The sequence below is a fragment of the Xanthomonas sp. NCPPB 1067 genome (assembly GCF_020783795.1).
GTDB classification, from domain to species: domain Bacteria; phylum Pseudomonadota; class Gammaproteobacteria; order Xanthomonadales; family Xanthomonadaceae; genus Xanthomonas; species Xanthomonas melonis.
This window is the reverse complement of sequence record NZ_JAJGQG010000033.1, coordinates 1-45576: the sequence shown is the minus strand read 5'-3', so window position 1 is coordinate 45576 and position 45576 is coordinate 1. Positions and strand designations below refer to the sequence as shown.

The following is a 45576-nucleotide window of genomic DNA, read 5'->3' as shown; positions in this document are numbered from 1 at the left end:
ACCTTGGCCGACACCGACACGATCGCCGACCACTGCGACGCGTACCCGCCCTGGTGCTCCAGCACCATCTTCACCGACCGCTCCCGGACCTCGGGGGAAAACTTGCTTGCTCTGCTCATGGCTCCATCTTCTCAAGTAATGGAGCCTCCGGGGTTCCCGGGGCGGTTCAGTTTGATTGCCTTTGTGCCCGTTAAGCTAAGCAAGTCGCCTCGGACCATGGATATCCCGCTGATTAGGACGTCGAAATATTCGACAAAAAAATACAGAGTGCGATCCAGGTTGCGATACAAAGGCGTAATTCTGTTCTTAGCCATCGGCGTGCGCGCAATCGCGCGATAAAGAGAATGATCGTAAGCGCCGGCGGTAATGCAAGCGCGGTAAGGATAGTTACTAGTTCTAACGAATCGAAGAGGTGTTCAGCATAGTCGTAGACATTGCAGACTAGTGACCCGCAATTGCCATATGAGAAGGGGATAAGCGACCTCAATATGGTCACCAGCCAGAATACTAGGCAGCCTAGCCAAGCGGTTCGGTACAAAATCCGTGTGGCGAGTTTCGTGCGCTCCCAGATTGTGCGGTGGCCGGCACGGGTATTTAGGCTCATTTTATTTCTACCTTATCTCAGCTAATTTTATTATAATGTCTGGGTGAAGCTGCTCATCGAAGTTCCGATCGATCTTGGTCGTTTTACTGCATCGTTGTAAAGGTGAGATGAGTAGGGGCGCGTATCGGCATAGAATGCTGGCCTGATACTGTACAAAAAGGATATTTCCTGCTTGGCGGCTATCTGCTTGTTGGGGCGTTATCTTGCCGATTAGCCTCAGCCAACAATTGCTCGTACGACTGCACGCGTATACGTAGGCGAATGAGATGCCATGACATCGCAAAGGAAAACAGTAGCGTGAAGGCCAGCACGCCCTGGATTAGGGTGATCTTGCTCAATACCGTCCAGTCGCCCAGACGCCAGTCTTTCAACTGCAAATAGAGGGCAAGCAGGACAGGCATGAAGCCCAGCTTCTCGATGCCTCCGGTGAACAATCCCAGGCGATCATGCATGTTGGTGCGACGGTCACGCATGAATGCCTCGCGTCGACGTCGTTGTTCCAACGGAAAACTTCGAAGCGACGCAACGATCGATTGATACTGGTGGAACTCCCGCTCCATCAGGTCTGCGTGATCCGCATAGGGGCGGCGGAACCCGGGCCATTCGCGCTTGACGGTTAGCGCTGCCGAGACCACAAAGCCTGTCAACTCAGTGACAAGGCCGAAAACGGACAAATAAACGCCAGTTTTGCCATCTAGCAACGTACCGGCCAAGATCCCGACGCCGGCACCGATCAAGCCAATCGCCAAGCTCCAGCGCTCGACTGGACCGGCGCGGCTCTGCTCGGTCACCTGGGTGTAGTGAGCCATTGCTGCAGAGAGCGAGGGAAAGCTGGTGTCCGTGAGCGTGACTGTCTCTCCATCAACGGCGGCGCTGCGTTCCGTTGCTACTTCATCCACTGAAATCATCTAGCTTTCCTCGGCGATCACGCGTCGAACCAACGTCTTAGACGATCAGTATTCCTCAGCCTTAGGTGGTTTGCCAGCACGCTGCCAAAAAGACGTCAAGCGTTCGCCTCTGCTGCTATTGACACACGCACGTCGCGCTCGCAATCTAAGCCCAAGGAGCGTCGAAACTCCTCACACAGCGGTACCCACCTCCGTCAAACCGGTGGGTTTTTTGTGCCTGCATCCTGCAGGTACAAGCCGACGCAATGCCTGCGTCGGGAGGGCGGCTAATACAACACCCGCAAGGGGAATACGCCCGCCGGCTGTGTGCGGTTTCGAACCTCCCGACATCCCGTCGCCGTTGGCGGCGGTTCTTGGGTTGTTCCAGGAGGGCTTTGCCATGTCTACCGCACCATCCACGCCGGCATCGGTGCCGGGTTATCTGTTGCCAGCCTCCGCGCACGGCCTGCTGTGGGATGTAGGCGAGGTGCTGCGCCGACTGGCCGCACGCGCGGCTGTTGAGCAGGCGAGCGCCCATTCCGCGCATCCGCTGAGTTGTCAGCCCGCTGTGTTGCCGCACACCTTGCGCAGCCGGTTCGCACGCAGTGCTGTGGCGCTGCAGCAGTGCGCGGCCGCATCCATCACCCGCCACCAGCCGGAGGCGTCATGACACGCCGCCGCCCACCCACGGCATCTGCCAGCGCACGGCCCACCCGCACGCGTGCGCGCCCCGCGCCGCCCAAGCGGGTGCAGTGGGTCGTTGTGGAACCCGACCGCACCAAGCTGCCACTGATGCTGCCGCCCGACCCGGACGCCTCGCCGCAAGGCCCCGGCACGCTACGCGCACCCCGCCGCGCCCGCCGCCCGCGCCAATGCACAGTCAGCTACACCCATTACCCCGGCGCCCACGACCATGCCGGCGACCAGCACGTGCCCCACGTCCGCCTCAGCGGCCTATGGCTGGAACAACTGGGCTTTGCCATCGGCACCAAGCTGCGCATCACCGCCAGCGCGGGACAGCTGTTGATGGAGGTGTTGCCGCCGGTGGAGGTGCCGGCCAAGGCGCGCAGTGTGCGGCGATGATGGTGCGGCTGCCAGACCCCTTGCGATTGACCTCGGTGCCGGATGCCACTAGCGTCGCAGCCACACCAGCGCACAACGGACGCTTCATGATTGCGCGCCCCTTCTACGTCTTGCTCGCCACCCTCGCTCTGGGCGCATGCGCCCACACGGCAGCCACCCCAGCCCCGGCAATCGTCACGGAGACATCTGCCATGAGGGACGCCGTGCAGGCACCAGGGAGCCTGTCGTTGGATCGCCCGCAGGCAATCAACCAGACTCAGGCCCAGGCACGCGAACAGCAGCAGGCGCTGGGCAGTCGTTGATGGAGGTGTTGCCGCCGGTGGAGACGCCGGTAGCGCCAAGCAGGGCGCGGCGCTGGGCTTGGGGCCGACGGCCTGAGGCGGCACCAGGCTTGGGCAGAGGCGCGGGAAAACCCTTCACTTACGTGAGTTTGGTTCCCCAGCGTATTCCGTTGCTAGTCCATGAAGCGAAGAGATCCGCGGCCACTGTACTGGCCGGAACGTGCCCGAACTGGTTGCGTGATGTAACTTGTCCAGCCTCGACACATTGAAGGTGCACGGCCATGAAAGGCATTGGGAATAGTTGTTATGCACTAATCTTTGCGGGAGTTTTTTTGCCGCCTGGGTGCGGTAAAGCACAGCCGGAACCGGATAGCCAGCAAGCAGCGGCCACCGCTGTGACGCCTGCTTCTACTCCAATCACAGATGTCGATGCACCGCGACCTCCCCAGATTGTGATCGGTACCTATGTCACCGAAGGTGGATGGGGGCGCCTGATCATTGATGCACCCAAGGGCCAAGAACTTCCGAAGTTCTCCTTGGATACAGAGAATGTCGACAGCGGATGTACGCTTTCTGGTCAGTTGGATAAAAGCGGCCGCGCGGTTGTTTATGAAGGTGCAGAGCCAAGTCAATGCTCGCTTGCTCTAAAGATGGAGGCGAATGGTGTAGCCATCAGCACTTCGACCAAAGAGCAGTGCCAGGCCTATTGCGGAAGCAACGGCAGCTTCGAGGGAATCTATAAGCGTGTGTCTTCAAGCTGTGCCACCGATGCGATCGAGAAGGCGCGTCACGACTTCAAATCCTTCTACGATAAAAAGAAATATGTCGAAGCCAAGGGTGCGCTTGCGCCCATTTATCAACGCTGCGTTCCGACAATGAGTTTGGCCGATGAGGGCGCACTACGGAACGATTACGCGCTCACGCTCTACAAGTTGAAAGACAAGCCAGGTTGCCTGTCAGTTCTATCCAAATACAAGCAAGATGCTGCTCGTACGGATGAACAGATTTCCGAAGGGATGGCGCCAGCGGTCGTTGATGAGTATTTGACCGTCATCCACGCTGCCCGCACGAACATAGCGCTTTGCAGTCGTTAGTTGATTGATTTTTCAGCCAAGGAGAAGGATATGTCACAAGAAGCAGGACAACCAGCGCCGCCGCAGCTGAGTGACAACGAACTCAAAACGCTTGCCTATTTCGCGATCGGCGTCGCCTCAGAGGGAAGCATGGCAGGCAAAAACGTTGCCTACCGGCTTTCATTTGCGGGGTCCATCAATGACGGCGTGATGACGCCCATTGGCAATAGTGGGTTTTCAATCGGGACGCTGCAAACCGATCTCGGACAACATCCAGATGTCGCAGCTCGTCTAGTTGACGCCTACCAGGAATGGGCTAGGCAACAAACACCGACTGTAGCTCTTTCAGAGCAACAGCGCACGCAAACCATCCACGACTTACAGCGGGATGGTCATGCCATCAAGGCGGAGAATGGAAGAGCACTTGATGGAGCGGTCAAATCAAACATTGATCGCTTCCTTGCTTCTGACGCGGGAGTCGCTTTTGTACATGAGCACGACCGAACTCAGGTCGAGCAGCTGATGCGACCAGGCGATGGCGCAAAAGATTTAGGCAGCGCAGTGCAGCAGCTACGCAAGACAGATCTATATGCAGGGTCAGATCTGAATGATCAAGCAAGGTTGGCAACGATGATCATGAAGCTTGAAAATCAGGCTGGACGTGGTCGCTACCCTGGCGTGCTACAGGAAATCAATGACGGAACGTTAAAGAGTGTCGACGACGTGAAGACACGAATCGATGGAATGCTTCCCAACAAAATCGTCAAAGGTCACGAGCAGGCGGATTACATCGAGAGTGGTGTGGAACATGCACTTAAGGGCACCGCGGTCTTCAATGCGTTGCGTGAGGCAAACCAGGCAAGCCCACTCTCTTCTGCGTACGCGAGCGTGGCGGCCGATCCACTCATCAATCCAACTGATGCACGCAATGGCCGCGGTGCTGCTGATGTGTCTCATCACTACGGTGTGGTTAAAACGCTCTTTTTGCAGAATGGCGAAGCCCCAGCCTTTATCCAGTCAGTGGATCGAGGCGCAAGTCACGCATGGGGGCGCCCACAAGCTGAGGGAAAGAGTGGTCCAACTGCAGGTCTCTACTCTTCCGGCAACGATGTTGTCGTATGGAATCGTGACGGTCAGGGCCATGCAGTTGTTGGTGGTGTGTGGTCGGATGCTTTACGGGGTAGTCTGAACCGTGACCGGCACCAGGATGGAACGACTGATATCAACCGCACGAATTCGGATGGCTCGCACGAACGCCTGCTCCATGTCGATCCGCATGCAATTCCATTGCGTGTACCAGGTGAGGTCGGGCATGAAGCCCAGCCTGTAGGGCCGACGCATGGCTCGCTCAGTCCATCGCAAGATCCCTTACATCGCCAGGCCGAAGATGCCGTGCGCCGCCTGGAGCAAGGCCTCGGCAGGGAGTACGACAACAACAGTGCCCGGCTGGCAGCAAGCAGCGCGTATCTAGCCAAGGAAAACGGGCTGTCGCGAATCGATCATGTCGTGCTGAGCGAGAACACCAAGTCCGTGCGACAGGGTGAGAACGTCTTCGTTGTGGAAGGCGCGTTGAACGATCCCGCTCACAAGATGGCGCATATGAAGACGAGCGAGGCGATAGCGCAGCCCGTCGAGCAATCCTTGGCGCAATTGCAGGCCTTGGGCGAAACGCAGCGCCAACAGCAGTTCCAGCAGCAGGTGCAGCAGCAAGAGCAGTCGATTGCGCCTCAACACCGTATGGTGTGAGGCCTAGTGCGATTTTGCTGGGACTGTTGAACCCTCCGTCAATCGCACGCTGTAGAGAGGTAGGCGAGGTGCGGTGCCGGCTGGTCGCTTCTGGTTAAACATCGCTCTACCGCAGGAAGGGGCCGCGCCGTATGTCATTCGCTATCTTCCGTTCTTACGTTTCGGCATCGGCCGCAGTGGTCGTTGCCACCTTTGCAGGATGCGCCATGAATGAGCCACCGATTTCAAAGGAACAGTTCTCCGAGCATGTTGTGAAGCTGCTGGCCGGCAAGGACTCGGTTGTGGTCGAAGCCGGCAAGCTGACCGATTTCCCTTGGAAGACGCTGTGCTTCGAGCGCGATGACAGCCTGTTGCTGAAGTTCGATCGCGACGGAGAGACATCCGTGCTGCCGTTGCCCTATGAAGAGTTCTTCGTGGATGAGGCACATGTGAGCAATTCCCTGGAGGACAGCTGTGTCACGCCATCCGATCGCATCCTGATCAAGAAGAAGTATCCGGGCTATCAAGGGCCTATCGAGTTTCAGAAGGCAGCGCAGGGAGGCTAGGCCATGGTCGATATCACCGATCCGAAGGGTGCCAAGCGTGAGATTGAGCAGGAAGCCTATCGGCACTACGAACAGCTGAGCGGCATCACCTTGGCAAAGCGTCCCGATGGCAGTTTCCAATCGCAGGGGCACAACGATGAGCTCGATGCCTTTCGACATGCGTATACCAGCGGCCGCGTCACCCAGCTTGCGTTAGGTCAGCAGTGGATCGCACGCAGGTTCGGAGATGATGCCGAGATTGGGCCAGCCCATCCAAATGATCCCTACGAACATCGCATGGATCTATGGAACAACGAAGCCGGTCGCCGGCTCGGCGATCAGACCTCCGGGCAGGATGAGCTGGCGCGACAGGCCTACACTGCCCTGCGCCAGGGCGATCTGGCGACCGGTTTGAACGATCCGCGGCTGAGGCAGCTGTTTCCCGACGATCCACGCCTGGCGCGGCCCCAGGGAGATCCTCAGCGTGATCTTGTGACCAGCGGCGATGTTGACCGGATCAACAAGGATGTATCGCGCCTGCAGGACCAAGCGCATGACAGGTTCCCAGACACGCATCCGGACCGTGCGTATTTCAATACGTTGCGTGGGCAGCTGCCTGCATCGGTGTCCGATACCAAGGTGGCCGAGGTCATGATTGCCGCAAAGCAGGCGGGTGTGGAACGGGTTGACCAGCTCGCCGGCGCCGTTCTGCGTGACGACCAGATCTTCGTTTCTGGCAAGACGCCAGGATTTCGGGCACAGGTAGACGCGACCACGCCGGCACCTGATATGCGGCAGAGTGTTTACACCGCCGATCAGCACAACGCCGTCCAGGCCTACGACCAAGCGCAATCGCAGGCGACACAACAAGCACCTGCGCCTGGACGCTAGGCGGCCCAGTGGGAGGTTGGTGGTAGGTACTGCCGACGTGCTGCCTTCGACGGCTGAGTCATCAAGGGAAGGCCGGCGCGCGCATGCTGATGCGTGATGTCTGGCTCCGGTAATGGTCAGCGCATGACGCTCACCGCAATGCCGCCCGCACCGTCTGCAATGATGGCGCGAACAGGTCGACGGGGAGCTTGCCGTCGTTGTCCCGGATGGTCTTGTCGGCGCCCCTGGCCAGGACGAGCGCATAGTTGGGTGCGCTCTCATCATCGCTTTCCTGCTCGGCGGCGTAGTGCAACAGGGTGCGGCCCCTGGCGTCGCGCGCGTTGATGTCGATGCCCAGGCTCAGCAGGAAATCGAGAAATGCCACTTCCTTCGGGAATGTGTGGCGTGGTAACCAGTGACGGGAGGTGAGGTTGTGCAACAGCGTTTGCTGGCCTGGTTGCAAGGCCAGTGGGTCGAGTCCTTTGGCCATGATCAGGCGCACCAGATCCGGCTGGAAACAATACGCCAGCGATGAGCGTCCGTCGGCTGACTTGCGGGTGGCGTCTGCGCCAAGTTCCAGTAAGGCGTTGATCGGGCTGTCGCCATCGAGCGTGTGGGAGAGCAGCGCCGACTGCAGCGGTGTGTAGTGCTGCGAGTCGTCGGGGTCCTGTGCGATGGCCCATGCGTTGATGTCGGCGCCGCCGGCGACCAGTAGGCGTACCTTTTCGCCGGTGGTGGCAGTGTGTAGCGGGGTCGTGCCGTGGATATCGCGTGCGTTGGGATCGGCACCGTGTGCCAGCAGGACGCGTGCGGTGGCGGCACCGCACCAGCCGAGCATGGTGATGCCGTTGTCCCAGGGTGCGTCGGGGTCGGCGCCGGCATCCAGCAACGCTTCCAGCATGTCCAGATAGTCCTGCCGGCTGATGTGGTTGCGTAGTTTGCTGTCGACCTCTTTCAGCGCCTCCTGGCTGGCCTGCTGCAACGCGCGCTTGGCGGCGAGATAGCGCTGGCGCGTCTGCGCGTCCTTGGCCTGCGCGATCATTGCATCCAGCGAGTCCAGGCTGCCGATGCTGATGCTGTCGATCAGCTGCTGGCGGTACTGTTCGCGTGTCATCGCGGCGATCGGCCCGCGGGTGACCACCAGATCATGCAGCGGCCAGTAACGCTGATGTTCCCAGCCATTGACGCGCGCGCCGTGGGCGATCAGCCAGCGTACCGTGGCCAATGTGCTGTATTTGACCGCCGTGTTCAGTGGCAGCAGCCGCGTGTTGAGCGTGGCGCCTGCCTTGAGCAGGTGCGCGATCATGGCGGTGTTGTCATGCCGGGTGGCGTAGTGGATGGCGGTGGAGAATTCCTGATCGGCGGCGGTGTGTTCCATCAGCCACTCGCTGTCGGGGGTGCAGTCGGGCACGGCGCCGGCCAGCAACGCGGCAGCGACATCGTCGAGCGCGTTGGCACGCGCTGCGTCCAGTAATGCGCGGTCGGCGTTGCTGCGCTCCACGATGGGCAGCGGCGGCGTGTTTGGCTCGTTCTGCGCCGGGTCGCGTTGCAGCCAGGCAAGCCATGCCTTGGCACCATCGCTGGTTGCGTCGAGATAGTAGGTGTCCTCATCCCTGAGTTTGCCGAAGCGCATCCACGATGCCCATTCGGTGCCGGCCAGGCCGAGCTCCGACATCTGGGTGATGAAGGTGAAGAAGTCCGGTGCCAGTGCCAGGCCGTGCAGCATCTGCAGTTCGTGCGAGAAATAGCGCACCGGCTGTCGGGCCGGGTCGGGATGGCTGGTATCTATGGTCAGCCAGTCGCCGTTGATGAGGTTGTAGAAGGCGAATTGGTTTTCCCACATTTCAGGTCGATTCGCCGCCTCTGACAGATCGCGCGAGGCCAGATCCTGTTTCCACTCCATGAAAATGGGCAGCGCCATCGTGTCGATGTGCGTCAGGCTCCACACCGCATCACGGTTGACGCTCATCGATGGCATGTCTTGCTGTTCCATTGCACGCAGATGCGAGGGGACGTGCCAGCCAAAGGTCACCTCCGCCGACAACTCGCGCAGCACGCGGCGCAGTTGGGTGGGGACCGGTAGGCGGTGGCGGCCCTCGAGCGCGCGCAGTTGGCGTTCGGTCGCCGGCGGCGCGATCAGCAACGGCGTCACCTGCCAGCGGCGCTTGCGCGCGATGGCTTCCATCCAGCGCCATTTCGCCTGCCAGTGCGTCCAGCGTGTCTGCATCGTGGTGTCCTGTGTGGTGCAGGCGCCGAGCGCGCCCGCTGTGGCCAGTGCCACGAGGCCGGCTTCAAGAAACTGACGGCGGGTGACCTTGTTCAGAAGCAGTTCCTTGCAGGAAGCACAGTCGGGAGGCTGCTTGCACTAAGCAGGATAGCGGGCCAGGCGTGGGTGCCTGCGGAAGGCCGATGGCAGGTGCCTGTACTGCTGATTCTGCATGCTGTTTCCTGTAGGCGATAAGGTTCGCGGGCCGAGGTGGAGATGGATTCGCTCCCGCCAGCATGGGAACGCGACGACACGTGCGGTGTTCTTCTTCAGATTCTCCAGTACGCTTTTCCCTGGTCCTCACGCGGCCAGCACGGCAGCCGAACAACAATCTGCGCCGCCCACAATGAGGAGACGGACGTGTCGTCGTTCGCAATTTATCTGATCGGTATGGTGGTGGTCATCAGCGGCTTGGCCTATGGCGCACACCTGGCCGGGCTGAGCGCGCAATGGATCGCGGTGGGTGCGGTCGTCCTCTTGGGCATTGGCATCGTGACCGCCGTTTCCAGAACGCGTAGCAAGGACCCGCCTGCCAAGTCGGATGCCTGATGCAGGTAAAGGAATGGGTGCAGGCTCAGTGTGGCCGCATCGGCACCTCCAAGCATGCGAACGGGCTCACTCACGCGGCAGTCGGCATCGGTCCAGTGATTCAAAACCACAGATCCCGCACACAGCGGCCATCGGCGGGAAGATCGTCGAAGCTGTCCAGGCCGTCGAAGTGGTCGATGGGCAGGTGGGCGACCGCGTGTGGATCTGCAAGCCGGAGATTGACCGCCATGCGGCGGCGGCCGTCCGCTTCCAGGTGCAGGCCGCGCCAGCAGAGGACGCTTGCGCAGGTTGGGCAGAAGTGGATTTCCAGGACGGGAGCGCGGTTGTCGGCACGCACATAGGTCTGAGTGGGGCCGTGCAGGGCAATGCGCCCGTGCTCGAAGTCGTAGGCCCATAGCGCTCCATAGCGGCGACACAGGGTGCAGTTGCAGGCGGTGATCGAGCCCGGATCGCCCGCCAGTTGCCACCCCGCACTGCCGCAGTGGCAGCGGCCGCTGAGTATGTCCGGGGTCATGGGGAACTCCTGTGTCGGTGCGCAGTGGCGGCAATCTAGCAGGTGGCGGTCGCGTCCAGGCAGGCGTCCTCACGCGGCACTGCGCAGCGGTGCATACAGTGGCTGCGCGCTGGTGACGGGATCTGCGCTGCACTGCGAACTCGTCCATGCGCGACGCCACCTGGCCTTTATGCACATCCGAGGAACTGTCATGTCCATCGAACTGGAGCAGACGTCTGCTGACCGCGCACGCCGCATGGTGCTGCGCACTGCATTGCTGGGTGGTGCAGCCTTGCTCTCAGCTGGCGCGATGGCGAATGCGCGGCGCCCTGCGGGCGCGCAGCGGGGCAAGGCGGCCGGAGATGGGGCGCAGCTGACCTTGGGCATGGTGGTGTTCGACGGCTTCCAGCTGCTGGACGTGTTCGGGCCGTTGGACATGTTCGGCAACCTCGAGGGCAAGGTGAAGATCGTGATGCTCGGCGAACGCATGGGCGCGGTGGCCAGCAGTGCGGGGCCGGCGGTCGCGGTGGATCACACCCTGGATGCGGCGCCCACCATCGACATCCTGCTGGTACCCGGCGGCACGGGCACGCGACGCGAAGTGGACAACGCTGCGCTCATCGCCGGCATCGCGCGCCTGGCACGCGCCGCGCCGCATGTGGGCAGCATCTGTACCGGTGCGGCGCTGCTTGCGCGCACCGGCTTGCTGGATGGGCGGCGTGCCACGACCAATAAACGCGCCTTCAACTGGGTGGCAGCGCAGGGCCCCAAGGTGCAGTGGGTGAGGCAGGCGCGCTGGGTGGAAGACGGACACATCTTCACTTCCTCCGGCGTGTCGGCGGGCACGGACATGGCACTTGCGTTGATCGCCAAGATCTTCGGTCGCGATGCTGCCAGTCAGGTTGCCGGTATTGCCGAGTATGTGTGGAACGAAGATTCCACCAACGATCCGTTCGTCGCTGCGGTCGGCGCGGGTTGAGCGGCGGCGGCTGGACGCTCCGCGAGACGCTGGACAACGCAGGACGCATCGTGCCGCCCTACGTTGCGTGAGATCTGCCGCGATGCGCCAGGGTTTTCCGATCTGGGCAACTGCCTTCAACCAGAGCGCATCGAGCGTTATCCTGCGCCTGCCGAGGCCGGCGCAAGCGACGCAGGCCCCTTCTTGTACAAGGCTGGAGTGCGCTGTCGCAATGCGGGCGATGGCGCGCTGGCCAACCGGCAGAGGTGACGATTGGACGCGACACAGCCTGGCGAAACACATGCGGCACCGGCCACACGGCTCTATGCGCTGCTGGCGCGTGAGGCGCGCACCGCCGTGATCTTTCGCCGCGGGCCGACCAAGCAGGTACAGCTCATTGGCTGGGACCGCGCCACCGATACCTTCGAGCATGGGCAATGGTTCAAGGGCCGCATCTACGAGCGGCGGTGCGATCTGTCGCCGTCGGGGCGGCTGCTGGTGTATTTCGCGGCCAAGCACAAGGGCGACTTCGGCAGCTGGACGGCGTTGTCGCGGCCGCCGTTCTTTACGGCGTTGGCACTGTGGCCCAAAGGCGATACGTGGGGCGGTGGCGGCGTCTTCGAGGACGAGCGGACGCTGCTGTTGAATCACCGCCCACAGGACGGCCGTGCGCCGTTTCCGCTGCCCACCGGGTTTCGGTTGCCGCACGAGATGAGGGTGCGGCCATTCGGGCAATACTCCGGCGGTGGCGAGGATGCGCCGATCGACGATGCGCTCCGGCAGCGCGATGGATGGCGCGTGCGCGATGCCGGTGAAGGCGAGAGCGGTGGGCTGCGCAGTGGGGTGCTCTATCGCTTCACGCGCCCGCGTGTGCTGGAGAAGCATGGCAAGGGCGGGCACGTGCTGCAGTCGCTGTTACAGGCAGTGGGGCGGCAGAACGATGCGTGGTATGCGCTGGATCACCGTGTGCTGGATCGTGAGGGTGCCGTGCTGGCATCGCTACCGGGTACCGACTGGGCCGATTGGGATGGCGGCGATCTGGTGTTCGCGCGCGAGGGTTGTCTGTATCGCTTGCACGAGAGCGCGATTGCGCGCTATCCACAGGACGGAGAGCAGGTGGTGCGGCGATTGCACGACTTCAACAGCGCACGCTTTGCGACCCTGCCACCGACGGCCGAGGCGCGGCGTTACTGAAGACGCCACATGCGGCGTGGGGACGGTGCGTGCCGTGAGTCGGCGTTGAGGGTAGCTGTGGCAAGCGCGGAAAAGCCGGCCCCCAGCGTTAGTCGGGCAATTGCATTGCACATGCTGCGATCGTGCCCCTGGTGAGGGCTTCAAGGATGGCGCGGCTGTGGATCCTGCGCCCGTGTCGAGCGCCCCAAACGGTGGCTGCGCAGCGTGATCAGCCCGATACCGACACGGCATCGTCGCTACCGCGACGCGCTGTGGCATCACCATCAGGCGCTGTCGTTGGCGCGCAGGTGTGCGAGCAGCAGCGGGTGCAGCACCGCGGGCATCGGCATGCTGCGTGCGCCCTGTTCCCATTGCTGCAGGAACGGCGCCAATGCGTGGCGATGCCAGCCACTTGGCCGCGGGCGTGCGGCCAGCCGTGCGCGCAGCTGCTCCACCAACGCGTCCGCGTGCGTGGTATGGCCGCGTTCCAGATGAAAGAACACGAAGGCGAGCAGCAGGCTGTCGGGGCTGGCGAATACCACCGTGGGCGGCACCGCGCCGGTATCGTCGCCCGTTTCCAGCAACTGCAGCCAGGTGTCGGCAGGGCGTTCGAACCAGGGGCCGGCGAGCTGCGTGGCAATGCGGCCGAAATAACTTGCGTCCAGCGTGGGGAGTGCGGCCGCCAGGCGATCCAGGCCGGCCTCGAGCGTGGCATCGCTGCTTGCCGGATTCACCACCCAGCCGCCGTAATTGCCGATGTCCGCACTGTGCAGGATGTCTTCGCCGAGAAACCGGGCTGCGCCATCCACGACATGCAGATCGTGCAGGTGGGTGGTTGCCGTACGCTGCTGCCAGGCCAGCAGGCGCGCATGCTGCAGGCCCACCTGCACCATCAGCTCGCCCAGGGAGGCGTCGTAGCTGGCCCATAGATGCTGGCGGTTGCCGTCGACATCGCGGATCCAGTGCCACTGCAGCGGCACCGCAACGGCGACGGGCGACCAGTCTGCGGCCCGCAGCGATGCGCCCAGGTGTCGATCGATCAGCTGTGGAAGGACGGCGTAGACCCGGGCTTGCTGGTGCCGTGCCTTGTCGCGTGCGGCCCGCAGCGCTGCCGAGGTGCGCTTGGGTTGCAGAAAGAAGCGCAGGCCGATGGCGCGCTCGATGTCGTCCGCGGCACCGCCGTCGTCAAGGCGCGGCAAGGCCAGATCCTCGGGCGCATTGCGCCGGCGCTTGAGTCCCTGGCGCGCGGCCAGCGCACGGATGCCCTGCAATGCATCGGAAGCGAGCAGGCCATCGAGCGTGGCGGCGATGCCGTCGTTGGCGTCGAAGGTTTCGTCCAGCCAGCCGTTCACCAGTAGGCCATAGCCGTCGACGAACAGCGACGCATCGCCCGACTGGTCGGCAAGCGTCAGCACCTGGTAGAACAGCTCGGCCAGCGGCATGTCGGTGCCGGGCTCGGTCAGCCGGTAGACCACGCGGGTGTCGCCTTCCCACGCCAGATAGGCGGGGCCGTGTGCACGATCGAGCCAACCTGGGGCCTCGGCGGACAGGGCATGGGCGCGTAGTGCGGTGTCGCCGACGTCTTCGGCACGTGTGCGCAGCAGCACGCCATGGCGCAGCAGCATGCTGTGCATGCGCAACCAGGTCAGGTTGGTGTCGTAACGCGCCTGCAGGCGTAGTAGCGCGTAGATGAGCGCTGCCTTGCGCGAACGCTCCACTGCGCTGGCATCGACCAGATGGATGCAGCGCTCGATCAGCTCTTCGATGGCGTGTTGCGACACGGCCGCGTCCTCTGCGTCGGTGGTGAATATCCCGAGGAAGGATGCCAGCAACCGACCTTACTGGTGTCAGCGGAATGTGGAGGGCGTCCCGGTGGTCGATGCGGCGACCTGGCAGGCCAGTCCCGGTGGGTGAAGACATCGGTCGCGCGGATGCGCACAGGCAAGATGCGGGTGTTACCTCGCCGAGCCGGAAGGCCAACCACGCGGCGCGTGGCGTCGTGGTCGATCGAGTGATGCCGTCGTGAAGTGGCGATCGTCAAACTCTCTGGCCTTACTGAAACACCGGTACACGCGGGCGTGGATCACGGAATGGCGACATGGTGGTGCGGATCATTGCGGCCATGAGTACCGGAAATCCCATTACCGCACGCACCATTACCGCTGTGCCCGGCGAGGCCGATCGCAAGAGCCGCAAGGTGGTGGTGGAGTTGTCTGCCCAGCCGGATCCGCGCTGGCAGGCCTGTTTCCACTTCGTCCTGCAGGGCCGCGACGGGCTGTTCCTGCAGACCCGGCCGGTGTTCGACGGCGCCACGTTCGAAGGTGTGGTGGCGGCCGACCAGGTAGACGCGTTCTGGCAGGAATTGCCGGAGGTCATTGCCACCGCCAACGCGCTCACGCGTGCACAGGCGAACAAGGACGCCGGGCGCGCACGCTGAGGCGCCGCGCGCGCAGCGAGCACGCCTGCGCGGCAGGCGGCACGCGAGGCAGTCCAAGGCAGCGGCCAGCTAGGGTTGGTGCGCGTCCACCGTCGAGGCGAGCATGCCGCGGATCCACAGATGCAGCGGATCGTGATCGTTGCGTTGGTGCCAGACCGCGCTGGTCGCCACGCTGGTGGTCGGGTAAGGCAACGGGTACACCTGCAGCCGGGTATTTTCGATGCAGGCGTGGGTGAGGGACTGCGGCACGATGGCGATCATGTCGCTGCCGGGCAGCAGCGTGGGAATGGCCAGCGCGTGCGGCAGCGTGACGCATAGCCGCGGCCTTGCGCCGATGCCGGCCAGCGCGGCTTCCAATGCATGCCGGTCGAACATTTCCGAATGCCGTGCCAGCCCGCGTTCCAGGATGAAACCATCCACCGCACCTTCTTCGCGGCCGCCGACCGAGACCACCGCCAGCGGATAGGTGGCCAGGTCGTGCAGCGTGGGCTGACGACCCGCTGCGGGATGCTGCTCGTGCAGCAGCAGCGCTTCGCCCTGTGCGATCAGGTGCGTCAGCGTCATGCGCTCGGGCACCTGGGCGAAGATGCCGATCGCCAGATCGATACGCCCCAGATCGATCTGCTCGGCAAGATCCAGCCGCGTGGACGGCAGGATGGCGATGTCCAGATTCGGTGCTGCCTGCCGTAGCGCGCGCAGCAACGGCGCCATGAGCGTGGCGGTGAGGTAGTCGTTGGCCGCGAACACGAAGCGGCGCGTGGTGGTGGCGGGATCGAAGCGCTCGGCTCCCATGACCGCCTCCAGCCGGCGCAGGCAGTCGCGCAGTTCTGCGGCGACGGCGGTGGCGCGTGCGGTGGGCAGCATCCCCTTGCCGGTGCGCACGAACATGTCGTCGCCCATCACCATGCGCAGACGCGACAGCGCATGGCTCACCGCCGATTGGCTCAGATGGAGACGGCGGCCCGCGGCGACCAGATTGCGGTCTTCGTAGATCGCATCGAAGACCTTCAGCAGATTGAGGTCCACCTGGCCGATGGGCACGCCTGACCTTCCGCAAAATGAATTTGCTGCATCTTGAACCTGAAAACAATCCAGTTCCTTGCGTCGTGCCAAACGCCCATGATCGGTTGCGTCAGAAACAGGACGCATCCGCACGCCGATAGCGGGCGTGCGGCCCCGGGTCTGCGTTGGTCACCGCCGCGCGGGCCGCAACACGACGTCCGATGCGGATCGGATCGATGAGGACCCCATGCAAGACCATCGCGAGGCGCTGATCCAGCGCAGCATCGAGCTGTTGGACGCCATCAAGGAGCGCACGGCCGGTACCCAGGTCGAGCGCTGGTTGAACCGCACCTATGGCCCGGATTCGGCCTTGTTCCAGGCCCTGGCCGAGCTGGTGACGGGCGGCGTACGCGATGGTTGGGCGGCCAACGAGGAACTCGACGGTGCGATCTACCGGCGCAGCCGGATCGCCGCGCCTTCCGAGCGCACGCATTACTTCAGCATCACCGCGGTCTACATGGACAGCGGCAGTGCGCAGAACACACCGAAACACACCTATCGCGGGCAGTACCACACCCATACCTACGGCGAATTCAACATGGTGGTTCCGCTCGACCCGGGCGCGGCGCTGATGGGCCCGAACGGATGGTGCGAGGCCGGATGGACGGCGCCCGGCCCGGGCTCGCATCACTACCCCGAAGCGCGGGGTGGACGCATCATCGCGCTGTTCTACCTGCCGGCAGGGCGCATCGTCTACGGACCACCGCCGGAAGAGGACGCGTGATGAGCGCCGGATGCCGGAGTCACCCACCCAAGGCGCGAGCCGCTCGCACTGCCGCGGCTGCAGGCGCGGGGGTGGCCACCGAGACGACCCTCAAGGCCGTCTGGAATGCCGAGGCCGCCAGCGCCGGCCAGCACGCATGGCCCGCTGCGGCAGGCGATGCCGCGGCGCTACCGCGCCATTGCGCAGGCGCTTACCAGTCCGTGGGTGCATAGTCCTTCAGGAATTGCCCCCACACGTGCTCGCCGGTATTGAAGCCATGGATGATCGGGTCGACGATGCGTGCGGCACCGTCGACGATGTCCAATGGCGGGTGGAAGCGTTCCTGCTGCACCTTGAGCGCGGCGATGTCGGCCGGATCTTCGTCGGTCACCCAGCCGGTGTCCACGCTGTTCATGTGGATGCCGTCGTTCTGGTAATCGGCCGCCGAGGTGCGCGTCATCATGTTCAACGCGGCCTTGGCCATGTTGGTGTGCGGATGCCGGGTGGTCTTGAAATTGCGGTAGAACTGGCCTTCCATCGCCGAGACGTTGACGATGTGCTTGTCGCGTTCGGGCGTGCGCAACATCAGCGGTTTCAGGCGCGCATTGATGATGAACGGTGCGACGGCGTTAACCAGTTGGGTCTCCAGCAGTTCCACCGAGGGCACCTCGTGCATCAGCAAACGCCACGAGTTACGGCCGCGTAGATCCACCTGCTGCAGGTCCTGATCGAGCCGGCCTTCGGGGAACAGATGCTCCTGCCCCACCAGCTCGTCGTCCAGCAACGCAATCTGCGATAGCTCGGCGGCGCGGGTCAGGCCATCGGCATCGACGAGGCCGCGGCCGTGCACTGCCGGCAGCGCCGTGGCAGAGGCGTCGCGCAGCAGCTCGGGCGTGCGCAGGCCTTCGTAGTGGCCCACCAGGTTGCGCACCGTTTCCGGCAGCTCATGCAGGGCAGCGGTTTCGCCCGCCATCATGTGCGCATAGAACTGCGGCGGGCGGCGCACGGTCTGGCAGGCATTGTTGATGATGAAGTCCAGCCGCTCGCGCGTCGCCAGCAGCTGGCTGCAGAACGCTTCCACGCTGGGGGTATGGCGCAGGTCCAGCCCGAACACCTGCAGGCGATGGCCCCATTGCGCGAAGTCCGGCTCCTGCGCATACCGCGCGGCGGAGTCGCGCGGGAAACGCGTGGTGACGATGAGCTCGGCGCCGGCACGCAGCAGCTTCAAGCCCGCCTGGTAACCGATCTTGACGCGGCCGCCGGTCAGCAATGCCACGCGCCCGCGCAGGTCGGCGGTTTCGGTGCGCTTGAAGAAATTCAGCTCGGCGCAGGCCGGGCACATCTGGTCGTAGAAATGATGCAGCTGGGTGAACTTCTGCTTGCACACATAGCAGTGGCGCAGCTCCGGCGAATGCGTCGGCTCCGGCGTGGCGGCGGCATTCTCGCCGTTGTGCGCATCGTGCAGGCCGGCTGCATGCGGCGGGAAATAGTTCGGGGTGCTGAACACCGGCTTGCGCCGCAGGGCGCGGATGCCGCGCTGTTCGAGCAGGGCTTCGGCCTTGCGCACCTTTTCCTGATTGCGCTCGCGTTCGCGCTGCTTGAGCAGCTGGCGGCGCGCCTTGGGTTCGGGGTGGTAGACCCTGGCGACCACCTGATGCAGGCGCACGCGGTCGGCCTCGGGCAGGGTGTCGAGCACGCTGCGATCGGCATCGATGGCTTCCAGCAGATCCAGCGCGGCGCGCAGGCGGTCGGTCAGCGGCAGGTCGGCGGCAGGCGGGGGCGAGGCGGTGGTGGTCAAGGCGGATCCAGGGAAGTGGCGATGGCGCGGCCGCTGCGAACGGCTGTGGGCGGTGCCCGTACCGGGGCAGGGCAGCGGCCTGGCCGGGATGGGACGCTGCCGCGGGATGCGCCGCGTTGCGGGCGGCCATTTTCGCCGATCGGTGGGGCACCGCGCCAATGCGGCGTGCGCTGCCTTCGCCACCGCTCCGGCGACCGGGGGGCGCTGGCCGTGCCGCCGGCCGCGCGCCCGGAGGGCGTGCGTACTGGCACGTTGAGGTGCCCGGCCGGATAATGCCGCTTCGACAGCGACACTTCGCCGGTGCCGGCATGTCGGTCACTCCAGGGGGATACATATGAAAATCGCTGTACTGGCCACTGCGCTGGCCGGCCTGCTGTGCGCGTGTACGGTCGTTTCGCCCGATCCCGGGCAACAGGCCGTGCTGGTGGACAAACCCCTGCTGTTCGGCAAGGGTGGGATCCGTCTGGACGATGTGCGCGCCCCCGGCCGCACCTATGCATGGTTGACCACCTCGGCCACCTATGTGGACGTGACGCCGCAGACGGTGCAGGTGGCTTTCGACGATTTTTCCTCCAGCGACAACATCCTGTTGGATTTCTCCACGCAGATCCAATATCGCATCACCGCACCGGCGCTGCTGCTGTCCGGTTTCGGGCCGGACTGGTTCAAGAATAACGTCGCCAGCCAGTACGCCTCCATCGTGCGCGATCAGGTCAAGCGCTACGACATGACCCGGATGATGAGCGACCCGGACACCGCCAGAAGAATCGACGATTCGGTGACGCAGAACGTGCGTGCACTGGTCAAGGAGCAGCGGTTGCCGATCGAGATCCAGAACATCACGCTGGGCCGTGCGCGCCCCAATCCGGACGTGCTGCAGCAGATGAACCTGACGGCGGCGCAGCAGCAACGGGTCAAGACCCTGGTCGAGGCCACCACCGCCGAACGGCAGCGCGAGCAGGAGCAGGTGGCCAAGGCCGATGCCGATAATGCCTACCGTAATCGGATGGGGCTGACGCCGGAACAATACCTGGCCAGCCAGATCGCCGAACTCAATGCCGAGGCCTGCAAGAAGGCGCAGGCGTGCTACATGGTGCCGTCGGGAACCTCGGTCATCGCCCGCTAGCCTTCGCTGGACGTTGCCAGGCACGGCCATCGCGGCCTGCGGCAGGCCGCTCGTGGCCAGTGATCGCTCACACCTTCTGCAACGCCGCCGGGCTACGGTGGCCGTCTGTGCTGGGTTGCAAGGAACGATCATGGGCCTGCTGGTCGATGGCAAGTGGCAAGACCGCTGGTACGACACCGACAAGAGCGATGGGCGTTTCGAACGCTCGCAATCGCAGTTCCGCCATTGGGTGACGCGCGACGGCGCGGCCGGCCCGCATGGAGACGCCGGATTTCAGGCGGCAGCGGGGCGCTACCACCTGTACGTGTCGCTGGCATGCCCGTGGGCGCACCGCACGCTGATCTTCCGCCGGCTCAAGGGCCTGGAAGGAATCATCGATGTTTCCGTGGTGCATTGGCTGATGGGCAAGCAGGGCTGGACCTTCCAGCCCGGGCCTTGCGTGATCGCCGACCCGATCAACCACGCCAGGCATCTGTACGAGATCTATCTGGCCGCCGATGCGCAGTATTCCGGGCGTGTGACCGTGCCGGTGCTATGGGATCGCGAGCGCAAGACGGTGGTGAGCAACGAGTCGGCCGACATCATCCGCATGTTCAACAGCGCCTTCGACGCGGTGGGTGCGCAGCCGGGCGATTACTACCCGCAGGCCTTGCGCAGCGAGATCGATGCAGTCAATGCGCGTGTGTACGACACCGTCAACAACGGCGTGTACAAGGCCGGATTTGCGACCACCCAGCAGGCCTATGAAGAAGCGGTGGTGCCGCTGTTCGAGACGCTGGACTGGCTGGAAGCGCGCCTGGGCCGACAACGCTACCTGTGCGGCGAGGCCTTGACCGAAGCCGATTGGCGCCTGTTCACGACGCTGGTGCGCTTCGATGCGGTCTACGTGGGGCACTTCAAGTGCAATCTGCGGCGGATTGCCGACTACCCGCAACTGTCCGGGTTTCTGCGTGAGCTCTACCAGATGCCGGGCATCGCCGACACGGTGAATTTCCAGCACATCAAGGGCCACTACTACCAGAGCCACGACATGATCAATCCCACCGGCATCGTGCCGATGGGCCCGCAACTGGATCTGCTGGCTCCGCACGGGCGCGGCGCGCGCCAGGACGACTAGCCCGGCGCGCGGAGAATCGACACGGACGCGTCACGGGGCGTGACACGGGCGCGCGCACCTGGCCCGCCAGCCCGCTGATTGCCTATGCTGTCGGGCCGAAAACAGGAGAACACGCGATGCTGAATCACGTGATGGTGGGAAGTAACGATATCGCCCGTTCCAGGCAGTTCTACGACGCGGTCCTGGGCCAGGTATTGGGCGTGCCCGCGCCGCTGGTCAATACGGCCGGATCCGGCCATGTACGGCTGTTCTACCGCCACGCGGGCAGCACGTTCTGTGTGAGCCAGCCGATCGACGACGCGCCGGCCACCAGCGGCAACGGCACCACGGTGGGCTTCAGCTGCGCGTCGCCGCAACAGGTGCAGGCCTTCCACGACGCGGCGGTGGCCGCGGGCGGTACATCCATCGAAGATCCGCCCGGTCTGCGCGAAAGCAGCCTGGGCTCCGCCTGGCTGGCGTATGTGCGTGACCCCGACGGCAACAAGCTGTGCGCCATTCACCGGCCTGCCTGAGGTCTTCGACGCCTGCCTGCGGGCGAGCAGCGTGCGATGGTGCTTTGCGCTGCCGATAAGACTGCGCAGCCGGCGATGCCGGTGGGCGCCTGTGCTCGCGCCGCAGTTATTCGTCTGCGGCGCTGCGGACGATCAACGCGGCAGCGCCCACCGCCATCGCATCTTCGACGGCGCCGGTGCGGGTCTGCCCGTACCGTTCGATCGCGCGCATGCGCAGATTGAAGGTGAGATACGCGGCGCCGACGGCGGCGGCTGCACCCAGCACGGCGGCGATGCCGCGCTGCTGGCGAGGGGCCAACGCCGCGCCGGCAATCATGCCGGTGGCCACGCGCGCGACCATGCCGGGCAGCACGATGCGGTCGGGTGCGCTCTTCATCTTGTCGCCTGCGATCTCGCCGCTGGCCAGCGCCAGCATGCCGGCCGACGCCAGCGGGTTGGCGAGCAGGCTGGGCGCGCCGTTGTCGCGGGGAAGCTTGCCGTTGCGCGCTGCATTGGTCACCGCGGCAAGCGGCGTCATCGAGCGCATGCCGGCCACCGCGCCCATCAGGATGGAATGAATCAGAGCCATAAGCACCTCGGTACGTGCCGCGCGACCACAGGCGGGATGCGCTGCGTGCCGGCACGATGTGTCGATGCAGGCAGCCTAGAAGGTGGCATGTGTGGGTGCTGGCAAGACGCCAGAGGCGGACGTCGCGGCGATGTGCCGGGTCGGCGCGTGGCTGCAGGGCAGCGCGCAGGCCCGTGGAGCCTGCGCGGTGAAGCCTGGGATCGCAGCGTCACCGAGGTGCAGCTGCGCGATGTGGTCGCGTGCGCCCCTGCGGACGCGACCGTTTGGCGGAATGCAGACAGGTCAGCGTGTGGCGAACCTGCCCGCACGCCACGCCATCCACACGATGCTCAGCCCGACCACCAGACACACCAGCGCCGCGGGTAACGAGGCTTCCGGGCCGAACACACCGCCGGTGAGCATCTCGGGCATGGCCGGGTTCGGCACGCTGCGCGCGATGGCCGCACCCGAGGTGATGCCCGAGACGGCGGCGCCGAACAGATAGCCCTGCGTGAAGTTCCAGGCGATATGCGCCCCGATCGACACCCAGATGCGGCCGGTGAGCGCATAGAACGCGCCGAGCATGACGCCGGCTTCCAGGGCGATGCAGATCGCCGCCAGGACCGTGGCATTCGGATTGCCCAGATGGCTCAGGCCGAAGATCGCCGAGGACACCGCAAAGGCGGCCCAGGGGCCGAAGGCGCGCCATAGCAGGCGCAGGATCGCCGCACGCATCATGAGCTCTTCCACGATGCCGGCCTGCAACGCCTGGCGCAGCGGAGTCCAGGCCGATGCAGGCCCGGTGGGCTGGATGTCGTAGAGACCGAACAGCGCCATGATGCCCATGACGGCAGAGAACATCGCCGCACCGGCCAACAGGCCGATCACCAGTTGCGGCAGCATGGGACGCAGCGCGATCTCCGACGGCGTGCGTCGTTCGCCCAGCCGCACCGCCAGCGTATAGATGCCCAAGGCCACCAGCGCGCCGAAGGCGCTGACCGCGAACTGCGCGGGTTCGTCGGTCTTCGGCCAGAAGCTGCCGAGCAGGCGGGTGACGATGCCGGTGGGCACAGCGACCAGGAAGAACAGCAGGGTTGCCCAGGCGCAGGCGCGCAGCCAGCGCAGGCGGCCCGGGCGCAGGACGCCGCGCTCGCCCAGTTCGATGGACTGCGATGCGTGCGTGGCCGCAGACGCTGCAACAGGAGAGGGGGATTGCGTCATTGCGTGCATGTGCGACTCCTTGTGGATGCGGCGGGTCAGGGGGTGGGGACGTGAGGGGCAGCGGCGACCGCCGCCTCGGCGATACGGGTGGCGAACGGTCGCCGGTTCAACGCGGCGATGGCCTCGGCCAGCACCGCAGACAGCGGGACCGACAGTTCCGCATCCAGTTGCGCAGCCGCCGCATTGGTCGCGGCCCATTGGCGCTGCAGGGCGGGAATCATCCGCTTCGCTTTGGGGGTGAGTGCCACGATGCGTTCGCGTGCATCCGTGCCGGCCTTCAGCACCACCAGACGCTGCCCGACCATCTGGGCGACGGTCTGGCTGGCGGCGGAATGGGTGATGCCGATCTCCTGTGCCAGCACCTTGATCGAGGCCGGGCCAAGCCGCATGAGCACGCGCAACACCGGGGTATAACGCGGCCGCCAGGCAAGCTCGGAGCTGGCGTAGACCGCTTCGAGATCGCCGTCCAGCAATTCGATCAGGTGCCGGACCAGGGTGCCGAGTGTGGGCGAGGCTGGGTTCATGGCTGAAATGTATAAGCGCTGTTGCATTTGCGCCATGTGCCGGAAGTCGGGGGTGGCCTTGCAGAACGAATGGCCCGTTGCGTCAGGGATGGCGGATCAGCGCGGATCTGGCCGGGTCGCCATGTGTTGCCTGCCCGCCCAGGGGATGCGTCAGTTCAATGGCCCGAGCGGCGCAAGCACGGGCGCGCGCGCCATGTCGTTGGGATTGCTGCCGGGCACGTCCTGCGGCACCTGCATGCCCCTGCTACGGTAGAAGTCCGTCCAGTACGGCGAGATCGTGCCGGTTTGCGGATTCCTGAAGTTCATCGGTTGCAGCGCGAAGACCCGGTGCGCGCGGAACGCCCGCTCGATGAAGTCCGAGCAGTAGTAACTGTCGTCGTTGGGAACGTAGGTCGCGTTGTACGGCTTGCCGAGCATGCGGCGCGCCTGGGCGATGGCATCGGCAATGGCAGGGCGGTGTTGGCGCACCAGCCGATAGACCAGGATCTTGCGCTGCCGGGCGGTGGATTCTTCGACGAACTCGCGCAGTGGCTGTTCGCGCGAACCTTTCTCGTCGGCATGCAGTACCACCTGCGTGGCGCCGGCATGTGCGAGCAAGCCGACGTGGTCGAAGCTGGGCGCGCCCTGCTGGGCGGTAGCGTCATCGATCGCGCCGCTCAGGCCGGTCTGTCCGGCGGTGACGAACAGCAGATCGCCGTCCTGCAGGCGCAGCGCCAGCGCCGTGCCGGGCAGCGATGCGAGAAGCAACAGGATCAGCGCAGCGAGACGCATGGTGCAGGTCCGGCAATGGGAAGGGCGGCATTATCGCCCGGAAAATCTGCCGTCTCCCGGGACGTGCCGGCACTGCGTGACAGCACGTGCAGCCATCGCCATCGCGGCGATCGCGCAGCGTGGAGCCAGTCCGGCCCGGCGGCAGCGGCTGTAGAATGGGGCTGCCAGCGGGCGTCGCCGCCGCCATCGCGTCGCGGCAATCCTTGCGTTTCCACTGGAGTGTTGCATGCGTTCTGCTGTTGCGTTGTCGCCGATGGGGCGCCTGTTCGCGCTGGCCGCCCTCATCGAGGGAATCACCTGGGCCGGTCTGTTGCTCGGCATGTTTCTCAAGTACGGCACCCAGACCACCGAGCAGGTGGTGTGGCTGTTCGGGCGCCTGCACGGCGCGGCGTTTCTGTTCTACGTGGTGGTCAGCGTGCTGGCGGCACTGCGGCTGCGCTGGCCCTGGTGGGCCTGGGTCCTGAGTCTGCTGGCGGCGGTGCCGCCGCTGGTCACCTTGCCGCTGGAGGTGTGGTTCCGGCGCATCGGTCTGCTGGGCCAGCGGCGCGCCCGCTGAGGTCGCGTATCGGCTGACACGGACACGCAGCGGCCGCGGTGGCGCGCTCGCGGCCGCTGCCGGACGCGCGTGGCGTACCGCGGCGGCGGCCGGCGCCGGACATGGACGCGGCGGCGCGGGCTTGTCATGATGGCGAGCTCAAGGGCAGATCGCGGGGGGGCGATCATGCGTCGCTGGACGATGGGTGTGGGTGTGTTGTTCGCGTTCGCCGTGTGGATGCCGGCATTGGCGCAGGAATCGGTGGAGCTGACGCCGTATCTCAAGCGGGATCGGTTCGAACGGATCAAGATTTCGCCGACGGGCGAATACTTCGCGCTGACGATGCCGCTGGAGGACCGCACGGTGCTGGGCATCGTGCGCCGCGAAGGCACGGTGGCCACGGCCAAGGTCACCGGGGGCGTCAACAGCGTGGTCGACGATTTCTGGTGGGCCAGCGACGAGCGCATGGTGGTGTCGATGGCGCAACGGCTGGGCTCGCGCGACCAGCCGGTGGCGATCGGCCAGCTGCATGCCATCGATGCCGATGGCAAGAATGCCCGGCTGCTGGCCAGCCCCTATGGCACCAATCCCGACATGAACGGCGTGCAGCTGAAGATGGATCTGGACCCGGCCACCTTCGTGCTGGACACCTTGCGCGAGGACCCGCGCAATATCCTGGTGTCCACGGTTCCGTTCGTCGGCGACCCGAACATCCGTATCGACAAGCTGGACATCCAGACCGGCCGACGCGCGACCGTGGCGACCTCGCCGGTGCGTCGGGCGAACTTCGTGACCGACCAGCAGGGCCGTATCCGCTTCGCCCGCGGCCTGGAGGTGAGCAACGACAGCAAGCTGTATTACCGCGACGACGACGCGGCGCCGTGGCGCCTGATCAACGATTCGGCCAGCAGCCGGCACCGCGAGTTTCCGCTGGGCTTTTCCGCCGATGGTGCGGTGGCCTATCTGCAGGTGGAGCAGGCCACCGGTCCCGATGCGCTGGTGGCCTGGGACCCTGCAACCGGCAAGACCACGCCGTTGCTGCGCGACGACAGCGTCGATCCGTACCGCATCCTGCGCGACCTGGATGGCATCACCCCGATCGGCGCTTCCTACATGAGCGATCGGGTGCGCAACCGGTTCTTCGACGAGAAAGCCCCGACTGCCCGGTTGTACCGCAGCCTGGAGAAGGCGTTCGACGGTAGTGCGGTCTACATCACCTCTGCCACCAGCGACCGCCGTCTGGCATTGGTCCAGGTGTGGAGCGATCGCAACAACGGTGACTATTTCTTGTTCGACACGGTGAGCAAGAAGGCCGATCGTGTGTTCGGCCGCCGCGACTGATTTTCGCCCGATGTGGTTCCGGCGAGCAGGCAGCTGAGCTTCAAGGCGCGCGACGGGCTGGAGTTGCATGGCTACCTGACCCAGCCCTTGCATGCAGAAGCCGGCAAGCCGCTGCCGTTGATCGTGATGCCGCATGGCGGGCCGTTCGAAATCTTCGACGAGTGGGCCTTCGATGACGATGCCCAACTGCTGGCGGCCGCAGGCTATGCGGTGTTGCGCATCAACTACCGCGGCTCGGGCAACTACGGTCGTGCATTCACCCAGGCCGGTGCGAAGGAGTGGGGCGGGCGCATGCAGGACGACGTCACCGATGCCACGCGCTGGGCCATTGCACAGGGCGTGGCCGATGCGTCGCGCATCTGCCTCTACGGCGCCAGCTATGGCGGGTATGCGGCGTTGATGGGCGTCGCCAAGGAGCCGGCCTTGTACCGCTGCGCGGCCGGGTATGTGGGTGTCTACGACCTGCAGACCATGGCGCGCGACGACGGACGCCGTGCGCGCTGGGCCAGCAACTGGACGGTGGACTGGCTGGGCGCGCGCGACACCCTGGCAGCGCGCTCGCCGGTGAACCTGGCCCGCCAGATCAAGGTGCCGGTGTTCCTGGCGGCGGGCGGCAAGGACGAGCGCGCGCCGATCGAACACACCAAGGGCATGGAGCGTGCCTTGAAAGGCGCCGGCGTGCCGGTGGAGTCGCTGTACTTTCCCAACGAAGGCCATGGTTTCTACACCGAGGCACATCGCCGGGAGTACTACACGCGCTTGCTGGCATTCCTGAGCAAGCAACTGGGCGGCGCCACGGCGAAATGAGCGCGCGCTGGTCGGGGCGCTCCGGAACCCGGGTGCTACTGCAGCAGGACTAGATTGTCAGGGCCGATTCCCTGGCGCGCGGTTGCCGTGTCGACTGATGCTGCACACTCGCGCATGCGGCTGCCCACGCGCCTTGATGCGTGAACCGGAATCGCGCGCGCGCACGTGGCGATCGCCGCGCGCGTGCACTCAGGCACCGCAGCGAACCCGCAGCGCGGCGGTGCCGACGCTGCGGGTCTGGCCGGTGTGCTCACCTGTCGGGCATCGGCTTCATCGCATATTGCGCAGGCGGGGTTGCGCCGAGCAGGTGCTGCACGAAGTAATCCCAGCGGCGACGGGTGACGTAGGGTGTGATCTCGCCATAACCATGCTTGGCATTGGGCAGCATCAGCATGTCGAAGTCCTTGTTGGCCTTGATCAAGGCATCGGCTACCAGCAGGGTGAGATACGGCGGCACGTTGTCGTCCAGCGTGCCGTGCACCAGCATCAGCCGGCCCTTGAGCTTGCTGGCATGGTTGGCATTGGCTTGGTCGTCGTAGTTGGAACTGCCATCCTTGGCGACGATGTGCTCGCCGTGATACTTCTCGGCCCAGTCGTCCTCGTAGCCGCGGTTGTCGTGGTTGCCGCTTTCCGACCAGGCCACCTTGAACACATCGGGGTAGCGCAGCATCGCCGCCGTGGACGCGTTGCCACCGCCGGAATGGCCCCAGATACCGACCCGGCTGGTATCGAACCACGGGTAACGTTGGCCGAGTTCCTTGACCGCAGCCACCTGGTCGGGCAGCGTGTTGTCGCCCATGTTGGCGTACCAGGTGTCGTGGAAGGTCTTGGAACGCCACGGCGTGCCCATGCCATCGATGGCGATGACGATGAAGCCCAGTTCGGCCAGCGACTGATTGTCGCCATGGCCGGCGAAGAAACTGCGCCCGCGCACCGAGCCGGTCTGCGGGCCGGGATAGACGTAGTCGATGACCGGGTACTTGCGTGCGGGATCGAAGTTGGACGGCTTGAACATCAATCCGTACAGCGTGGTCTTGCCATCGCGTGCGGTGACCGTGATCGGCTCCGGCGGCACCCAGCCGGCCGCCTTGAGGCGGCTGATGTCGGCGGTGGCCATCGTGCTCACGGTGCGTCCGTCAGCGGCATCGCGCAGCAGCGTGACCGGGGGCGTGACCGAGGTGGAATACGTATCGACGAAGCGGGCGCCATCGGGCGACAACGCCACGCTGTGATCGGCCGCTTCCGGGGTCAGCAGCACCGGCGCGCCACCGTCCAGGCTCACTTTCCATAGCTGCTGGTAGTACGGGTCCACGCCGGCCGAGCGGCCGACCGCCATGAACCACGCGGTGCGGCTGGCCGGGTCCACGCGCAGCAGCTCGGTGACGTTGCCTTCGCCGCTGGTGATGGCGTGCTTGGGCTTGCCCGTGGCCAGGTCGTACAGGTACAGCTGGCCCCAGTCGCTGCGCTCGGAGAACCACACCGCCTCGTTGCTGCCGGGCAGATAGGCCCAGTTGGCGGCGACCTGGCCGCTTTCGTAGTAGGTCTTCGCGGTTTCTTCGAAGGCGGTACGCACCTGGCCGGTGGCGACATCGGCGATGCGCAGCCAGGTCTGCTTGTGGAAGCGCGAGGTGGACGCGAAGGCCAGCGTCTTGCCGTCCGGCGCCCACTTCACGTCGTCCCACAGGCCAGGCGAACAACTCACGTCGTCGCACAGCGTGGAGCGGTGCTGATCCGGCGGCATCTTCAGGCGAAGCACGCTGCGGGTGGGCACGTCGACGATGACGCGTTCGATCATGGTCACGTCCTTGTCGCCGGCCAGCGGGTATTTCCAGGATTGCAGTTCCGGATGCCCGAGCTTGGTGCTGACCAGATACATATCGCCGGTCTTGCGCTGGTCCTGCTGGAAGGTGGCGATCTTCTGCGAGTCCGGCGACCAGGCGACGATGGCGTTGTCGCTGCGCTGCCAGCCGGCGTTATCGGTGGCGTAACCGAAGTTTTCCACGCCATCGCGGGTGAGCTGGGTTTCGCTGCCGCTGGCCAGATCGCGCAGCCACAGGTTCCAGTCGCGAATGAACACTTCTCGACGCTTGTCCGGCGACAGCACGCCCGGTTCCGGCTTGTCTTTCGCATAGAGCTTGCTGCAGCGTGCCCGCGTATCGCAGACCACCGCTGTGCCGCGCACGCTGAGCCGATAGCGGCCATCGGCCGTGCGTTTGACCGCCGGTGCGAAGGTATCGGCCTTGAGCGGTTTGTCGCCGGTCTTCAACAGCGTATTGAGCGAACGAACCAGCGCAGACTGGTTGAAGAGCGGCGCGGTCTTGCCGGTGGCGGTGTCCAGCTGCAGCAGGCGGTCGCCGGTGGCGTCGTGATCGACATAGAGCACATGGGTGGCGTCCAGCCAGTCGATGCGCGTGGCGGCATGATCGACCAGGGGCTGCGCGAGGTAGCTGACCAGGCGTTCGGCACGCGCGTAGTCGGCTTCGCCGACGCTGGGCGTTTGCGCGCCGGCGACGCACGGCGAGGCGATCAGGACGATGGCGGCGAACAGCTGCCGCATCGGCGACGGGTTGGGCATGGTGGACTCTCCGGCACGAAGGGCGCGCAGCCGCAGGCCGCGCGAACCCCCGATCCTACCTGCCGGTGCCATGGCCCACCTGCGCCGAAAGTCGTGTGTGCGGACATGTCATCGCAGGTCCGCCGCGCGGCCCGCTGTGTGTTGCGGGGCGGGGCGGCGCGATTGCGCGGATGCCCTGGCCCGGCCGGCATACGCGCTGCGTCGCGGTCCCATCGCCGCTGCCGGCGGCTACCTGCCCATGCAGCGCTTCCAGCGCGCCTCCACCCGCTGCGCGAACCATGCCGTGGTGAGGGTGCGGGTGATCTTGGGACTCTCCAGGGTGATGCCCGGTAGTACCGCGCGCGGCAGTGCCTGCCCGGTGTCGCGCTGGGCCAGTGCGAACACCTGCCGGTACAGCGCAGTGTCTTCGAAGTCCAGCGTGGTGCCGGCCTCCAGGGCGCGGCGGATCTGGCGGTCGCTCAGTGCCAGCTGGCTGCCCAGGGCACGCGCGGCGCGCTCGGTGGCACCAGGTGCGTCCAGGCCGGCGCCGGGAACCAGCAGGTCGCCATCCAGGGCCAGTGCGATGCCGCTGGCCTTGCTCAGTGCGGCCTGGAAGGCCGCATTGCGGCTGGCATACCAACCGGCGTTGAAGTCGGCGAAGCGGTACAGCAGGGCGTCGTAGCTGGTCGGGTAGCCCAGCAGATGGGCGGTGCCGAACCACAGCCCGCCACGTCGGCTGAACACTTCATGGCGGATCGAGCCGTCGATCGGATACGGGTAGCCACCTGCATGCTGTTCGGCGAACGCGATGCTGACCTGCATCGGTCCGGCGGTGTGCACGGGGTTGAGGCCATCGAACAGACGCGCGCCCAGCGGCACACTGCCGGTGAAGTCTTCGAAGATGCGGCTCAGGTCCTGTTCGGTCCGCGCGGCGGCGATGCGGTCGGCGTAGCTGCGGCCGTCCGGCGAGGCGATGCGCAGCGCCGCATCCACCATGAAGGCAGGGATGTGGTGCGCACCGGCCCGGCGATCGATCTCCGCACGCGAGATCCTGCCCAGGTTGGGTACGACGGGGTTGGCCTGGTAGGTCGATTCCTGTTCGGTCACCGCCAGCACGGCGCAAATATGCTCGGCGCTGGTCTCCAGCCCTTGCGACGACAACGCCACATACACAGCGTCTGCCCAACCGTTGCGGTCCGCCAGTGTGGCCGGCAGGCGTCGTGCGATATCGGCCTTGACCGCTTCTGGCGAGCGTTGCGGCACGCGCGGGGCCTGGGTGGCGCAGGCGCAGAGCAGGGCGGTGGCGGTCAGGGCGAGCAGGCGCGGGATCACGGCGTTTCCAGGTCGGTTGAGCGGCAGTTCGACGAGATGCAGTCTACGCTGGCGCCGGTGCGGGCTTGCGTGTCGTGGTCCGGCGCCCACCGCGCGTGGCGCCTGGGCCGCGCAGCAGCCCACGGCAGACACGCTTGGCCATTCAAGGCTGGCGCGCCCAGGCCGATAACGGTCACGACCCCGTGCGCGATGCCGACGCGCGCTGTCGCGGTCGACGCTCATCGTTGCAATCGCTCGTCATCGGGCGCCCGTTGTCGAGGCCGCAGCCGTCAGGCTGCGCGCCTTGCCGCAATCACCGCTGTCCGAACCTGAGGAGTGCCCGAGATGCGCCAGCAAACCGCCAGCTTCCGTCGGCGCGCCTTGGTCGGTGCGACGCGGATGCGTCTGCGGTCTGCGTGGTTGCCCAGGTGAGCAGGCTCGCGCACGGCCGCTGGCGCCTGCTCGCCGGCGTGGCCTTGCTGTTGTCCGGTGCGATGGCCTGGGCACAGCCACAACCCTGGAAGCGCATCGAACTGGCCGCGCTCGATGATCCGGTCGCTGCGCTGGAGCTGGCCCGGCAGGTGCAGCACCAGGGCCATCGCGATGGCGACCGCGATGCGCAGTTCTGGGCACTGTTGGCACAGGCGCGTGTGCTGATCTCGCTGGAAGACAATGCCGCCCGGCAGGCCGTGCTGATCCGTGCGCGGGGCTTGCTGAAGCAGCTGCACGGCAACACGGCGCAGGCGCAGCTGTGGCTGGACATCGTGCAGGCACTCAGCGACGTGCGCGAAAACCCCAACCTGGCCATGGTGGCGCGACTGGATGCCCTGCGTCGCCAGGCACGTGCGATGGGGCGCAGCGATCTGTTGTGCGAGATCGAGACGGTGGACATGTGGAGCATGTTGGCCTCCGGCAGCAGCGATGAAGCCTGGAACGCGGCGCAGGCCAGCTACCAATGTGCCGTGCGCGAGCAGGTGCTGGCGCTGGAACTGGATGCGCTGACCCAACTGGGTGCGCTGGCCAGCCGCGTTTCCGGGCGCGTGGCCGATGTCAACGATGCGCAGGACTACCTGCAGCGCGCGCTGACGCGCCTGCACGACCAGCCGGCGCGTTTCCAGCGCAGCCTGATCGAATACGAATACGGCACCTCGCTAGCGCAGCAGCAGCCGGCAGTCGCATTGCTGCACTTCCGGCGGGCGCTGGCGCTCAGCCGCGAGCTGGGCGACCAGGCCGGTATTGCGGCAGCATCGACCAGCGCCAGCGAGGCGCTGATCAAGACCGGCGATGCGAAGGCCGCGTTGGCGATGGCGCGCGAGGCATTGCCGCAGATGCAGGCGCAGGGCAACGTGGGGCGGGTGGCGGCATGCCACGCGGTGTTGCTGCAGGCGCTGACGGTCTTGAAGGCAGAAGGTCTGGGCGAGGCGATCGCGGCCGCGCGCGGGGCAGACGACCCGAACATCACCACGACCGGGCGCGTGGAACTGCTCGATGCGATTGCGCAGGCACTGGCCGCCGAAGGGCGGCATGCCGAGGCCTATCAGGAACTGCAACGCGCCAACGCGCTCCGTGCACAAAGCCTGAGCTATCAGCGCGATACGGTGATGCTGCGCTTGCAGGCGCGCTACGAGGACGCGCGGCGCGACGTGGAAACCGCCGAACTCCGCCGCCGTAGCGAGACCGCGCAGCTGGCGCTGCAGGCGCGCGCGGCCGGGCAGCGCACCTTGTGGATCGCCTTGTGCGCGGCCTGCCTGTTGTTGATCGCGGCGTTGGTGGTGCTGGCATTCGGTGCGCGCCACCGTCGTCAGCTGTCGCGGCTGGCCATGCGCGACGAGCTCACCGGCCTGCCCAATCGCCGCGCCATCCGCGCCGAAGCGCAGCAGCAGATCGACCATGCCCTGCGCACGCGCGCGCCGTGCATGCTGGCCTTGATCGACATGGACCACTTCAAACAGATCAACGATGTGCACGGCCATGCCAGCGGAGATGCCGTGCTCAAGGCCCTGGCGAGCGCGTCCACAGTGGCCCTGCGATCGCAGGACCGGCTGGGGCGGCTGGGCGGCGAGGAATTCCTGCTGGTGCTGCCAGGCTGCAGCGTGGAGGAGATTCCGGCAGTGTTCGCGCGCCTGCGCAATGCGCTTGCTGCGATCGAGATTCCGGGGCTGCCGGCAGGCCAGCCGGTGCGGTTCTCGATGGGGGCCGTGAACGTGAGGACGGCAATGGTGGACGGCGCGATCGAATTGGATCTGCTGCTGGGTCAGGCCGATCTGGCCTTGTATGCGGCCAAGACGGCCGGGCGCGATCAATGGGCGGTGCGCTGAGCGGAGCGACGCAAAGGGAGCGGCACTACTGCATGGTGCTGCGGCGCGATTGCCAGATGAGCGCATGCGATGCAGAGCGGGGGCATTAGTGCAGATCCGCCCAGCGGCACTGCTCCCGGATCCGTGCGTTACCGCCGTACCGGCAGGGTTGCGAACACGCCATCGAGCGCGAGTTGGGTGCGGAAGCCGGCCTTGCCAAGGCGCTTGCTCACCTCGTTGGGCACGTCGCGCCCGCTGGTGAGTCGGTTGGGCGCCCCGGTGTAATGGAACAGCCGCCCGCCACTGCGCAGCACGCGCGCCAGATGGTCGTAGAAGCTCTGCGAGTACAGCTCGCCGGCGATACCGAAGCGCGGCGGATCGTGCAGGATGGCATCGAACGCGTCGTCGGCAAGCGTGGCGATCCGCTGCGATATGTCGTCATGCTGCAGTTGCAGGCGCCCGCCGGCGTCTGCCGCATCGGGATCCGGCGACCATGGATTGAGCGTGCGCAACCACAGGACCTCGGCATTCTTCTCGAACGAGCGCACCTGCGCCACGCCGGCCTCCAGGCAACACGCCGCGAAATAGCCCAGGCCGCCGCAGGTATCCAGCACGGTCTTGCCGCGCGGCTCCACCAACGCCACCTTGCGCCGCGCATCCTCGAACGGGGACAGCTGTGCCGACGGCAGCATCTTGATGCCATCGATCTCGAACGTGGGTGCGCCCCATGCGGTGGGCACCAGCTTGATCAATGCGCCGCTGTAGCGCGCGATCGGCGCGAAATCCTCGCCGTCCCAGAAATACAGCGTGCGGTCCTTGAGCTTGCCGGGATACGGATAGCCACGACCGCACCACTGCCAGGTCTGTGCATCGAGCTGCGCGGTACCGGTGCTGCGGCCCAGATCCAGCGAACCGGTCCAGGCGGTCAGGCCGGCATTGCGCGCGGTCAGCAATGCCCGGGCATCGGAAAGGGTGAGCAGCGGTCCGGAATAATGGGGCACGGAAATGGGGCCATGGGCGCACGCGTGCGGCGCCGTCACAGTAAAGAGTTCGGCATCGTAACCGACCTACCGCTGCAGGACATCCGCCGACGCGGGCCAGGCGCTTGCCTGCGTGGGCTGGATGCGAGTGGTCGCATGCGTTCGCGCATCGACGTGGCGATGCTGCGCGCCAGATCGGCGTATTGCAGCAAACTGCGGTCGTGGCTGGGTGCGCAACGCTGGCGCCGGACGATGGCGCGCCCAGACGCTGTTTTCGCAGTGGCATGGCGAACAAGCCGCTGCCAGCGGCCGCGACGATTCCGCAGCCACGCCTCGCCCCGCATACTGCAGGCCCCGCATCCATGCGTTCGCTCGGATCGGCGTCAACCATGGAGTGCCGGCAATGTTGAAGGGTGTGCTGTTGGGATTCGCCTGTTACGCGGCGTATGCGATCAGCGATGCGTTCGTGAAGCTGCTCGAAGGCAGCCTGCCCGTCTACGAGGTGCTGTTCCTGGGGGCGTTGCTGATGCTGGCGGCGGTGCCGTTCCTGAAGAAGCCCGACGACCGGCTGCGCGAGCTGGTCGTCGCCAGGCAGCCGGCGCTGTGGCTGCTGCGCGCGTTGACCGGTGCGATCGGCAATCTGACCTCGGTGATCGCTTTCACCACCTTGCCGATGGCCGAGGCGTTCGCGCTGATCTTTCTGATGCCGATCTTCGTCACCGTGCTGTCGGTGGTCTTTCTCAAGGAAGAGGTGCGCTGGCGCCGCTGGAGTGCGGTGATCGTCGGCTTCATCGGCGTGCTGATCGTGCTGCGGCCCGGCTTCCGGCATCTCACCCATGGGCATGTGGCGGCGATCGTGTGCGGCCTGGTCGGTGCCATCTCGGTGATAGCCCTGCGCATGGCCGGGCACGGCGAAAAGCGTCTCACGCTCTACGGCGCCGGCGTCATCGGCCCGCTGGTGATGGGCGGCATTCTGATGCTGCCCAGCTTCGTGTGGCCCTCGCTGCTGCAGTGGGGGCTGCTGGCCGGCTACGGCCTGCTCGCCGGCCTGGCCGCCATCTGCATGATGTACGCCACCCGGCTGGCGCCGGTCAGCGTGGTGGCACCGACGCAATACAGCCAGATGCTGTGGGCGATCGGCTTCGGCTACCTGTTGTTCCACGACCGCCTGGACTGGCCGATGGGCGTGGGAATCGCGTTGATCCTTGGGGCGGGGCTGTTCACCCTGATTCGCGAGGAGCAGGTGTCGCGCTGGTGGCGGCGGACCAAGATTGTTTGAGGGCTGGGGTTGGGGATTCGGGATTTGGGATAAGTAGCAGCACGCGACATCAGCGGCGACGCGCCTGACACCGTTACCAATCCCGAATCCCCAATCCCGGCCTCTGCGAGCCGCAGCAGACGTGGCCCGAAAAGAGCAGCGATGGCAGTCGCGGTCGACGTCAACGGCATGTCAGCACGATCCCGCCCGGAATCACGGTGCGGTAGCGCTGCGACGCGCACCGTGGATGCCTCATTCGAGCCGATCGGAGTCACCGCATGCAGCTCAATCCACGTACTGCGCGTCCCATGACCACCGCCACTGCCGGGCTGTCGGCACACGGCACGCCCGATCCGGATACCAACGAAGACCCGATCCCGCTGGAAGAGCAGGCCCCGCAGCAAGGCGGTTTGCGTGAGGAGGTCGGCGATCTGGAAGACGACGATCACGCATTGCCCGGCCGCGTCGGCGGCGGGCTTGCCGGCGGTTGATGCGGGTGGGCAAGAGCGGCTGACCGGGCGACGGAGCAGCCGCTGGGGACGTACGGACCGCAACGAGAATCTCTCAGCATCGTTTGGATATTGCCAAGCCGGTAGATTCAGCGCGATGCCCTCGTCAAGGGAACTGCACATGTCCCGGTTCGAAGTACACCGGCTTGTTGCCGTTTTCGGGCAGCGCAGGAATCGTATCCAGGATGGCCTTGCCGCGGATATCGGTGATACGAATGGATAACGGCTGATTGCCGAGCTGTTCGCCCAGGAAATGGTTGTAGTCCATTTTCTGCAGACTCTTCCACGCCGTGCCTTGCTTCACTTCGAACTTGACCACCGGGTAGGCATGGTTGCGCACCTGGATCGCTGCCCACCAGCGCGAGCTGCCTTCCTTGATGCGGTATTGCACATTGCCGCTCACCGGCGCGCGCACCACCTTCCAGCTGATCGGAATCCGCCCGTCCACCTTGTTGCCGATCGCTTCGAATGCATTGGGCGACAGATCCAGCCCGCCGGAAGCGCCTTCCGGGTAGAGATCGGTCACGTAGACGGTGGTCTTGCCCTTGGGGCCGGTCACTTCCAGATACGCGCCGGCCAGTGCCGCTTTCACCCCACCGAAGTTCAACTGGGTGGGATTGAGCGCGGTGATGAAGGCCGTGCTGGGAATCGGATCCAGCAGTAGCGCACCCCCGGAGTAGCCCGAGCCGGTATATGTCGCGGTGCCGGTGAACGTGCTGTTCCAGGTCGCCGCCTTGCCTGCGGCAGGCGTTGCCGCCGCCGCAGCCACCGTCGCTGCAGGCGCGATGCCCCAGGCCTGTTGCACGACCCGCAGCTTGTCTGCACGCGGGCTGCCGTCCTGCGCGAGCAGGCCCCCGTTATTGGCATTACCCCGCTCCCAGCTGCCGAGGAACGCGCTGCGCAGTCCGGATCCGGCCAGGTAGCCGCTCAGTGCACTCTGCCAGGCGGGGTCGCGCGGATCGCCATCGCCCAGACCACCGCCGATGCTGACCGGGATCACTGCGTGGCTGGCCGCGAACTGGCCGAAATCGCGCTGCCACGTCGCGGGCAGGGTCTGCGCGAAGTCCGGTGCTGCGAAGGCATCGGCGGCATCGCGGTCCGGCCCTGCCAGCTTGGGCATCAGGACCAGCTGCCGGGCCGGAATGCGCAGCGGCGTGCAGGCGATCGGTTGCAGATTGCTGCCGGCGGCCTTGCGTGCCCGGTCGCTGCACACCGCGTTGCTGCCCACGCCTTCCACGCCCACCACCCAGCCTGGCGCCTGCGCCAGCACGGTGTCGGCCGCACGCGCCGCCACGCGGCTCCAGTCCGCTTCGGCGGCGATCCCTGCCCAGGTCGTATTGCGATAGCCGCTGCTGCCCAGATCGATGCCGATCACACCGGCATTACCGCGATAGCGGCGCGCGAGGCTGGCCAGGCCCTGCGTCCATGCCTGGTCCTGCGACCTCGTCTGCAGCCGCGGTGCGTCGTCGTTGCAGCCGCCATCGGCGAATGCGAGCATCACCTGCATGCCGCGTTGGGTTGCGCTGCGCACGACCGCATCGACCACTTGCAGGGAATTCAGACCGCGTAGCGTCGGATCGCCGGCCACCTCCGCCGCGACCACTGGCCTGCCCTGCAGTGCGGCCGTGCACAGCGGTAGCCGCACGGCATTGATCCGGGCGGCCTGCATCCGGTCCAGCAGCTGCGCAAGCGTGCTGTCCTGCAGGCCGGTCGCCGCCAGACCGAGCCGATCGAAACCTGGCCAGGTCACTCCGCGGATCTGCAGCGTTCGCCCCTGCGCATCGATGAGCCGGCCGTGAGCATCGACCTGCACGGCCATGCTGGTTGCCGGGGTCAGTGCCACGAGTGCAAGCAGTAAGTGGGTGCGTAATTGCATGGACGTCTCCAACCTGATTGGCGGCAGGGCAGCAGACCAGCATCGGGCGCTTGCGGTCCGTGCGCACAGTCAAGGAAGCGAGCCGATGTGTAAGGACGCGATCGGAAAAGTGGCTGCACTGGAATACAGGTCGCGGTTTGCCCGGGATGCGGCATCCGGGCATCCGGGTGCGCAAGTGCCTTGCCGCGAACGACAGGCCGCACCACTTGCAAGCTGCGGCTATGCGTTGCGCCGCTGGCGTTCGAAGTGGCGGTCGCCGACGGTGCGCATGAGGATGCGGCCGTGCCGGCCAGGCCGCAGCCAACGCAGGTCTGCACCGTCGTGATCGGCCGCATGGGTCGGTACGCACCATGACGGGGCATCGCCGCGGTCGCTGGGCCGTCTCCGGCCCTGCGTGCCGCTGGCGGTGCAAACCTCTGGTGCCAGGCGGCGCGATCTCGTATTTTTGACGGCTTGTTCACTTGCCGGTGCCGTGCCCATGTCCGATCCGTCCGTGCCCGACCATCTGCAACGCAGCCTGTCCAATCGCCACCTGCAGTTGATCGCGATCGGTGGCGCGATCGGCACCGGATTGTTCATGGGCTCGGGCAAGACGATCAGTCTGGCCGGGCCGTCGATCCTGTTCGTGTACTTGATCATCGGCGTGATGCTGTTCTTCGTGATGCGCGCCATGGGCGAGCTGCTGCTGTCCAACCTGGAGTACAAGTCGTTCATCGACTTCTCCACCGATCTGCTCGGGCCCTGGGCCGGATTCTTCTGCGGCTGGACCTATTGGTTCTGCTGGATCATCACCGCCATCGCCGATGTGATCGCCATTGCCGCCTACGCGCAGTTCTGGTTTCCCGGCCTGGCGCCTTGGATCCCGGCGATCGCGTGCGTGCTGTTGCTGCTGGCGCTGAATCTGATGACGGTGAAACTGTTCGGCGAGATGGAGTTCTGGTTTGCGCTGATCAAGATCCTCGCCATCTGCGCGCTGATCATCACCGGCGCGGGGCTGGTGGCGTGGGGCTTCCGTTCGCCGTCGGGCAATGTCGCCTCGCTGGCGAATCTGTGGAACGACGGCGGCATGTTCCCGATGGGGATCGGCGGGTTCTTTGCCGGCTTCCAGATCGCGGTGTTCGCCTTCGTCGGTATCGAGCTGGTGGGGACCACCGCAGCCGAAACCGCCGACCCGCGGCGCAACCTGCCCAAGGCGATCAACTCGATTCCGGTGCGGATTTTGATTTTCTATGTGCTGGCGCTGATCGCGATCATGGCGGTGACGCCGTGGCGGCAGGTGGTGGCCGACAAGAGCCCGTTCGTGGAGCTGTTCGTGCTGGCCGGCGTGCCGGCGGCGGCCAGCCTGATCAATTTCGTGGTGCTGACCTCGGCCACCTCATCGGCCAACAGCGGCATCTTTTCCACCAGCCGCATGCTCTACGGCCTGGCCGAAGAACGGCATGCGCCCAAGGCGTTTTCCAAGCTCTCGCGTGCGGCGGTGCCGGCGCGCGGCCTGCTGTTCTCCTGCCTGTGCCTGCTGCTGGGTGCGATGCTGGTGTACCTGATCCCGAATCTGGTGACCGCGTTCACTCTGGTCACCACCCTGTCGGCGGTGCTCTTCATGTTCGTGTGGTCGCTGATCCTGTGCGCCTACATCGCCTACCGCCGCAAGCGTCCCGAGCAGCACGCCGCGTCGCAGTTCAAGATGCCCGGTGGCGTGTTGATGTGCTACGTGTGCCTGGCGTTCTTCGCCTTCGTTCTGGTGTTGCTGACCTTGCAGGCCGATACGCGGCAGGCCCTGCTGGCCAGCCCGGTGTGGTTCCTGATCCTGGCGATCGGCTATGTCGTCAAGCGTGCCCAGACGCGCACAGGGTAAGTGCCGCAGCGTTCGCTGTATTGCAAGAGCCCCGCACTGCGGGGCCTTTGCGTTTTTGGCTGCACAACACCGCGATAAAGGCCACTGCCAGCTGAGCGTGTTGGCGCGCGGCGTTGACGGGGCTCCAGCCGGGCACGATGCTCGCGGCCATCCATCGCCACGGCCTTCCGCATGATCACGATCCACCCGATCGCCGCCACCGACCGCACGCAGGGGTGCTGGGTGGACCTGTGCCAGCCCACGGCGCAGGAACTTGCCGATGCCGCCGCGCAGGTGGGTTTCGCGCTGCCGGATCGTGCGGCGATCGGCGAGATCGAGTTCAGCAGCCGTGTGCGGCGACAGGGCGAGGTGCTGTTTCTCAATGTGCCGCGCTTCCAGGACGACGATGGCCCCACCGCGCCGCTGGGCTTCGCGCTGTCGCCGACCATGCTGGTGACCCTGCGCGAGCAGCGCATCGGATCGCTGGAGGCGCTGGCAGCGGAGCTGGATCACGTGCCATGCCACGGCGCCGACGATCTGCTGCTGCGCATGTTCGATCGTCTTGTCGGGCGCCTGGCAGACCGGCTCGAAGCACTGGAGGTTGCCGTCACCGAGACCACCCGGGAGGTGTTCGACAACCCGCACAAGACGCGCGATCTGGAGCGCATGCTGCATCAGGTCGGTGGCATGGGCCGGCAGTTGGGTGGGCTGCATAACGCAGGGCAGGGGATGCTGCGGTTGGTGACCTATCTGGACAGCACCACGCCGGAATGGTTCGGCACCGATGCAGCCAGGCGGATCGGGCTGCTGCACAAGGACCTGACCACCTTGAGCGAGTTCCATCAGCACATGGACGACCGTATCGAGTTCCTGCTCGATAGCGTGCTGGGCATGATCAACATCGATCAGAACAACGTGATGAAGGTGATGGCGGTGGCCTCGGTGGTCGGCATCCCACCCACCGTGCTGGTCGGCATCTGGGGCATGAATTTCGCTTACATGCCCGAACTGAAATGGCACGATGCTTACTTCTGGGCGCTGGGCATCATCGCGCTGAGTGTGGTGCTGCCACTGGCGTGGTTCCGCAAACGTGGGTGGGTGTGAAAGCTGGAAACCCGTAGGAGCAACCCGGGGCGCGCTGTGGCGTTGCCGGGAAGACCCTCGCGCCCAGGGGCGCTCCTGCGGAGGTGATGCGCTGCGCGGCGATCGCTGTGCACTGGCGACTGTCCAGGTGCGTGGCGTGCAATCAGGCGGTGCGCACTGTCGATTGCTGCCGGACAGCCTGGATCAACCCTTGGCCTGGAAGCTGATCTCCTCGTACGGCTGCACCACCACCCAGCCTTCGCCGGCAAAGCGCATCTGCAGGCTTTCGCCCGATCCTCGTCCGAGCAGCGTGCCGATCGAGACGTCGGTGACCAGCTCCGGTGTCAGCGTTCCCGACCAGGCGACGGTGGCATTGGGGTCGGTGAATATCGGGCCGCTGGCCGCGCTGACCGGCAGCGTCAGCGGCTGGTAATGCGAGGTGATCGCCACGATGCCGTGGCCGCTCAGGCGCACATTGAACAGGCCGCCGGACAGCATGCCGGCCACTTTGCGCATCATGGTGATCTTGTGTTCGATGCCGGATTCGAATGCCAGCACGTCGTTGCCGTTGACGAAGATCGATTCGCCATTCAGGCGCAGCAAGGTGATCAGTTTGCCGACATCGGCCAGGTACACGCGGCCCTGGCCTTCGGCCTTCATCAGCTGCATGCCTTCGCCGCTGACCGCCTTCTTCAGCAGATTGCCCAGGCCCTGTTCCAGCAGGCCTTCGCGGGTGAACTTGACGTTGCCGGTGCGCGCGACCATCGCACCAGCCTTGGACCACACCATGCCGTTGAGGCGCACTTCCAGCAGATGCGGGTTTTCCAGCTCGAAGGGATCGGGGCTGAGGTCCTTTTCCTTGGAGTGGGCGAGAAATTCGTTGAGCGTGCGTACGGCCATGCGTCCGTCCTGGAGGTGGGTGAGTCCGCATGATACGCGGCGACCGTGGTGCCCTCCGCGCCGAATGCCGCCGCGCGCCCCTGCGCGCCGCAGACATCACGCGTCGGCAAGCGGCAGGTCGCCTGCGTTCGGCTTGCCTGTGCTTCTGCGAGCCGCGTCGGGTTCAGGCAGGCGCTGCCGGGCTAGATTGCGCCAGCAGGGGATTATTCACGGGAAGGAGAGGGCGATGCAGGGGAATGAGAGCGGTGAAACGACATGCGCGCGTGCTGCGCGAGGACTGCGTGGCGTTGTTGCTGCAGTCGCGTTAGCGGCAAGCGTAGCGATAGGGGCAGGCAGCATGTCGGTGCAGGCCGCCACCGGCCCGGGCGTGGTGACCGGCGACACCATCGTGCACGATCCTTCGATGCTCAAGCTCGGCGATGGGCGCTACTACATCTACTCCACGGTCGGCGTGGTCACCAGCACCGATCGCACCAGATTCAACAACGCAGGGGCGATCTTCGGCAGCGTGCCTGGCTGGGTGAAGAGCTACAACCCGAAAAACGAGGTATGGGCGCCGGACGTGTCGCTGCGTGGCAGCAAGTACCTCATGTACTACACCGCATCGTCGTTCTCTTCCAACAAATCGGCCATTGGTCTGGCCAGCAGCAGCACCGGCAAGCCCGGCTCGTGGAAGGATCAAGGCATCGTCTACACCTCCAAAAGCAGCGACGACTACAACGCCATCGACGGGAATCTGGTGGTGGACGGCAGCGGTAAATGGTGGCTCGCGTTCGGCTCGTTCTGGTCGGGCATCAAGCTGATTCAACTCGATCCGGGGACCGGTAAACAGCTGGCCAGCAACACCTTCCGCTACAGCCTGGCCAGCCGGCCCTCGCCCGGCGCGGTGGAGGCGCCCTTCATCCAGCAGGCGAACGGCTGGTACTACCTGTTCGTGTCCTTCGATGCCTGCTGCAAGGGCGCCAGCAGCACCTACAGGATCGCGGTGGGGCGTTCGCGCTCGGTGACCGGGCCGTATCTGGATCGGGCCGGTGTGGACATGCGCAACGGTGGCGGTACGGTGATCCATGCCGGGCAGGGCAGCATGCATGGGCCTGGCGGGCAATCGGTGTTTCGCGATGGCGACGGCGACATCCTGGTCTATCACTACTACGACGACCGCGGCGACGCGCGACTGGGCATCAACCGGTTGGGCTACGACAACAAGGGCTGGCCGGTGGTGCAGTAAGAGCGGCTGACAAAACGACTGCGCAGCCGCCAGGCGGGCGCGGCCGGTGCTCGGAATTGGCATGTAGCACTCGTACACTCCGGTTCCTGCGCGCCGTCCACACCCACCTGACGACCGCTCGCTACGCTCTGTTAGCCGCTCTAGGCAGGCACAGGCCCCGCACGCCGCCGTGCGACAACCCCGACAGACGCGCTGCCGCCGCATCCGCTGCGGCAGCGCGTGATCTCTCAGCGCGCCGCCGGCTCGGGCTTGCGCGTGCGCCTGGCGGGTGCGGTGTCCTTGCCCGGGTACAGGTTCAACAGCATCAGGGTGACGCCGTTGGTCCAGCCGAAGCCGTCCTGCAAGGCGTATTCGCCGCCGCCGCCGCCGGCTGCGTCGGCCTCCAGGCCGTATTTCTCCACCAGCTTGTGCTCGCGTGCGAACAGCGCCTGTACCTGGCTGAGGAAGCGCTCGCCGATCGTGCGCGCCAATGCGGTTTCGCCATAGCGTCGCAGTCCGTCTACCGCGACCCATTGCAGCGGCGCCCAGCCGTTGGGTTCATCCCATTGCTGGCCGGTCCTGGCAGCGGTGGTGGCCAGCCCGCCGGGGCGCAGCAGGCGGGCGCGCACGGTCGCGGCAGTGCGCTTGGCATGCGCATCCGATGCCAACCCGGCGAACAGCGGGTATAGCGCGGCTGCGGTGACCTGGTCGCTCAGCGTGCGCGTCTGCCAATCGTAATCGGCGTAGTAGCCGGCCGCGTTCCAGAGATGCGCGTCGATGGCCTGTTTGCGTCGCTGCGCCAGCGCAGCGTAATCCAGCGCGCACTCGGCACCGGGTTGCGCACAGGCCTGGGCCAGGGTGCGTTCCAGGTGGTAGAGCAGGCTGTTGAGGTCGATGGGAAGGATGGCGGTGGTGCGGATGGTATGCAGGTTCTGGCCGTCGGCCAGCCAGCGGCTGGTGTAGTCCCAACCGCTTTCCGCGCCGGCGCGCAGGTCGCGATACACCTCGGCGGCGGCGCGGCCGCGCGCTTCGGCGGCGGTACGGGTGTCGTGCAGCCAGGCTTCCGGGCGCGGCGTGTCGCGCTCGTCCCAATAGCGATTGAGGACGCTGCCATCGGCCAGCCGTACCACGTGGCGCGCTGCCTGGCCCGGCTTGAGCCCGTCGCTGCCCTGCATCCAGTACGCGTATTCCTTCTGCAGCTGCGGCAGATAGCGCTGGTAGACCGCCTCGCCTTCCACGCCGGCCTGCAGCTCCACCATGTAGGAGAAGAACGGCGGCTGCGAGCGGCTGAGGTAGTAGGTGCGGTTGCCGTTGGGAATGTGCCCGTAGGTGTCGATCAGGTAGGCGAAGTTGTCCAGCATCTGGCGGCTGAGCGTGGTCTCGCCGCTCTTCACCAGACCCAGCATGGTGAAGTAGGAATCCCAGTAATACACCTCGCGGAAACGCCCGCCGGGCACCACGTAGGGGTGCGGCAGCGCCAGCAGGCTGCTGTGCGGCGGCACCTGGGTCTGGCTGCGCACCAGCTTGGGCCAGAGCAGGTCGATGTGCTCGCGCAGGCCGGTGTCCTGGCGAATCGCGTCGGTCTGCACCGGCGGCGATTCCTCGAAGTTGGCGTCCACGAAGCGGCGCAGGTCGAAGCCGGGGTGGTCGTGCTGCGCCAGATAGTCGGCGTTGATCAGCGCCGGATCGCGCAATGGCAGGAAATCGACGAAGTGCTTCTGGTCGTCGAACAGTTCCCCGCGCTGCACCGCCTGGAACAGCTCGGGGTAGGCCAGATCGGGCGTCGGCGGCGTGGATGCGGGAACATTGACCACCGGAGTGTCCAGCGGCGCGGCGGTCAGCGTGCACGGCGCGACGAACATGCTCAGCGACAGGCCAAGCAGCGACGTACAGCACGGGGGCGCGGCAGAACTCATGGCATCTCCGGAACGGGCAGTGACGTGTGGCATGGTAAACGACCAATGTGGCGGGCAGGACCGCACCGGGTGCCCGAACGGCGGCGACCGACGCAACGCGATTCATCAAGGTGACGCGGCGCGCCGTCATGACGTGCGCCGATTCAGGCCTATCGGCGCGGCGGCAATCGGCTTGAGTGCCGCGTCGTTGCACCCGATTCGCGGTAACGCGATGCAAGATGCGCGCCAGAGGCCGCGCGTTCGACCCGCCGGAGCAGCGGCACAGGCGTCGTCTGCCGATGATCGTGCGGCCTGAAAGAACGCGCGCCGGATGCCACCGCCCGAGGGCGATATCGGCTTCGCATGCGTGCAGGTTGGCGTGCGCATCCATCCTCTGTGTGTTGTCTGGCGGCTTATCGCATCCGCATCACGCATGCGGGGCTCCGTCGCGCGCAGTGCGTGCATAACGTGAATGGCGGCTGGCGCGCGCTGGCGGCACAACGAATTTCAAACGCATGCTCACGTCATGCCCGCTAGATTTGCGCGCTCTGCATCGACATCCCGGATGCAGTGCCCGTCTTCTCCACATCTTTATCGGTCGGCACCATCGTGACTACCCGCAGCAAGGAAGGGCTCGTCCCGCATGTCGCCGCCGCCGCATGCACGGGCGCGATCCTGTTCTTCTTCGCCTGCCTGCTGTTGTACATGCCGCCACCGCGCCAGGCCACGCAACAGCAGGACGACCTGCAGGTGTATTTCGTGCCGCGCGCGCCGCTGCGCGAGCCGGTTCCGGTCGCGCCATCGCGCGATGCCAGGGCGCAGCCGCGGGCGGCCGCCACCGCAGCGACGGCACGTCGCGCGCCG

The 45576-nt window shown here is 65.5% G+C and carries 36 protein-coding genes, 1 other RNA gene and 4 pseudogenes; 25 read left to right on the top strand and 16 right to left on the bottom strand.

Features of this window, described 5'->3' with window-relative positions; translation table 11 throughout:
- Positions 1 to 783: 783 nt before the first annotated feature.
- Complete coding sequence (locus LL962_RS18460; RefSeq protein WP_228317962.1) at positions 784 to 1512, bottom strand: hypothetical protein; 729 nt, start codon at positions 1510 to 1512, stop codon at positions 784 to 786.
- A 379-nt stretch (positions 1513 to 1891) separates the two neighbouring features.
- On the opposite strand from LL962_RS18460, the gene LL962_RS18455 reads away from it, so the two are divergent.
- From LL962_RS18455 to LL962_RS18425, 7 genes and pseudogenes are all read left to right on the top strand, one after another.
- Positions 1892 to 2161 (top strand): hypothetical protein, encoded by a 270-nt coding sequence (locus tag LL962_RS18455; RefSeq protein WP_228317961.1) that lies wholly within the window; start codon positions 1892 to 1894, stop codon positions 2159 to 2161.
- Positions 2158 to 2574, top strand: a complete 417-nt coding sequence (locus tag LL962_RS18450) for a SymE family type I addiction module toxin (protein WP_228317960.1) — start codon at positions 2158 to 2160, stop codon at positions 2572 to 2574. Before LL962_RS18455 ends, LL962_RS18450 begins: the two co-directional genes overlap by 4 nt.
- Positions 2571 to 2772 (top strand): annotated as a pseudogene (locus LL962_RS18445) (hypothetical protein); the annotation flags it as partial. The gene LL962_RS18450 and the pseudogene LL962_RS18445, both read left to right, overlap by 4 nt.
- A 364-nt stretch (positions 2773 to 3136) precedes the next feature.
- Complete coding sequence (locus tag LL962_RS18440) at positions 3137 to 3949, top strand: hypothetical protein (protein ID WP_228317959.1); 813 nt, start codon at positions 3137 to 3139, stop codon at positions 3947 to 3949.
- A 1332-nt stretch (positions 3950 to 5281) separates the two neighbouring features.
- Positions 5282 to 5674, top strand: a pseudogene (locus LL962_RS20995) (XVIPCD domain-containing protein); the annotation flags it as partial.
- 206 nt (positions 5675 to 5880) lie between these two features.
- A complete protein-coding gene (locus LL962_RS18430; protein WP_228317957.1) occupies positions 5881 to 6219 on the top strand; it encodes a hypothetical protein in 339 nt (112 codons plus the stop codon).
- A 3-nt stretch (positions 6220 to 6222) separates the two neighbouring features.
- Positions 6223 to 7089: a DUF6973 domain-containing protein gene (locus LL962_RS18425; protein ID WP_228317956.1), complete on the top strand. Its 867-nt coding sequence runs from the start codon at positions 6223 to 6225 to the stop codon at positions 7087 to 7089.
- Between the two features lie 130 nt (positions 7090 to 7219).
- Here LL962_RS18425 and LL962_RS18420 read toward each other — a convergent pair whose 3' ends face one another.
- Positions 7220 to 9295: an ankyrin repeat domain-containing protein gene (locus LL962_RS18420; RefSeq protein WP_228317955.1), complete on the bottom strand. Its 2076-nt coding sequence runs from the start codon at positions 9293 to 9295 to the stop codon at positions 7220 to 7222.
- Between the two features lie 255 nt (positions 9296 to 9550).
- Between LL962_RS18420 and LL962_RS18415 the strand changes: the two genes are divergently transcribed.
- Entirely contained in the window at positions 9551 to 9883 is a 333-nt protein-coding gene (locus LL962_RS18415) for a hypothetical protein (protein ID WP_228317954.1), read from the top strand.
- Positions 9884 to 9983: 100 nt separating this feature from the next.
- On the opposite strand, the gene LL962_RS18410 is transcribed toward LL962_RS18415, so the two are convergent.
- Positions 9984 to 10397 carry a GFA family protein gene (locus LL962_RS18410; RefSeq protein ID WP_228317953.1) on the bottom strand — a complete coding sequence of 138 codons (414 nt, stop codon included), beginning with the start codon at positions 10395 to 10397 and terminating at the stop codon, positions 9984 to 9986.
- Between the two features lie 190 nt (positions 10398 to 10587).
- On the opposite strand from LL962_RS18410, the gene LL962_RS18405 reads away from it, so the two are divergent.
- Together LL962_RS18405 and LL962_RS18400 are read left to right on the top strand one after the other, a co-directional pair.
- Positions 10588 to 11355 carry a DJ-1/PfpI family protein gene (locus LL962_RS18405; protein WP_228317952.1) on the top strand — a complete coding sequence of 256 codons (768 nt, stop codon included), beginning with the start codon at positions 10588 to 10590 and terminating at the stop codon, positions 11353 to 11355.
- Between the two features lie 252 nt (positions 11356 to 11607).
- Positions 11608 to 12528: a hypothetical protein gene (locus LL962_RS18400; RefSeq protein ID WP_228317951.1), complete on the top strand. Its 921-nt coding sequence runs from the start codon at positions 11608 to 11610 to the stop codon at positions 12526 to 12528.
- Between the two features lie 263 nt (positions 12529 to 12791).
- Here the strand turns inward: LL962_RS18400 and LL962_RS18395 are convergent, their stop codons facing one another.
- Positions 12792 to 14288: a hypothetical protein gene (locus LL962_RS18395; protein WP_228317950.1), complete on the bottom strand. Its 1497-nt coding sequence runs from the start codon at positions 14286 to 14288 to the stop codon at positions 12792 to 12794.
- 341 nt (positions 14289 to 14629) lie between these two features.
- Between LL962_RS18395 and LL962_RS18390 the strand changes: the two genes are divergently transcribed.
- The gene (locus LL962_RS18390) at positions 14630 to 14944 is read left to right on the top strand and encodes a hypothetical protein (protein ID WP_228317949.1); all 315 of its coding nucleotides are present in this window, start codon (positions 14630 to 14632) and stop codon (positions 14942 to 14944) included.
- Between the two features lie 69 nt (positions 14945 to 15013).
- On the opposite strand, the gene LL962_RS18385 is transcribed toward LL962_RS18390, so the two are convergent.
- The gene (locus LL962_RS18385; protein WP_104585903.1) at positions 15014 to 15985 is read right to left on the bottom strand and encodes a LysR family transcriptional regulator; all 972 of its coding nucleotides are present in this window, start codon (positions 15983 to 15985) and stop codon (positions 15014 to 15016) included.
- Between the two features lie 208 nt (positions 15986 to 16193).
- Between LL962_RS18385 and LL962_RS18380 the strand changes: the two genes are divergently transcribed.
- Entirely contained in the window at positions 16194 to 16730 is a 537-nt protein-coding gene (locus tag LL962_RS18380; protein WP_228317948.1) for a 4-hydroxylaminobenzoate lyase, read from the top strand.
- A gap of 190 nt (positions 16731 to 16920) precedes the next feature.
- Here LL962_RS18380 and LL962_RS18375 read toward each other — a convergent pair whose 3' ends face one another.
- Entirely contained in the window at positions 16921 to 18507 is a 1587-nt protein-coding gene (locus LL962_RS18375) for an SDR family NAD(P)-dependent oxidoreductase (RefSeq protein ID WP_228317947.1), read from the bottom strand.
- Positions 18508 to 18841: 334 nt separating this feature from the next.
- Here LL962_RS18375 and LL962_RS18370 point away from each other — a divergent pair, with 334 nt between their 5' ends.
- The 3 genes from LL962_RS18370 (at position 18842) to LL962_RS18360 (ending at position 21262) form a co-directional block, all read left to right on the top strand.
- A complete protein-coding gene (locus tag LL962_RS18370; protein ID WP_104585897.1) occupies positions 18842 to 19633 on the top strand; it encodes an SPFH domain-containing protein in 792 nt (263 codons plus the stop codon).
- Between the two features lie 130 nt (positions 19634 to 19763).
- Positions 19764 to 20750 (top strand): glutathione S-transferase family protein, encoded by a 987-nt coding sequence (locus tag LL962_RS18365; protein WP_228317946.1) that lies wholly within the window; start codon positions 19764 to 19766, stop codon positions 20748 to 20750.
- A 116-nt stretch (positions 20751 to 20866) separates the two neighbouring features.
- The gene (locus LL962_RS18360; RefSeq protein WP_104585893.1) at positions 20867 to 21262 is read left to right on the top strand and encodes a VOC family protein; all 396 of its coding nucleotides are present in this window, start codon (positions 20867 to 20869) and stop codon (positions 21260 to 21262) included.
- 106 nt (positions 21263 to 21368) lie between these two features.
- Here LL962_RS18360 and LL962_RS18355 read toward each other — a convergent pair whose 3' ends face one another.
- The 4 genes from LL962_RS18355 to LL962_RS18340 all read right to left on the bottom strand — a co-directional run bounded on the left by LL962_RS18355 (position 21369) and on the right by LL962_RS18340 (position 24325).
- A complete protein-coding gene (locus LL962_RS18355) occupies positions 21369 to 21830 on the bottom strand; it encodes a DUF4126 family protein (RefSeq protein ID WP_167395219.1) in 462 nt (153 codons plus the stop codon).
- 282 nt (positions 21831 to 22112) lie between these two features.
- Entirely contained in the window at positions 22113 to 23039 is a 927-nt protein-coding gene (locus LL962_RS18350) for a CPBP family intramembrane glutamic endopeptidase (RefSeq protein WP_228317945.1), read from the bottom strand.
- Positions 23040 to 23065: 26 nt separating this feature from the next.
- Positions 23066 to 23554: a MarR family winged helix-turn-helix transcriptional regulator gene (locus LL962_RS18345; protein WP_228317944.1), complete on the bottom strand. Its 489-nt coding sequence runs from the start codon at positions 23552 to 23554 to the stop codon at positions 23066 to 23068.
- 150 nt (positions 23555 to 23704) lie between these two features.
- Entirely contained in the window at positions 23705 to 24325 is a 621-nt protein-coding gene (locus tag LL962_RS18340; protein ID WP_228317943.1) for a YiiX/YebB-like N1pC/P60 family cysteine hydrolase, read from the bottom strand.
- A 226-nt stretch (positions 24326 to 24551) separates the two neighbouring features.
- Here LL962_RS18340 and LL962_RS18335 point away from each other — a divergent pair, with 226 nt between their 5' ends.
- Both LL962_RS18335 and LL962_RS18330 read left to right on the top strand, forming a co-directional pair.
- On the top strand, positions 24552 to 24881 hold the full coding sequence (locus tag LL962_RS18335; RefSeq protein WP_228317942.1) for a DUF3817 domain-containing protein: 330 nt from the start codon (positions 24552 to 24554) through the stop codon (positions 24879 to 24881).
- A gap of 180 nt (positions 24882 to 25061) precedes the next feature.
- Positions 25062 to 27008: pseudogene (locus tag LL962_RS18330) on the top strand (alpha/beta hydrolase family protein).
- Positions 27009 to 27258: 250 nt separating this feature from the next.
- On the opposite strand, the gene LL962_RS18325 reads toward LL962_RS18330, so the two are convergent.
- Positions 27259 to 29583: a S9 family peptidase gene (locus tag LL962_RS18325; RefSeq protein WP_104586464.1), complete on the bottom strand. Its 2325-nt coding sequence runs from the start codon at positions 29581 to 29583 to the stop codon at positions 27259 to 27261.
- A gap of 228 nt (positions 29584 to 29811) precedes the next feature.
- Entirely contained in the window at positions 29812 to 30891 is a 1080-nt protein-coding gene (locus LL962_RS18320) for a DUF1615 domain-containing protein (RefSeq protein ID WP_425478143.1), read from the bottom strand.
- Positions 30892 to 31367: 476 nt separating this feature from the next.
- Here LL962_RS18320 and LL962_RS18315 point away from each other — a divergent pair, with 476 nt between their 5' ends.
- Entirely contained in the window at positions 31368 to 33191 is a 1824-nt protein-coding gene (locus tag LL962_RS18315) for a GGDEF domain-containing protein (protein WP_228317963.1), read from the top strand.
- Positions 33192 to 33319: 128 nt separating this feature from the next.
- Here LL962_RS18315 and LL962_RS18310 read toward each other — a convergent pair whose 3' ends face one another.
- Complete coding sequence (locus tag LL962_RS18310) at positions 33320 to 34210, bottom strand: class I SAM-dependent methyltransferase (protein ID WP_434991039.1); 891 nt, start codon at positions 34208 to 34210, stop codon at positions 33320 to 33322.
- A gap of 343 nt (positions 34211 to 34553) precedes the next feature.
- On the opposite strand from LL962_RS18310, the gene LL962_RS18305 reads away from it, so the two are divergent.
- Together LL962_RS18305 and LL962_RS18300 are read left to right on the top strand one after the other, a co-directional pair.
- Positions 34554 to 35429: a DMT family transporter gene (locus LL962_RS18305; RefSeq protein ID WP_167395216.1), complete on the top strand. Its 876-nt coding sequence runs from the start codon at positions 34554 to 34556 to the stop codon at positions 35427 to 35429.
- Positions 35430 to 35686: 257 nt separating this feature from the next.
- On the top strand, positions 35687 to 35899 hold the full coding sequence (locus LL962_RS18300; protein WP_104585883.1) for a hypothetical protein: 213 nt from the start codon (positions 35687 to 35689) through the stop codon (positions 35897 to 35899).
- 124 nt (positions 35900 to 36023) lie between these two features.
- Here the strand turns inward: LL962_RS18300 and LL962_RS18295 are convergent, their stop codons facing one another.
- Positions 36024 to 37793 carry an expansin EXLX1 family cellulose-binding protein gene (locus LL962_RS18295; RefSeq protein WP_228317940.1) on the bottom strand — a complete coding sequence of 590 codons (1770 nt, stop codon included), beginning with the start codon at positions 37791 to 37793 and terminating at the stop codon, positions 36024 to 36026.
- 478 nt (positions 37794 to 38271) lie between these two features.
- Between LL962_RS18295 and cycA the strand changes: the two genes are divergently transcribed.
- Entirely contained in the window at positions 38272 to 39648 is a 1377-nt protein-coding gene (cycA, locus tag LL962_RS18290) for a D-serine/D-alanine/glycine transporter (protein ID WP_228317939.1), read from the top strand.
- A 171-nt stretch (positions 39649 to 39819) separates the two neighbouring features.
- The gene (locus tag LL962_RS18285; RefSeq protein WP_104585877.1) at positions 39820 to 40731 is read left to right on the top strand and encodes a CorA family divalent cation transporter; all 912 of its coding nucleotides are present in this window, start codon (positions 39820 to 39822) and stop codon (positions 40729 to 40731) included.
- A gap of 183 nt (positions 40732 to 40914) precedes the next feature.
- Here the strand turns inward: LL962_RS18285 and LL962_RS18280 are convergent, their stop codons facing one another.
- A complete protein-coding gene (locus tag LL962_RS18280) occupies positions 40915 to 41610 on the bottom strand; it encodes an AIM24 family protein (protein WP_228317938.1) in 696 nt (231 codons plus the stop codon).
- A gap of 337 nt (positions 41611 to 41947) precedes the next feature.
- Between LL962_RS18280 and LL962_RS18275 the strand changes: the two genes are divergently transcribed.
- Complete coding sequence (locus tag LL962_RS18275) at positions 41948 to 42838, top strand: arabinan endo-1,5-alpha-L-arabinosidase (RefSeq protein ID WP_228317937.1); 891 nt, start codon at positions 41948 to 41950, stop codon at positions 42836 to 42838.
- A gap of 61 nt (positions 42839 to 42899) precedes the next feature.
- Positions 42900 to 42975: non-coding RNA, sX9 sRNA (locus LL962_RS18270), on the top strand.
- 90 nt (positions 42976 to 43065) lie between these two features.
- Here LL962_RS18270 and treA read toward each other — a convergent pair.
- Positions 43066 to 44733 (bottom strand): alpha,alpha-trehalase TreA, encoded by a 1668-nt coding sequence (gene treA / locus LL962_RS18265; RefSeq protein WP_228317936.1) that lies wholly within the window; start codon positions 44731 to 44733, stop codon positions 43066 to 43068.
- A gap of 588 nt (positions 44734 to 45321) precedes the next feature.
- On the opposite strand from treA, the pseudogene LL962_RS18260 reads away from it, so the two are divergent.
- Positions 45322 to 45576 (top strand): annotated as a pseudogene (locus LL962_RS18260) (hypothetical protein); the annotation flags it as partial.

What these genes read in the sequence shown, in the direction of transcription:
- LL962_RS18460 (WP_228317962.1), bottom strand. Translation starts at nt 1,512, where the DNA reads ATGATTTCAGTGGATGAAGTAGCAACGGAACGCAGCGCCGCCGTTGAT.
- LL962_RS18455 (WP_228317961.1), top strand. Translation starts at nt 1,892, where the DNA reads ATGTCTACCGCACCATCCACGCCGGCATCGGTGCCGGGTTATCTGTTG.
- LL962_RS18450 (WP_228317960.1), top strand. Translation starts at nt 2,158, where the DNA reads ATGACACGCCGCCGCCCACCCACGGCATCTGCCAGCGCACGGCCCACC.
- LL962_RS18440 (WP_228317959.1), top strand. Translation starts at nt 3,137, where the DNA reads ATGAAAGGCATTGGGAATAGTTGTTATGCACTAATCTTTGCGGGAGTT.
- LL962_RS18430 (WP_228317957.1), top strand. Translation starts at nt 5,881, where the DNA reads ATGAATGAGCCACCGATTTCAAAGGAACAGTTCTCCGAGCATGTTGTG.
- LL962_RS18425 (WP_228317956.1), top strand. Translation starts at nt 6,223, where the DNA reads ATGGTCGATATCACCGATCCGAAGGGTGCCAAGCGTGAGATTGAGCAG.
- LL962_RS18420 (WP_228317955.1), bottom strand. Translation starts at nt 9,295, where the DNA reads ATGCAGACACGCTGGACGCACTGGCAGGCGAAATGGCGCTGGATGGAA.
- LL962_RS18415 (WP_228317954.1), top strand. Translation starts at nt 9,551, where the DNA reads ATGGATTCGCTCCCGCCAGCATGGGAACGCGACGACACGTGCGGTGTT.
- LL962_RS18410 (WP_228317953.1), bottom strand. Translation starts at nt 10,397, where the DNA reads ATGACCCCGGACATACTCAGCGGCCGCTGCCACTGCGGCAGTGCGGGG.
- LL962_RS18405 (WP_228317952.1), top strand. Translation starts at nt 10,588, where the DNA reads ATGTCCATCGAACTGGAGCAGACGTCTGCTGACCGCGCACGCCGCATG.
- LL962_RS18390 (WP_228317949.1), top strand. Translation starts at nt 14,630, where the DNA reads ATGAGTACCGGAAATCCCATTACCGCACGCACCATTACCGCTGTGCCC.
- LL962_RS18380 (WP_228317948.1), top strand. Translation starts at nt 16,194, where the DNA reads ATGCAAGACCATCGCGAGGCGCTGATCCAGCGCAGCATCGAGCTGTTG.
- LL962_RS18370 (WP_104585897.1), top strand. Translation starts at nt 18,842, where the DNA reads ATGAAAATCGCTGTACTGGCCACTGCGCTGGCCGGCCTGCTGTGCGCG.
- LL962_RS18365 (WP_228317946.1), top strand. Translation starts at nt 19,764, where the DNA reads ATGGGCCTGCTGGTCGATGGCAAGTGGCAAGACCGCTGGTACGACACC.
- LL962_RS18360 (WP_104585893.1), top strand. Translation starts at nt 20,867, where the DNA reads ATGCTGAATCACGTGATGGTGGGAAGTAACGATATCGCCCGTTCCAGG.
- LL962_RS18355 (WP_167395219.1), bottom strand. Translation starts at nt 21,830, where the DNA reads ATGGCTCTGATTCATTCCATCCTGATGGGCGCGGTGGCCGGCATGCGC.
- LL962_RS18350 (WP_228317945.1), bottom strand. Translation starts at nt 23,039, where the DNA reads ATGCACGCAATGACGCAATCCCCCTCTCCTGTTGCAGCGTCTGCGGCC.
- LL962_RS18345 (WP_228317944.1), bottom strand. Translation starts at nt 23,554, where the DNA reads ATGAACCCAGCCTCGCCCACACTCGGCACCCTGGTCCGGCACCTGATC.
- LL962_RS18340 (WP_228317943.1), bottom strand. Translation starts at nt 24,325, where the DNA reads ATGCGTCTCGCTGCGCTGATCCTGTTGCTTCTCGCATCGCTGCCCGGC.
- LL962_RS18335 (WP_228317942.1), top strand. Translation starts at nt 24,552, where the DNA reads ATGCGTTCTGCTGTTGCGTTGTCGCCGATGGGGCGCCTGTTCGCGCTG.
- LL962_RS18325 (WP_104586464.1), bottom strand. Translation starts at nt 29,583, where the DNA reads ATGCCCAACCCGTCGCCGATGCGGCAGCTGTTCGCCGCCATCGTCCTG.
- LL962_RS18315 (WP_228317963.1), top strand. Translation starts at nt 31,368, where the DNA reads ATGGCCTGGGCACAGCCACAACCCTGGAAGCGCATCGAACTGGCCGCG.
- LL962_RS18305 (WP_167395216.1), top strand. Translation starts at nt 34,554, where the DNA reads ATGTTGAAGGGTGTGCTGTTGGGATTCGCCTGTTACGCGGCGTATGCG.
- LL962_RS18300 (WP_104585883.1), top strand. Translation starts at nt 35,687, where the DNA reads ATGCAGCTCAATCCACGTACTGCGCGTCCCATGACCACCGCCACTGCC.
- LL962_RS18295 (WP_228317940.1), bottom strand. Translation starts at nt 37,793, where the DNA reads ATGCAATTACGCACCCACTTACTGCTTGCACTCGTGGCACTGACCCCG.
- cycA (WP_228317939.1), top strand. Translation starts at nt 38,272, where the DNA reads ATGTCCGATCCGTCCGTGCCCGACCATCTGCAACGCAGCCTGTCCAAT.
- LL962_RS18285 (WP_104585877.1), top strand. Translation starts at nt 39,820, where the DNA reads ATGATCACGATCCACCCGATCGCCGCCACCGACCGCACGCAGGGGTGC.
- LL962_RS18280 (WP_228317938.1), bottom strand. Translation starts at nt 41,610, where the DNA reads ATGGCCGTACGCACGCTCAACGAATTTCTCGCCCACTCCAAGGAAAAG.
- LL962_RS18275 (WP_228317937.1), top strand. Translation starts at nt 41,948, where the DNA reads ATGTCGGTGCAGGCCGCCACCGGCCCGGGCGTGGTGACCGGCGACACC.
- treA (WP_228317936.1), bottom strand. Translation starts at nt 44,733, where the DNA reads ATGAGTTCTGCCGCGCCCCCGTGCTGTACGTCGCTGCTTGGCCTGTCG.